The sequence below is a fragment of the Pseudophaeobacter sp. EL27 genome (assembly GCF_900313025.1).
Taxonomy (GTDB): Bacteria; Pseudomonadota; Alphaproteobacteria; order Rhodobacterales; family Rhodobacteraceae; genus Pseudophaeobacter.
In genome coordinates this window covers 1-57,671 of the sequence record NZ_OMPQ01000007.1, presented here as the reverse complement: position 1 = coordinate 57,671, position 57,671 = coordinate 1, and the positions used below count along the sequence as shown (strand labels likewise).

General features: G+C 56.5%; 51 protein-coding genes, 1 tRNA gene and 1 pseudogene (1 of these 53 running past the window's edge). 18 read left to right on the top strand and 35 right to left on the bottom strand.

The features are described 5' to 3' along the window. On the top strand, window positions 1-1,110 hold the end of the coding sequence (locus ED661_RS04560) for an FAD-dependent oxidoreductase (protein WP_122072771.1). It extends 1,296 nt beyond the left edge of the window; only the last 1,110 of its 2,406 coding nucleotides appear in the window; the start codon falls outside the window, past its left edge; its stop codon occupies window positions 1,108-1,110. After that, window positions 1,079-2,656: a trimethylamine methyltransferase family protein gene (locus ED661_RS04555; RefSeq protein WP_122072770.1), complete on the top strand. Its 1,578-nt coding sequence runs from the start codon at window positions 1,079-1,081 to the stop codon at window positions 2,654-2,656. The genes ED661_RS04560 and ED661_RS04555 overlap by 32 nt, the downstream gene beginning before the upstream one ends. 758 nt (window positions 2,657-3,414) lie before the next feature. Here ED661_RS04555 and ED661_RS04545 read toward each other — a convergent pair. From ED661_RS04545 to ED661_RS04525, 5 genes are all read right to left on the bottom strand, one after another. Then, window positions 3,415-4,233 (bottom strand): metallophosphoesterase, encoded by an 819-nt coding sequence (locus tag ED661_RS04545; protein ID WP_122072768.1) that lies wholly within the window; start codon window positions 4,231-4,233, stop codon window positions 3,415-3,417. Window positions 4,234-4,295: 62 nt separating this feature from the next. Then, the gene (locus tag ED661_RS04540; RefSeq protein WP_122072767.1) at window positions 4,296-5,543 is read right to left on the bottom strand and encodes an ABC transporter substrate-binding protein; all 1,248 of its coding nucleotides are present in this window, start codon (window positions 5,541-5,543) and stop codon (window positions 4,296-4,298) included. Between the two features lie 110 nt (window positions 5,544-5,653). Next, the gene (locus ED661_RS04535; protein WP_122072766.1) at window positions 5,654-6,616 is read right to left on the bottom strand and encodes a carbohydrate ABC transporter permease; all 963 of its coding nucleotides are present in this window, start codon (window positions 6,614-6,616) and stop codon (window positions 5,654-5,656) included. After that, window positions 6,616-7,596, bottom strand: coding sequence for a carbohydrate ABC transporter permease (locus ED661_RS04530; protein ID WP_122072765.1), 981 nt, complete (start codon window positions 7,594-7,596; stop codon window positions 6,616-6,618). The genes ED661_RS04535 and ED661_RS04530 overlap by 1 nt, the downstream gene beginning before the upstream one ends. A gap of 1 nt (window position 7,597) precedes the next feature. Further along, a complete protein-coding gene (locus ED661_RS04525; protein ID WP_122072764.1) occupies window positions 7,598-8,755 on the bottom strand; it encodes an ABC transporter ATP-binding protein in 1,158 nt (385 codons plus the stop codon). Between the two features lie 107 nt (window positions 8,756-8,862). Here ED661_RS04525 and ED661_RS04520 point away from each other — a divergent pair, with 107 nt between their 5' ends. Continuing rightward, entirely contained in the window at window positions 8,863-9,750 is an 888-nt protein-coding gene (locus ED661_RS04520; RefSeq protein WP_122072763.1) for a LysR family transcriptional regulator, read from the top strand. Window positions 9,751-9,980: 230 nt separating this feature from the next. Here the strand turns inward: ED661_RS04520 and ED661_RS04515 are convergent, their stop codons facing one another. From ED661_RS04515 to ED661_RS04475, 9 genes and pseudogenes are all read right to left on the bottom strand, one after another. Then, window positions 9,981-10,391, bottom strand: a complete 411-nt coding sequence (locus ED661_RS04515) for a thioredoxin family protein (protein ID WP_122072762.1) — start codon at window positions 10,389-10,391, stop codon at window positions 9,981-9,983. Window positions 10,392-10,413: 22 nt separating this feature from the next. Further along, a complete protein-coding gene (locus ED661_RS04510) occupies window positions 10,414-11,127 on the bottom strand; it encodes a cytochrome c biogenesis CcdA family protein (protein WP_122072761.1) in 714 nt (237 codons plus the stop codon). Between the two features lie 273 nt (window positions 11,128-11,400). Further along, window positions 11,401-11,838: a molybdopterin adenylyltransferase gene (gene mog, locus ED661_RS04505; RefSeq protein ID WP_254054766.1), complete on the bottom strand. Its 438-nt coding sequence runs from the start codon at window positions 11,836-11,838 to the stop codon at window positions 11,401-11,403. A gap of 7 nt (window positions 11,839-11,845) precedes the next feature. Then, window positions 11,846-11,974: pseudogene (locus ED661_RS22155) on the bottom strand (ThiF family adenylyltransferase); the annotation flags it as partial. Between the two features lies 1 nt (window position 11,975). Further along, window positions 11,976-12,230, bottom strand: coding sequence for a MoaD/ThiS family protein (locus ED661_RS04495; protein ID WP_122072758.1), 255 nt, complete (start codon window positions 12,228-12,230; stop codon window positions 11,976-11,978). 2 nt (window positions 12,231-12,232) lie between these two features. Next, the gene (gene moaA, locus ED661_RS04490; protein WP_122072757.1) at window positions 12,233-13,255 is read right to left on the bottom strand and encodes a GTP 3',8-cyclase MoaA; all 1,023 of its coding nucleotides are present in this window, start codon (window positions 13,253-13,255) and stop codon (window positions 12,233-12,235) included. Next, on the bottom strand, window positions 13,245-13,772 hold the full coding sequence (locus ED661_RS04485) for a DUF2478 domain-containing protein (RefSeq protein ID WP_122072756.1): 528 nt from the start codon (window positions 13,770-13,772) through the stop codon (window positions 13,245-13,247). Before ED661_RS04485 ends, moaA begins: the two co-directional genes overlap by 11 nt. Beyond that, the gene (glp, locus tag ED661_RS04480; RefSeq protein ID WP_122072755.1) at window positions 13,769-15,034 is read right to left on the bottom strand and encodes a gephyrin-like molybdotransferase Glp; all 1,266 of its coding nucleotides are present in this window, start codon (window positions 15,032-15,034) and stop codon (window positions 13,769-13,771) included. Before glp ends, ED661_RS04485 begins: the two co-directional genes overlap by 4 nt. Before the next feature lie 85 nt (window positions 15,035-15,119). After that, entirely contained in the window at window positions 15,120-17,789 is a 2,670-nt protein-coding gene (locus ED661_RS04475) for a molybdopterin-dependent oxidoreductase (RefSeq protein ID WP_122072754.1), read from the bottom strand. A 12-nt stretch (window positions 17,790-17,801) separates the two neighbouring features. Between ED661_RS04475 and ED661_RS04470 the strand changes: the two genes are divergently transcribed. Then, complete coding sequence (locus ED661_RS04470; RefSeq protein ID WP_371412396.1) at window positions 17,802-18,608, top strand: response regulator; 807 nt, start codon at window positions 17,802-17,804, stop codon at window positions 18,606-18,608. Here the strand turns inward: ED661_RS04470 and ED661_RS04465 are convergent. Beyond that, complete coding sequence (locus ED661_RS04465; RefSeq protein ID WP_162930037.1) at window positions 18,578-21,343, bottom strand: ATP-binding protein; 2,766 nt, start codon at window positions 21,341-21,343, stop codon at window positions 18,578-18,580. The genes ED661_RS04470 and ED661_RS04465 overlap by 31 nt on opposite strands. Here ED661_RS04465 and torT point away from each other — a divergent pair. Further along, complete coding sequence (gene torT / locus ED661_RS04460) at window positions 21,324-22,364, top strand: TMAO reductase system periplasmic protein TorT (RefSeq protein WP_162930036.1); 1,041 nt, start codon at window positions 21,324-21,326, stop codon at window positions 22,362-22,364. The two genes, ED661_RS04465 and torT, sit on opposite strands and share 20 nt — an antisense overlap. Before the next feature lie 567 nt (window positions 22,365-22,931). Here the strand turns inward: torT and ED661_RS04455 are convergent. After that, window positions 22,932-23,234: a DUF6476 family protein gene (locus ED661_RS04455; RefSeq protein WP_122072751.1), complete on the bottom strand. Its 303-nt coding sequence runs from the start codon at window positions 23,232-23,234 to the stop codon at window positions 22,932-22,934. Here ED661_RS04455 and ED661_RS04450 point away from each other — a divergent pair. Then, window positions 23,233-24,273, top strand: coding sequence for an RluA family pseudouridine synthase (locus ED661_RS04450; RefSeq protein ID WP_122072750.1), 1,041 nt, complete (start codon window positions 23,233-23,235; stop codon window positions 24,271-24,273). The two genes, ED661_RS04455 and ED661_RS04450, sit on opposite strands and share 2 nt — an antisense overlap. Before the next feature lie 150 nt (window positions 24,274-24,423). Next, window positions 24,424-25,320: an RNA polymerase sigma factor RpoH gene (gene rpoH / locus ED661_RS04445; protein ID WP_122072749.1), complete on the top strand. Its 897-nt coding sequence runs from the start codon at window positions 24,424-24,426 to the stop codon at window positions 25,318-25,320. 576 nt (window positions 25,321-25,896) lie between these two features. On the opposite strand, the gene ED661_RS04440 is transcribed toward rpoH, so the two are convergent. The 5 genes from ED661_RS04440 to ED661_RS04420 all read right to left on the bottom strand — a co-directional run bounded on the left by ED661_RS04440 (window position 25,897) and on the right by ED661_RS04420 (window position 30,504). Further along, on the bottom strand, window positions 25,897-26,748 hold the full coding sequence (locus ED661_RS04440) for an aminoglycoside phosphotransferase family protein (RefSeq protein WP_122072748.1): 852 nt from the start codon (window positions 26,746-26,748) through the stop codon (window positions 25,897-25,899). A 25-nt stretch (window positions 26,749-26,773) separates the two neighbouring features. Next, a complete protein-coding gene (locus ED661_RS04435; RefSeq protein WP_122072747.1) occupies window positions 26,774-27,244 on the bottom strand; it encodes a GNAT family N-acetyltransferase in 471 nt (156 codons plus the stop codon). Further along, window positions 27,244-29,064: a M3 family oligoendopeptidase gene (locus tag ED661_RS04430; protein ID WP_122072746.1), complete on the bottom strand. Its 1,821-nt coding sequence runs from the start codon at window positions 29,062-29,064 to the stop codon at window positions 27,244-27,246. Before ED661_RS04430 ends, ED661_RS04435 begins: the two co-directional genes overlap by 1 nt. Before the next feature lie 184 nt (window positions 29,065-29,248). Beyond that, entirely contained in the window at window positions 29,249-30,214 is a 966-nt protein-coding gene (locus tag ED661_RS04425; RefSeq protein WP_122072745.1) for an alpha/beta fold hydrolase, read from the bottom strand. Next, window positions 30,214-30,504 (bottom strand): SCP2 sterol-binding domain-containing protein, encoded by a 291-nt coding sequence (locus tag ED661_RS04420; RefSeq protein ID WP_122072744.1) that lies wholly within the window; start codon window positions 30,502-30,504, stop codon window positions 30,214-30,216. Before ED661_RS04420 ends, ED661_RS04425 begins: the two co-directional genes overlap by 1 nt. Before the next feature lie 141 nt (window positions 30,505-30,645). On the opposite strand from ED661_RS04420, the gene ED661_RS04415 reads away from it, so the two are divergent. From ED661_RS04415 to ED661_RS04395, 5 genes are all read left to right on the top strand, one after another. Next, on the top strand, window positions 30,646-31,215 hold the full coding sequence (locus ED661_RS04415; protein ID WP_122072743.1) for a tetratricopeptide repeat protein: 570 nt from the start codon (window positions 30,646-30,648) through the stop codon (window positions 31,213-31,215). Between the two features lie 64 nt (window positions 31,216-31,279). After that, window positions 31,280-34,237: a helicase-related protein gene (locus tag ED661_RS04410; RefSeq protein ID WP_122072742.1), complete on the top strand. Its 2,958-nt coding sequence runs from the start codon at window positions 31,280-31,282 to the stop codon at window positions 34,235-34,237. A gap of 6 nt (window positions 34,238-34,243) precedes the next feature. After that, entirely contained in the window at window positions 34,244-34,618 is a 375-nt protein-coding gene (locus ED661_RS04405) for an RNA-binding S4 domain-containing protein (RefSeq protein WP_122072741.1), read from the top strand. Between the two features lie 64 nt (window positions 34,619-34,682). Continuing rightward, the gene (gene fdxA, locus ED661_RS04400) at window positions 34,683-35,021 is read left to right on the top strand and encodes a ferredoxin FdxA (RefSeq protein ID WP_122072740.1); all 339 of its coding nucleotides are present in this window, start codon (window positions 34,683-34,685) and stop codon (window positions 35,019-35,021) included. A 334-nt stretch (window positions 35,022-35,355) separates the two neighbouring features. Then, window positions 35,356-35,868: a CarD family transcriptional regulator gene (locus ED661_RS04395; protein ID WP_009809189.1), complete on the top strand. Its 513-nt coding sequence runs from the start codon at window positions 35,356-35,358 to the stop codon at window positions 35,866-35,868. A 77-nt stretch (window positions 35,869-35,945) separates the two neighbouring features. Here ED661_RS04395 and cobS read toward each other — a convergent pair whose 3' ends face one another. Then, entirely contained in the window at window positions 35,946-36,704 is a 759-nt protein-coding gene (cobS, locus tag ED661_RS04390) for an adenosylcobinamide-GDP ribazoletransferase (protein ID WP_122072739.1), read from the bottom strand. Window positions 36,705-36,804: 100 nt separating this feature from the next. Here cobS and cobT point away from each other — a divergent pair, with 100 nt between their 5' ends. Next, window positions 36,805-37,821, top strand: a complete 1,017-nt coding sequence (cobT, locus tag ED661_RS04385; RefSeq protein WP_122072738.1) for a nicotinate-nucleotide--dimethylbenzimidazole phosphoribosyltransferase — start codon at window positions 36,805-36,807, stop codon at window positions 37,819-37,821. 68 nt (window positions 37,822-37,889) lie between these two features. Here cobT and ED661_RS04380 read toward each other — a convergent pair whose 3' ends face one another. From ED661_RS04380 to ED661_RS04370, 3 genes are all read right to left on the bottom strand, one after another. Next, on the bottom strand, window positions 37,890-39,767 hold the full coding sequence (locus ED661_RS04380) for a monovalent cation:proton antiporter-2 (CPA2) family protein (RefSeq protein WP_122072737.1): 1,878 nt from the start codon (window positions 39,765-39,767) through the stop codon (window positions 37,890-37,892). Between the two features lie 199 nt (window positions 39,768-39,966). Next, on the bottom strand, window positions 39,967-41,187 hold the full coding sequence (locus tag ED661_RS04375; protein WP_122072736.1) for a PAS domain-containing protein: 1,221 nt from the start codon (window positions 41,185-41,187) through the stop codon (window positions 39,967-39,969). Between the two features lie 62 nt (window positions 41,188-41,249). Beyond that, a complete protein-coding gene (locus ED661_RS04370) occupies window positions 41,250-41,705 on the bottom strand; it encodes an Lrp/AsnC family transcriptional regulator (RefSeq protein WP_122072735.1) in 456 nt (151 codons plus the stop codon). A gap of 158 nt (window positions 41,706-41,863) precedes the next feature. On the opposite strand from ED661_RS04370, the gene hppD reads away from it, so the two are divergent. Continuing rightward, window positions 41,864-42,964 (top strand): 4-hydroxyphenylpyruvate dioxygenase, encoded by a 1,101-nt coding sequence (hppD, locus tag ED661_RS04365; protein ID WP_122072734.1) that lies wholly within the window; start codon window positions 41,864-41,866, stop codon window positions 42,962-42,964. A gap of 236 nt (window positions 42,965-43,200) precedes the next feature. Here hppD and ED661_RS04360 read toward each other — a convergent pair whose 3' ends face one another. Beyond that, complete coding sequence (locus tag ED661_RS04360; protein WP_122072733.1) at window positions 43,201-45,828, bottom strand: hypothetical protein; 2,628 nt, start codon at window positions 45,826-45,828, stop codon at window positions 43,201-43,203. Between the two features lie 173 nt (window positions 45,829-46,001). On the opposite strand from ED661_RS04360, the gene ED661_RS04355 reads away from it, so the two are divergent. Further along, window positions 46,002-46,721, top strand: a complete 720-nt coding sequence (locus ED661_RS04355) for an SIMPL domain-containing protein (protein ID WP_122072732.1) — start codon at window positions 46,002-46,004, stop codon at window positions 46,719-46,721. Window positions 46,722-46,799: 78 nt separating this feature from the next. Here the strand turns inward: ED661_RS04355 and ED661_RS04350 are convergent, their stop codons facing one another. After that, complete coding sequence (locus tag ED661_RS04350) at window positions 46,800-48,092, bottom strand: O-acetylhomoserine aminocarboxypropyltransferase/cysteine synthase family protein (RefSeq protein WP_122072774.1); 1,293 nt, start codon at window positions 48,090-48,092, stop codon at window positions 46,800-46,802. 187 nt (window positions 48,093-48,279) lie between these two features. Continuing rightward, the gene (locus ED661_RS04345) at window positions 48,280-49,269 is read right to left on the bottom strand and encodes a hypothetical protein (RefSeq protein WP_122072731.1); all 990 of its coding nucleotides are present in this window, start codon (window positions 49,267-49,269) and stop codon (window positions 48,280-48,282) included. A 151-nt stretch (window positions 49,270-49,420) separates the two neighbouring features. Between ED661_RS04345 and ED661_RS04340 the strand changes: the two genes are divergently transcribed. Beyond that, entirely contained in the window at window positions 49,421-49,846 is a 426-nt protein-coding gene (locus tag ED661_RS04340; RefSeq protein WP_122072773.1) for a hypothetical protein, read from the top strand. A 37-nt stretch (window positions 49,847-49,883) separates the two neighbouring features. On the opposite strand, the gene ED661_RS04335 is transcribed toward ED661_RS04340, so the two are convergent. Beyond that, on the bottom strand, window positions 49,884-50,759 hold the full coding sequence (locus tag ED661_RS04335) for a hypothetical protein (RefSeq protein WP_122072730.1): 876 nt from the start codon (window positions 50,757-50,759) through the stop codon (window positions 49,884-49,886). 489 nt (window positions 50,760-51,248) lie between these two features. Here ED661_RS04335 and ED661_RS04325 point away from each other — a divergent pair. Together ED661_RS04325 and ED661_RS04320 are read left to right on the top strand one after the other, a co-directional pair. Continuing rightward, a tRNA-Thr gene (locus ED661_RS04325) sits at window positions 51,249-51,324 on the top strand. A 94-nt stretch (window positions 51,325-51,418) separates the two neighbouring features. Then, on the top strand, window positions 51,419-52,783 hold the full coding sequence (locus ED661_RS04320) for an integrase (RefSeq protein ID WP_122072728.1): 1,365 nt from the start codon (window positions 51,419-51,421) through the stop codon (window positions 52,781-52,783). Between the two features lie 185 nt (window positions 52,784-52,968). Here the strand turns inward: ED661_RS04320 and ED661_RS04315 are convergent, their stop codons facing one another. The 6 genes from ED661_RS04315 to ED661_RS04285 all read right to left on the bottom strand — a co-directional run. Further along, complete coding sequence (locus tag ED661_RS04315; protein ID WP_162930035.1) at window positions 52,969-53,526, bottom strand: hypothetical protein; 558 nt, start codon at window positions 53,524-53,526, stop codon at window positions 52,969-52,971. Between the two features lie 20 nt (window positions 53,527-53,546). Beyond that, the gene (locus tag ED661_RS04310) at window positions 53,547-53,918 is read right to left on the bottom strand and encodes a hypothetical protein (protein WP_122072726.1); all 372 of its coding nucleotides are present in this window, start codon (window positions 53,916-53,918) and stop codon (window positions 53,547-53,549) included. A 42-nt stretch (window positions 53,919-53,960) separates the two neighbouring features. Further along, a complete protein-coding gene (locus ED661_RS04305) occupies window positions 53,961-55,094 on the bottom strand; it encodes a hypothetical protein (protein WP_162930034.1) in 1,134 nt (377 codons plus the stop codon). After that, window positions 55,091-56,224, bottom strand: coding sequence for a hypothetical protein (locus ED661_RS04300; protein ID WP_162930033.1), 1,134 nt, complete (start codon window positions 56,222-56,224; stop codon window positions 55,091-55,093). The genes ED661_RS04305 and ED661_RS04300 overlap by 4 nt, the downstream gene beginning before the upstream one ends. Window positions 56,225-56,936: 712 nt before the next feature. Beyond that, entirely contained in the window at window positions 56,937-57,179 is a 243-nt protein-coding gene (locus ED661_RS04290; RefSeq protein WP_162930032.1) for a hypothetical protein, read from the bottom strand. Window positions 57,180-57,215: 36 nt separating this feature from the next. Then, window positions 57,216-57,671 (bottom strand): integrase core domain-containing protein (locus ED661_RS04285; protein WP_162930031.1); only part of this gene is annotated, 456 nt, incomplete at its 5' end.

The following is a 57,671-nucleotide window of genomic DNA, read 5'->3' as shown; positions in this document are numbered from 1 at the left end:
TGCCGATGGGGGGCAAGTGCAGGGCTTGAGGTGCCGTTGTATTTTGCGCCGTCTGCTGACTTTGAGGAAAAACCGACGCTTAAACGGTCAAATTCGTTTGAAATCGTGGCCGCCGAATGCCGTGCAGTGCGTGAAGGCGTCGGCTTGCTTGATATCTCGGGCTTTTCGCGCTTTGAGGTGACTGGCGATGGAGCCGAGGCATGGCTTGACCGGATTATGGCCTGCAAGCTGCCCAAAGCGGGCTATGCGAAACTTGCGCCGATGTTGTCGCCAGATGGCAAGCTCAAAGGCGACCTGACTGTTTTCAATTGGGGTGACGGGACCTGGTGGATCATGGGAAGCTACTATCTGCGTGATTGGCACATGCGGTGGTTCCACGACCACATGGGCGACAATGTAACCCTGCGCGATATCGCCGATCAGACGGTTGGCTTTTCATTATCGGGCCCGAACAGCCGCAAGGTTATAGAGACGCTAACGGATGCTCAAATCGCCGACCTACCGTTTATGGGCTGTGGCACGTTTGATATCGGCCTGATCCGCGCAAAAGTTGGCCGTTTGTCTGTGTCCGGAGAGTTGGGTTATGAAATCCATTGTTCTGCTGCCGAACATATTGGTTTGCGCAAATTATTGCTTGAGGCAGGTGCCGACCAAGGTATCCGCGAGGTTGGTTTCAATGCGCTGCTGAGCCTGCGACTTGAGAAAAGTTTTGGTATCTGGTCTGCTGAATTCACCCAAGGCTACACTGCAGCGCAAACAGGAATGGATCGCTGGATCGACTGGGATAAAGAATTCATAGGTAAAGCAAGTGCAGTTGCTGAACGTGATGGTCAAAGAGAAGCGCAAAAGATTGTCACTATCGAGATTGATGCAACAGATGCCGATGCGACGGGCTTTGAGCCCATATGGGTGACCGGCAAGGTTGTTGGCTTTGTCACCTCTGGCGGTTTTGGCCACACGGTGCAGAAATCGTTGGCAATGGCGATGGTCAATCACGAACATAGCGCTGTGGGCACCGAGCTGACAGTTCATGTTGTTGGCACAGAAAGACCCGCACGGGTGATTGCTGCCTCACCCTATGATCCGTCCGGCCAAGCGATGCGAGGGTGAGCCGTTGAGCAGACAAGAACCCAAAGCGCGAGCGCGGCGTGGGCGCAGCGCCTCCAATATTACAACATCCAAACGGTGCGTAAACTACCACGATTTGCGTAACCCATTCCCCGCAATGGAGGTGTTTTCAAACGATCAAGCGGCTGCAATGCATGAAACTGCGCTGCGAACGCTTGAAGACCTTGGTATGAAGGTTCTGCTTCCTGAGGCCATTGAAATATATAGAAAAGCAGGTGCACGCGTCATCGGCGACATGGTCTATATCGGCCGCGACATGGTCGGTGCCGCGCTAGCCTCAGCGCCCAAATCCATTCAGGGGCGCGCAGGTGTACGGGAAAAAGACCTGACGTTTGAACTTGGTCGTATGGTGTTCCAGCCAGGTGCAGGTGCCCCGCACGCAACTGATTTGGTGCGTGGACGACGCCCAGGTTCTGGGGCGGACTATAAGGAATACACCAAACTTAACCAGCATTTTGATGTGTTGCAGATGCTGTCGCCGTCCGTGGAGCCACAAGACGTCGCAACCAACCTTCGGCACTATTTCACCATGGAAACCCAGTTGACGTTATCAAACAAGTTTCCGTTCATCTTCTCGCGGGGGACACCTCAGGTGATGGACAGCTTTGAGATGCTGCGCAATTTTCGTGGGACCTCGGACGCGGAGTTTTCGGCAAACCCGCATTGCTACACGATCATTAACACCAACAGCCCCCGCACCTTGGATGTCCCGATGGCGCAGGGGTTGATCGACTTTGCCAAACATGGACAAATGTCGATTGTAACTCCTTTCACGTTGATGGGCGCTATGGCTCCGATCACGGTGGCAGGTGCCGTAACGCTTAGCCATGCCGAGGCCCTCTTTGCAATTGTGCTGACGCAGCTTGTGAACCCCGGAGCGCCCATTTGCTACGGCACTTTTACGTCGAATGTAGATATGAGGTCGGGCGCGCCGGCTTTTGGTACACCATCGCATTTTCAAGCCTCTCTTGCGGCGGGGCAAATGGCTCGTTTGACGGGGCTGCCGTGGCGCAGCGCGGCAGGGTCGGCTTCCAATATCAATGACGTACAAGCTGCCAATGAAAACCAAATGGGTCTTTGGGGCTGCTTGATGGCGGGCGCAACCGTGATGATTCATTCGGCGGGCTGGCTAGAAGGCGGCCTTTCTGTATCTTACGAAAAAATCATAACAGACGTTGAGGTCTTGAACATGATAGCCGAACTTTGCGCCGGTGCTCAGGCAGGACCGGACGAGATCGGCTTTGACAATGCATTGTCGCATGTCGATCCAAGCGGACACTTCTTTGCCTCGCCCCAAACCATGGAGCGGTACAATACCGAATTCTACGAACCAATAGTGCACAGCTATGCAAATTTCGGCACTTGGACGGAGCGCGGTGCGCATACTGCGTCAACTCGTGCAACCGCCACCTGGCAAGATATCGTGAACGCGGAAAACCCTGTATCTGTCGATCATACGAAGTTTGAGGAGCTGCAGGACTTTATAGGAAAACGAACTGCCGCTGGCGGCGCGCCGCCGGAAAGCTAAAGAATGCCAAATCAATCATCACAGGTATTGGACCGCGAGGATCCGGAGAAAGACCTGCCTATTGGTCACGTCAAAGTCACGAAGCAGGACTGGTTGAAGACGGCACGGGATGTGCTCGTGTATTTGGATCTAGGTCTGCTCATTCTTGAATGGCGTCGGTTGCCTGCCTGGCCCGAAACTCTCGCAGGCGCAGCTAACGGCAGCTCTCCGCCCGGTCTGTTCAAGCTCAGTGTCATGCTGCACCTAGAACGAATGTCTAGGAGGGCTGAAAGCAGAATTCTAGGTCACGACATTCACCTCCAGTGAAATATACCCCCCCCCCTTAAAATTTGCGCGCGAAAAAATCTGATTACTCACTCCGGTTTCAGCCCTGGAGGGTCCAGACTATCAAAGCCCCCCCCTCTCAGGTGCGCGCGCTTCTCAGGCCGATGTTTCTTGCTATCGTGACAGCTCTTGCAGGGCGACTGCAGCACGCCAAACCAGAACAACCAAATTCCCATCAACGGGTCGGCCAAATTAAGCGCGGCACATCGGTTCGTCAAATCGAAACCCGTTCAAGATGGATTTCGATTTGTTTTCAATGGTCGAACCAGGTGGATGTCCGCAAGGCACTTGTTTCAGAACAGGCCCAGGACACAACAGCTAAGAACTTAAGAACCTGCATTAGCTAGAAGGAGCAATCCTAGCGACGAAGGAAAAGGCGTCCCAATCGCCAGTGACGTAGATTGCGCAGATAGCGATCCTGACAATTGTGCTGCCTAGCCCGGCTTGGCCCAGTCCTCCCAACCGGTGCCAGTGGTCGCAATCGGGCCTTCCCAGGCAAACGGCATTTGATGGATCGATGTGTCCGCCCCGTCAATGAGCAACACAAAGTAAGACGGAGCCATGGGAGCGCCCTTTAGCAACTCCGCTTCGTTGAAATCCGGGATCGACTGGTTGCCGGTCGAAGGTACGCTGGCAAATTGAACCCCGGCAAAACTCCCGTGGATCGGGGCATGCACATGGCCGAAGTGGACATAGTCCAATTTGGCTGCGTGATCCTGGATCAGGTCACGGAATGGGCCGCGGTCTTCTTCAACCAGGGCAATTTTGTCTACTGCTGGGAGGTTCAACAGCATCGGATTGTGATGCAGAAAGATACGGGCACGGTCGCAGCGAACAAGTTCGTTTTGTAACCATGCGCGACGCGTTTCGCAGAAATGGCCCGCGTGCGTTTGCTCTCCAACACTATCGAGGTAGATGAAGCGCACGCCAGCAAGGGTTTCAGCGTGATTTACAAACCCAGCCGCATCAGTGGGATGATCTTTGAAAACTGAGAGGAATGTTCTGCGATTGTCGTGATTTCCGATCATCAGTCGCACTGGTATTTGCAGACCTGCGATTGCCTGTTGCAGCGCTTCATAGGCCGCCTGTTCGCCCCAATGTGCCAGATCGCCGGTTAAGATGACACGCGCTGCATCAGCATGATGGGTGGCGATATCCACCAGCGCCTGTTCAAAACGCGCATGGGGGTCCAATCCGCCCATCTCTTCGCCGGGAACTGTCAGGTGAATGTCGGAAATGTGGATGATTTTCATGTGTTTCTGTCCAAGGGGAAAGCGGCCGCGCGGGCAATTCCACGCGGCCGGAGTAGATGGGTTTAGCCGTTCGGCAGCAGGTCAGCGATTTCTTCAACCAGTTCCTGTTGAAGCTCTTTCATGTCGGTGGCGTCGCCGGTGACAATGCGCTCGACCCCGTCGTAGATCACCTGAGTGATCGCCAGACCGTTGTCGCCCGGATAGGCCAGCCAGTCGCGCAGCAGTGGCAGCTGATCAACGGCAGTCTGCTTGTTTGGGTTCTGGTCGTAGAAATCTGCCAGGATCACTTCGTTTGCGGCCTTATTAGGGGGCATGTAACCAGTGGTCTTTGCCACTTCCGCAGCGCCGTCCCCCGAGGTGATGAACTTGAGCCAGGCCCATGCGGCCTCTTGCACCTTGGGGTAATCCGAGGTCGAGGTCAGCAATGCGGCGTTGCCACCTGCGGGCAGGCCTTTGGGCGTTTCGCCCATGCCTGGGAAAGGCCCTGTGACCAGTTCAAAATCACCCTGCGAACGCTCAACCGCGCCCAGAGCAGAGGTTGACCAAAACATCATGCCGATGTCACCGGCAGAGAAAGAAGCCAGTGCCGCTTTCCACTCAAGGTTCTGCATTTCACATTTGGTGAAGATCTCTTGCATCTGCTCCATAGCAGCGAGGGCTTCGGGGCTGTCGACGGTCACATGGCCATTGTCGACAATGGCCTTGTCTTGGGACCACATCAGCGCCTGCATGAACCAGTTGCCAGTGATGTTCCAACCCCAGAAGATCGGATTCTCAACGCCATTGGCCTTCATGGTTTCGCAGGCAGAGATCACCTCGTCCCAAGTGGTTGGCAGGGCGTCGATGCCACCCGCTCTAAGCACATCCATGTTGTAGTAGCCAACCGGCAGGGAAACTGAGAATGGCAGCCCGTGCACGTTGCCGTCAAAGGTCGACAGGGATAACATGGCGTCGTGATAGCCTTCTTTGGCAAAATCCGCTTCCTTGGCGATGAAGGGCTCCAGCGATTTTGCAATGCCTTTGTCGACAAGGATCTGCTGACGGTTCAGGCCCTGCATGGTCACATCAGGCAGGTTGCCCGATACGGCTTCGCGCAGGATGGTATTGGTGCCATCTTCATAGGATTCATATGTGGCGCGGAATTTCACCTCGATGTTCGGATGCGCTTCTTTGAAGGCGGGCATCATCGCTTCGTAAGTCACATCAAACAGATGGCTATAGGGATAGGCAAATTCGATGGTTACGGTGTCTTCGGCGAAAACGGCGGTGGCGCTCAGGGCCAAGGCCATTGCGGTGGCAGTCAGTTTCATGGAATAGTCCTCTCTTGCCGGGTCTTGGAGCCGTTGTTTGCAGACGGAGGCTCCGGGTTTGTCCCTTGCGGGATTTCGGGTTGGGGTTACCTGTGAGGGTGCCCCCAAAATCATTTCATGCCGCTCAATGTGATGCCCTCGATGAAGCGCCGTTGCGCCAGCATAAAGGCCACAATCAGAGGGGTTACGATGACGGTGGCGGTCGCCATCATTGGGCCAAAAAACGAGCCATCGCCGCCGCCCTTGAATTCGCGCAGGCCTAGGGGGGGCGTGAACAAGTCGCGGTTGCCAGTGACGACAATACGCGGCCAGAAATAGTCGTTCCAATGGGCAACGATCGAGAAGATGGCAAAGGCCAGAAGTGCCGGGATCGCCGTGGGCAGCATCACCCGCCAGACAATGGCAAACTCGCTCATCCCATCCATACGTGCGGCATCAATCAGATCGTCAGGTACGGTCATAAAGAACTGGCGCATCAGGAAGATGCCAAAGACCGAGATCGTCCAGGGCACCACCAATGCGGCATAGGTATTGGTCAATCCCAGCTTGGCCAGCAGGATGTAGAGCGGCAGGGCTATCGCGTGAACCGGGATTAAAAGGCAAAACAGAACCAGCGCAAAGACCGCATCTCGCCCCCAGAACTTCAGCTTGGCCAAGGCATAGGCCGCTGGCAGGGCCACCACGACCTGGATCAGAAAAATAGATGCGGTGACAATGATGCCATTCATCAAATAGCGCAGCAGAGGCGCCTCGGTGAAAGCCATGGTGTAGTTGAACACCACCGGGCGCATGGAACAGTCGGTTTCTGCTTCAGCAACTAGGGCGTCACGAATGCCCCTGTCATTTTGCCCCGGAAACCTCGGGGCTGCGGCGGTGATATCGGCTCGGCTTGGATCTCTCCGAACAACGCATCGCTCATCAACCATCAGCTCCTGGCGGCCAAAGAAACCACCTTCGCCCCGATCGATTTCCCCTGGCGACTTAAAGGAGTAGCTGACCATCATGTAAAACGGGGCAATGACAACGATCACGCCAAGGATCAAAAGGAGGTGCTTCCACCAATCACGGGTCATCAGTAGTGAACCTTTCGTTCCACCAGCCAGCGCTGGATCAGGGTGAGGAACATGACAAATGCGAGAAACACCATGGTGATTGCCGAACCGATGCCGATCAGGTTCTGCTGCACGCCTTTTTCAAAAATGGCGAACATCATCACATAGGTGGATTTGTTGGGGCCGCCGCCCTGGGGCCAAAAGGCCTCGATTGTGTCAAAGACCTGAAAGGCTCGGATACAGGAGATGGTGACAACAAAAACCGTGGTTGGTCCCAAGGCTGGCCAGGTCACCAGCCGGAACCGCTCCCAGGCGGATCTTGCGCCATCCATGTCAGCGGCGTGATAGAGCTCCCGGTGAACGCTGGTCAGACCCGCAAGGTACAACACCATGTTGAAGCCAAAGCCCTGCCAGATGCCGATAAAGCTGATGACCCAGATCGCATAACGTTTGTCGCCCAACCAGACCGGGAACTGCCCGGAACAGCCGTTGGCCATGAAGGACCAGATCCGTTCCAGAAAAGTTCCGCAACCCATTTCAAGCGTGCGATTGATCATGCCAATGGAAGGGTGCAGCATGAATTCCCAAGCAATAGCCATCGCTAGCAGGGTCGCCATAACCGGTAGGAAGTATATTGTTTTGTAGACTTCGCGAAACCGGCCCAGGGAATTGATCAACAATGCAGCCCCCAGTCCCAGGCCAACTGAAATAGGCACGACAGTCACAACATAGGTCAGCGTGGCAACAAACATTTTTGCATAGGTCGAGCGGGTGAACAGCTTTTCGTAGTTTCGGGTGCCGATCCAGTCGAACCCGCTGTTTCCAAGGGAGTAATTGGTAAAGGATAGCAGGCTTGCGACAAGGATTGGAGCCAGCAGAATTACGACCATGAGGATCAGGGCCGGCGCTGTCAGGATCCAGGCGGCGCGACGTTCTTTGGCGTTGTGAGATACTGTTTTTGCAACCACGGCTTCGTGTGGCACTCCGTCTGCCAACGACATATCAGGCCACCTCGGTTTTTGATGTTGTGGTTGAGTGGATGTCTCGCACACGGGCTCCAATGGCATCAAAAACCAGAGATTTCTCGGTGTCGAAATCCAGGCCGACCGTTGCCCCTTGGACCAATGACGCGCGTTTGTCAGGTGTGGTCCGGAAGGTGATGTGAGACCCTAGGCCGTTCACTGCGACCTGAACAAACATCTCTGACCCCAGGTTCTCGATATGTACAATCTGACCGCGAAGCGGAGCGTTACTGTTGACCAGGAAGAGAGTCTCGGGGCGCAATCCAAGGGAGCCAACAGCTTTGGTTCGGCGGCCTGTCGTGAGGGAAAGAGGCTGACCCAACAAATGGACCTGTCCGGTCTCGCTGAGTTCGACCGGCAGAAGGTTGATTTTTGGTGACCCGATGAACTCGGCCACTTCGATCCGGTCTGGGTCATCATAGACCGTTTCTGGTGCAGCACATTGCAGGATGCGCCCCCCCATCATGACCGCAATACGATCCGACATTGTCATCGCCTCGACCTGATCATGGGTCACATAGACAAAGGTTGCCTTCAGTTGGCGGTGTAGTTGAGCAATCTCAGCGCGCGTCTGAACCCGCAGTTTTGCGTCCAGATTTGAGAGTGGCTCATCCAACAGGAAGGCAGCAGGGTCGCGGACCAAGGCCCGCCCGAGTGCCACGCGCTGTCGCTGCCCGCCAGACAACTGTCCAGGTTTGCGATCCAGCAGGTGGGCGATTTCAAGGATCTCTGCAGCATGGGTGACCTCCTTGGCGATTTCCGCTGCGCGTTGTGCTTTCCCGGGCATGACGCCGCCAAGCAAAGGCAAGCGTTGCAGAGTGTTCATACGCCGCATCTTGAGCGGTACCGCAATGTTTTCGCCAACACTCAGATGGGGATAGAGGGCGTAGGATTGAAACACCATCGACAGATTGCGATCGGCAGCCCGCTGTCCTGCTACGGAGGTCCCGCCAATCTGCACGTCGCCTGAGGTTTGCTCTTCCAGACCTGCGATGATCCGCAGCAATGTTGATTTGCCGCAGCCAGATGGGCCGACAAGTGAAACAAACTCACCATCCGCGATGTCGAGAGACACACCTTTCAACACTTCGGTCTCGCCAAAGCGCTTGTTGATGTTTTTGATGCTTAGCCCGGCCATCTGATTCCTCCATCTGACAGGGATGGTTTAGGAACCTGAGCCTTCACTTTTGTGACGTCATATTAGTGAAACTAATGGGGGTTAGGCCTAGACCAAAGAGAGGTCCCATGCGCGCCAACCATCATCAGTTTGTGGCCTTTGCCTATGTGGTTCGGGAAGGCAGCTTTTCAGCCGCCGCTGTGCGCCTTGGCGTCACCCAATCGGCCATCACCCAGCATGTGGCAAAGCTGGAAAAACAGGTTGGTTCGCAATTGTTGTTGCGCAGTCGTGAAGGCATTGCACTGACCCGAACAGGTCAGGACCTGTATGATCTGGCAGATCGCCTTGTCACTTTGGATTCTTCGATCCGCGAGCGTCTGGAGGGCTATGAGGCCATGGCGCGTGGACATCTCAAGATAATTGCAAATGCGCCACTTCCGGCCTTGCGGGCAATCAGCCAATTTCGCATGGCCTATCCAGATGTAGAAATCGACTTCGCGCTTTATGGTTGGACCACCGCAACCCGGCTTTTGCGCGAGCGGCGCGCGGATGTCGGTTTGATCACTGATGCGCCTAAAATTGATGATTGGGAACGGATACCCGTTCAAAAGACCCGCTACGTTGCATACCTTCTGCCATCCTCGCCGCTGGCACATCGGGAGATTTTGAGCTTTGCGGACTTGCGACAGGAAACAGTGATTTTACCAGAAAGTGGATCATTGACTGAGCGTGTGGTGCGGGAGGCCGAGGCCAAACAGGGCATCCAGCTACAACGCACAATAAAAATGACCACTTTTCCCCTTATGTGCGAAGCCGTATTTCAAGGGGCAGGCATTGCCATCTTTCTCGGGAACAGCGGGTTAATATCGCGCGGCCTCAGGGAAGTGCCTGTTGTGGAGCTCTCGGAAACCCATGAAACCGCTGTTGTGGCGCCAAAGGACCGGGCAGGTCTACGGTTGGTGAAGGCCTTTATCGATACGGCGTCGTCTTCGGCCTTTTCTGACCCTGAGCTGTAGAAGTGAATCTGAGCCCCATTTGTCTCGCCCGGTAGGGACTGTGCCTAGCCACAGTAAAGGTCTGGTTTGTTGACGCTGCATTGCGGCGCGTTACTGCTCAGTCAATGACTGCTGTGGGCCGTTCGTGACGGCGGCGATAAGGGCCGGTAACACCAGTTTAGTCCACTGAAGAATGAGTAACTTATCCCGTTCGATATTGGGTGCCACCGGTTCTTCCCGGTGGGTCAGAGTTACGCCGTTGCGGCTCTTAACGCGGTATCCATCAGCGCCTTGATTTGTGATGTACTGGTCTGGGCGACGATGCGACCCAGTTCCTGATCCCCTTTCAGCACCACAAGTGTCGACCGGCGCGGGATGTTCATGCGTTTGACCAATTCCGATTTGCCGTAGGCGTCCCAATCAACGTCGACAAACGTAATCTTGGCTTCGTAGTCGGAGTTTTCTGATTTCAGCCTATTGATGACCCTCTCTTGAGCGGCGCAAGTGCTGCACCAGCTGGCCTTGAAGTCCAGAAACACGGTGTTTCCGGTCTTAAGATGTTTTTCGACCAGGCCGGGTTCATATTCCAGCGGGGCGGCGTTGGCGACAAACGGCAGGGCGGTTGCTGCTGCGGTCAGGAAAAGAAAGTGACGGCGATCCATGAGTGGGCTCCTGTGAGCATTGTTACAAAGAGACGGAGAGATCGATCAACCAGGGAGGCAGGACGCCGATCAACCAGGCCTCGATCACGTGGTGAAGGTTGAGCAGTAACGCCAGCCCTACGGCGACAAAGGCCGCCCCGAGAATAGGCCTGCTGCGGTGCGCCAGCGTGCGAAGCTGTGTATTGTAGCGCCCGACGGCGCCGCGGGTGCCATAGGCAAGACCAAGGATCAGCGCCGAGACGCCTAATGCAAAGAACACCATGATAGTGGTGGCGCGCAAAAGTCCCTCGCCCTGTGAGGCAAGTGAGATTGCCCCGCCCAGTGTCGGACCAATACAAGGGCTCCAGACAGCACCCAGCAGCAGCCCACCAAGGAACTGCCCACGCAGCCCGCCGCGGTCCAGCGTGTCGATTTGCGCATCAGCTTGCGAGGACAGGCCAGCCGTTGCTCCGGCTAGAACCGCCCCGGCCTGTGGCACCAAAAGCGCCAGCCCGAACAGCACCATCAGCCCGGCTCCGACCTTAGAAACCGTGTCAATGTCGACCCCAAGCACCTGACCAAAAGCGGTGATACCCACGCCCAAACTTACAAATGACAGGCTCAACCCCGCGCACAGGGCTACCGGCCCAAAGCGACTGGATTGAAACGCGGTGGCGATCACAATAGGCAACACCGGCACGACGCAGGGGTTGATCAAGGTCAGCAGCCCCGCACCAAATGCAAAAATTAGTTCCATGAAGGTCACTTAACGCGTACCTTGATGCGCTGTCATCAAACGATCCAGTGACTTGGTTTCACATGGTCGTGGGGTTTGTGACAACTGCGTCCCATTTTAGGGTCGCTGCGCATTGCATGGTCGGCATCACTGAGAAAGCTGCGCCGCAGCGCCAAGCCAAGCCAAGCAGCCAGCGACAGGACTAGGCGTTTGTGCTGACCGACACGAAGGGCGGACTTTCTCTGCAATTGTGAAGCAGACCGGTTCGAAGGTCTGAACGCATGGGTTTCTGTCTCAATCAAGTGTGTTTCTTTTTGGCCTGAACGCATCGCATAAAGCGGGATTGGTTTCGATGCGTGCAGCCCCAACAAGGTCAAGGCAGTAGGGAACGGCAGCGAAGACGGCTTCTAGGCACGTTGCAATTGCGGCAGGCTTGCCCGGCAATGTGACGATTAGTGTCTGACCGCGGACACCTGCATCCTGTCGTGATAGGATCGCGGTGGGGACTTCTTTGAGGCTGGGCAGCCGCATTGACTCTCCAAAGCCAGGCAAGCGCTTTCCGATGACATCGTCCAGGGCTTCGGGTGTTTCATCGCGCGGCGCCGGCCCGGTGCCTCCTGTCACAAGGATCAGGTCAGCCTTGTCCACATCAGAAAGCTGACGCAGGGCCGCGGCAACGGTGTCTCGTCCATCAGCAACGATTTGACGTTTGTAGGTGAGCTTGGTGGTCACGACCCTGCGCACCAAGCCCTCCTGCGCCGACGACGAGCACTCGGGCATTGCCAAGGCGTTTCTGACCTTCGTATCCGATTTCTGGCAGAATATGGTGGCGCGTATACCGTCCTTCCGAGAGAGAAACGTCCAGCATCTCAGCCCCCTGTCATCGGAGGGAAAAGGGCCACTTCACGCACCCCTTCAAGCGACGCTTCGAAATGCGAAAGATCCTGGACAAGCGCGACGCGCAAAGCCGAGCGATCTGCAAAGGCCGCAGCATAGCGTGGCTCCCGCCCGGAAAGCTCCGTGATCAGGTCTGAGACCTTCGAGGCGCAGCTTTCGACCTTCTCGCTCGGCAGACCGATCCGTTCACGAACCCAAGCAAAATATATAACATCATAAACGGCCATGATCATCCTCCGGTGTGGTTCATTCCGCGTGAGACGGCTCCCGAAATCTCATTCGCTGCATAGGCAAAATCATGCCCCTTTGGTTTGCGCGACAGGGCGCTTCGGATCGCCCTGTGGACCTCTGAAATATCCGTGGAATCGCGCAAGGCAGGCCGCAGGTCGCATGAACCTTCGCGGCCGAGGCAGGTGAACAATTCCCCACGACAGTTCACCCGAACCCGATTGCAACTTGCACAGAAGTTATGGCTCATGGGTGTGATAAAGCCGATGCGTTGCTGGGTGCCAAGCACGTCGCAATATCGTGACGGTCCACCAGTGCAGAAGCTCGTATCACGCAGAGTGAAGCGCTCTTCAAGCATGGAGCGCAGCTCGCCAAGGGGCCAATACTGTCCGAGCCGATCCTCGACCTCGACTTCCCCCATTGGCATCACTTCGATGAAGGCCAGATCGCAGCCTCTTTCCAGAGCCCAATCCACAAGGTCCGGGATCTCGGCATCATTGAACCCACGCAGCCCCATCGTGTTGATCTTGACCTGCAACCCGGCCGCACGGGCGGCCTCGATCCCTTGCAAAACCTGATCAAGGCGGCCACGACGTGTGACCTTTGCAAACTTTTCGGGATTGAGCGTATCAAGGGAGACGTTGATCCGCCGCACGCCATTGCTGGCCAGTGCGGGTGCAAAGCGGGTTAGTTGTGTCCCGTTTGTTGTCAGTGTTAGCTCCGCCAAGCGACCAGTCGCCACCTCGTGACCAAGTTTTTCGATCAGCGACATTATCCCGTGGCGGACAAGAGGTTCACCTCCGGTCAGTCGCAGCTTGCGCACGCCAAGGTCGATGAAGGCTCCTACCAGTTTTTCTAGCTCTTCGATTGAAAGCAGCTCACGCTTGGGTAGGAAGGTCATCCGTTCGGCCATGCAATAGGTGCAGCGCAGATCACAGCGATCTGTCACCGACAAACGCAGGTAGTTCACCTCGCGACCGAAGCTGTCAGACAGTGTTTTGCGGGTGCAGGCATCAAGCGGCATGGCGTGCTCCGGTCATGTGGTTGAACCAGTTCAGAATCGCGCTCTGATCCATCGGTAGGTCGCAGGACAACGCCTCACCAAACGCACGCCATTCCTCCGCATATGTCGGTCGAACTGCTGTCAGCACTGGGATACCCTTTACCATGGCCTGTCCGATGAGATCACGAAAACCACGGCCTTCGCTTTCACCGCGCCCAAACCTGTTGAGGACCAAAAGCTCCGATCCGCGATCCAGCTCCGTCTCCAGATAAGCGGCGCATTCTGCCAATGCTCCTGGATGCAGGCGGCACCCATGCGAGCCATTTCCGAGAGGTTGCGAAATCCGAAACGTCCTGGCGGCTCCGATAGCGTGCAAATCCATGTCGGCACAGTGGCATTCGCCACCTGTCTTGCCGCGGGATTGCAGGACGCCGCGCACCCGATGTCCATTGTTCAACAGGGTACCTGCAATGTCAGTGAATAGGCCATCAACATCCCCTGTTTCAAAGCGGATCGCGGCAAGCTTTGGATAAGTCATAGCAGGTCCTCCAAAGAGAGAAATGGTTGCCAATAAAGGCGATCCCCTGGCGCTAGCCTGTCAGTTTCAGCTGAGACGATGGCCAAACCATCAGCCTCGGCCAGGGGAAAGAGCGTGGCCGATACGCTGGCGCCAAGGCGCTTCAGGATCGGCAGTCCTTCGGGACTGTGTTCCGTGAGTGTCACAGGAAAGACTTCGGCACGCCCTGCCTTACGTGCCCACTCAAAACCAGAGTTGGCGTGATGTGTTGCAAATGTTCTGGGTGTTGCCCCCAGAAGCCGAGCGATTTGTGGCGCTACGAACAGGTGAAAGTCGACAAAGCTGGCAAATGGATTCCCTGGCAAACCGGTGAAAGTAGTGTGCCCCAATCGCCCAAAGGCAATCGGTTTGCCCGGCTTTAGTGCCACCCGCCAACCATCCAGTGTTCCACCAGCTGCGATGAGCGCTTCGCGAATGTGGTCACGTCCGCCTATAGAGACGGCGCCGGAGGTCAGCACCAGATCGAACCTGTCACGGATTCTTTCAAAGGCTTTGGTTGTTTTGCTCAGATCGTCGGGAAGAACACCAAGGTCTGTCACTTTGGCCCCCATCTGTACGCATAGCGACATCAACATTGGACGGTTGGCATCATGGATCTGACCCGGACGGCGTGGTTGCGTAGCCAGTTCGTCCCCCGTCGAAAAAACGCCAACCCGAATGTGTCTGCGCACCAGGCATGTCTCGACGCCATTGGCGGCAAGAAGCCCGACATGATGCGCAGCAATATGTTGCCCAGGATGGAGCAGAATTGTGCCCTTGGCCTGGTCACTACCGGCGCGGCGAATGTTGTCGCCTTCTCTTGGAGGGATGGAAAATACGACGGTGTCACCTTCCTGCTCAGAGTGTTCGGACATGACAACTGCATTTGCCCCCGACGGGATTGGCGCGCCGGTGTAGATGTGAACAGCGGTTCCCGGTTTCAACACCGAGGGAGCGTCGCCTGCGGCAATCTCTGCTGAGATCGGCAAACGGTTGCTGCTTTGGCTATCGGCAGTGTTGACGGCAAAGCCATCCATGGCGGAGTTGTCGAAAAAGGGCATAGCCTCTGCTGAAATCACCGCTTCGGCGGCAACACGACCGGCACATTTGTAAACGGAGACAGCTTCCGTTTCGGTAACAGGAGTAACTCTGTCCAAAGCCAGCGAAAGCGCGGTCTTGAGCGGCATCAGGGGTTGTTTGATACTGTCGCAGCCACATCCCGTATCCTGCATCTTGTCCAGCATTGTGACCTCCGGCTCTTACTAATCTCAGCCTGCTTTGAGCAGGTGTTGAAGAGAGGGGGCGGTTGGGCCGCCCCCTCCGGGTTCGCTACTTGGCGTCTGCCGCGTTTTTCATCAGGTAATCCATGACAAGTTCGCGTTCGCTGTCTTCCAGCCCAGCGCGTTCAAACATGGAGGGCACGATGCCTTTCCATTGTTGCTGCGTGTAATGGGTCACTTCACGCGGGGCATGGCAGACGGTGCAGCGTTCAAAGAACATCTTTTCGCCTGCTGTCATGTCGGCATAAAGCGCTGATGTCAGAGCTTCGAGACGCTCCAGGCCAAGCTGCTCGTCATCAATAGAGGCGATTTCCATGTCCTCGATGATGGCAGGCGGGTCATAGGCCATGTTCGGACCTTCCGGGTCCTCACATTTGCGCATCTCGATCAACACGGTATTGGCCGTGGTGGCTTCTGACAGGCCCGAGGCACGCTGGGTCGAGGTCAGGAAGTTCGCCAATCCCGAATTGTCACGACCCTTGCTGTCCAGCTGTGGCCAGCCTCCTTCATAGATCGAAACAACGCCTGGCATGATGTCATCCGAGACAACGGCGCCTGCAATGACGGTGCCGCGCTTGTTGTAAAGCTCGACCAGATCGCCATCTTCGATACCGCGGTCCGCGGCATCCTGAGCATTGATCCGAACCGGTTCACGCCCCTGGACCATGTAGAGATCACGCAGGCGCTGCGAATTGGCCATCTGGCTGTGCAGACGGAACCAGGGGTGTGGCGAGACAACGTGCAGCTGGCCTTCCTTGGCGTTGCCGAGGTATTCGTGTTTCTCCATCCACATCGGCATGCCGGGGCAGTCTTCAAGCGCGAAGTCAGCGATGGTTTCGCAGAACATCTCGACCTTACCCGATGAGGTATGCAGCGGGTTCGCTTCGGGATCTTCAAAGAAGGCCCCATGACGGGTCCATTTGCGGGCCTCAGCAGGCACCGGCATACGGGCATAGCCCTTTTCCCAGAATTCCTCGAAGGGGATCTCTTTTGCGGCACCGGATGCTTCATAGGCGATTTTGATGTGGTACATCTTGTCTTCACCATCGGTGAACTGCGCCCACAGACCCAGCTTATCGGCAAGCCCTTCGAAGATTTCATAATCGGGCAGGCTGTCGGCAACAGGTTCGATCACTTTCTTCATCGCATAGACACGGTCGTTCGAATAGGTCCCACCCGAGGTGATATCGTCCTGTTCCAGTGTCGACGCAGCAGGCATGACGATGTCAGCCCAACGGGTTGCTGCTGTCCACCAGACATCCACGCAGACAATGGTTTCAACCTTCTGCAGGGCACGAATAAGTCTGTTCGTATCCTGCTGGTGCGACATGAAGTTGTTGCCGGAGTTGAAGATCACCTTGATGTCCGGATAGGTATTGTTCTGCCCGTTGTAAAAGAAGTCCACGCCAGGGTTTTCCAAGGCTTCGGTGATGCGTGACGCTGGCACGATCTTTTTCACAAAGTTCCGGCCCTGACTCAGGCCGACGGGAGTCGCGTTGCCGCCCTGTGGCATGCCACCATTACCATAGTGCCAGCTAAAGCCGACGCCCTGGCCTGGTTTGCCGATTTTACCGAGCAAAGCCTGGAAGTTGACGATAGACCAATAGGCCATTTCACCATGCTGTGCACGTTGGATCGCCCAGGACCCCGCAATGCAGGTCTTGCTGGTGGCAATCAGTTCACAGAGCTCCTTGATCTGCTGTTCCGCGATGCCGGTGATTTTCGACGCCCATGCTGGTGTTTTTGGCGTGCCGTCTGTTTCGCCTTTTACATAAGCGATCCATTTGTCGGCACCGACGGTGTACCTCGCCATGTAGTCCTTGTCGTCCCAGCCATTTTCCAAGGCGTGGTAGGCCATCGACAGGAACAATGCGGTATCGGTGTTCGGAATGATCGCAGTGGATTCAGCGCCTAGGTATTCATCCGAGGCCGTGCGTTGTGGGTTGATAGAGATGAACTTGACGCCATTGTCGCGGATCTCTTCCCAATGGGCATACATGCCGTGGTCGGCCACACGGTATTCAATGCGGTTATTCTTGATTGGGTCACAGCCAACCATCACGAATACTTCGGTGTTGTCGCGGATGGTTTCCCATGCGGATTGAGCCGAGTAGACCTCCATGTCGCCAATGATATGCGGCATGACAACCTGCCCGGCGCCAGCTGACCAGTCACCCGCGGTATTGGTGCAACCGCCCATCTGGTTCAGCAGGCGACCCTGCAGAACGTTGGGGCGGAACACACCCGCGTTCGACCAGCCGCCATAGGACGAGCTGAAGATCGCTTCATTGCCGTGGTTCGTGGCTGTGTCCAAAAGTGCCTTGGCGGTCAGAGACCACGCGGTATCCCAATCAACACGGACCCATTCTTCCTTGCCGCGAAGCTCAGGTTTGGTATCGCCGCTTTCCCAGCCTTCCAGGTAAGATTTACGCACCATCGGGTAATTGACGCGGGTCTTGTCGTAGGTCCGGTCCATGACGCCATAGGTCAGCATCTCAGTCGGGCGGGCATCCAGTTCCATCATGGTGTTGATGCCAACAAGTTTCCCGTCACGCACGACGGCCTCAAAGGGGCCATAGTGGCTGGCGTGGAATGTGCGCCCCGAAAACGAGTTCGGGTCGATAGAGGCAAGTGCGGTGGTCCCCAATAGGGAGGTTGCGCCAAATGCAGCAGCGCCCCCTTGCAGGAATGCACGGCGGGTTGGATTGATGAATGTCATGGGTATTCCTCCTTGGACAATCTTGATGCGATTGTGTGGCGAAGGAGGCCTCGTCTCGTTGACGCCGCGCAATTTGCTTTGTGCGAAATTGTAAATGAATGTAACCATGACGTCATGGCACAGCATATCATCATTGTCGAAGACGACCGGGTATCGCGAATGCGGCTGGCTGGGTATCTGCGGCAGCTGGGCTATCGTGTGACGGAAGCAGAAGATGCAGAGCAGATGGAACATCTGCTGGAGCACGACCCTGCCGAATTGCTGCTGGTGGACATCAATCTTGACGGCAAAGATGGCCTGACGATCACTCGCGAACAACGTGCTCTGTCCAAGGTTGGCATTATCCTTCTGACCGCTCGCGATGATCAGGTCGACAAAATTGTTGGCTTGGAAATGGGGGCGGACGACTATGTCACCAAACCCTTTGACAAACGTGAACTTGCGGCCCGCATCAAAAACCTGCTGGTTCGGATCAGTGACATCGGACAGGCTCCCGAAGGTCCCGCACCAATCGACACCTTCGGCCCCTGGTGCTTTGACCGCATCCGCCGCCGTCTGGTCAGCCAGTCCAGAACAGAGACACTGACCGAAATAGAATTTGGCGTGTTGAAAGCTTTGACCGACAATCCCGGCATCACACTAAGCCGTGTGCGCATTGATGAGCTGCTTGGTCGTCAGCATACGCGTACCAGCGACAGGACGATTGATGTCGTTGTTGGCCGATTGCGCAAGAAGATCGAAGAAGACCCAGGCAATCCAGCTTGGGTCTTGACCGTTCATGGGCAAGGTTATCGCTTCATTGATCCCGCCGCGGGTTGAAGGCCCGCCCTGATCATCGCGGATTTTAACATGTCTTCCGCTTCTTTTGCAGCTCGACGCAGATCTGTGCGCTGCTCGGACGACAAACTGCCATCTGTTCCTTCACATTGGGCTAAAACACCGCGGAGCCTCTCCAACCTGTAGTTGGACACTGCGCCCTTTAGCCTGTGCGCCAGACGTTTCCTCTCATCTGCCTGCGCTGTTTCAATCTTCTCGATTGCACCCGGTACATCTGCACAGAGCTCCAAAAGCACATGCGTCGTCGTCTCAATCCCCAGATCAACAACATCGTCTTGAATGCTGTGCAACACCGCGTCGAACTGGCTATCTCCTGCGGTTTCAGTTTCTGGTCGTTGTGGCAGCTCGTCAATCAACTCCACCAACCTGCGCGGAGAAATCGGCTTTGCCAGAATACGTTTAACGCCCAGACGTTCGCGCTCAGGTGCCGTGTCCTCAATGACATGTGCCGTCAGGGCGGCCACCACTGTTGTTGCGGGAAGTGGAGCAAGGCGCCTAATGACCTCCTCACCGCTGATGTCGGGCAAGCCCAGATCGACGAGGATCAGATCAAACTGGTCTGATTTTACTGCTGCAAGAGCAGCCCGCCCGGTCTCAGCTTCAGTGACATGACATCCCAGACGCTCGAGATAGCCGCGCGCAACGATGCGGTTTACCGGATGATCCTCGACCACCAGAACCGCTTTCTCAATATTGCCCACGGGCAAATGCGCATGTTGTTCAATCTTGTCGGGGTCCCCCAACGCGACCGGCAGACTGAGGGTAAAGCGGCTGCCAACGCCGGGTTCGCTTTCCACTTTGAGAGCCCCCGCCATCGCTTCCGTCAGGTTGCGCGAAATTGGCAGCCCAAGTCCGGTGCCTTCCGTCCAACTGCTTTTAGCACCATCGGTACGTGTGTAGGGATCAAACGCCCGAACCAAAAACTCCTGGGACATGCCGATACCTGTATCCTGCAGCACAAAGGTCAAGAGCATTTGGCCACCGACATCTGTTAGTACGCAGTCAACCAAAAGCGATATTGCGCCTTCGTTTGTGTACTTGACCGCATTTGAGATCAGGTTGGTGAGAACCTGTCTGATCTTGACAACGTCACCAAATAGAACCGGTGGTCCTTCTGCCGACAGATCAACAGAGGCGGTCAGTCCCTTCGCTTTTGCATCCCCCGTCAAATGATGGCCCAGCTGTCCTGCAAAGTCCCGAAGGTTGAAATGGACCGGGCTGGTGCGCGCAGCCATTGGTTCACTGCCGGAATAGACCAATATGTCATTGCTCAATTCCAAAAGCTCACGCGCTGACACAAGAGCCGTGCTGATCCGCGCCTTCTGTGCCTCGACCTTCACCTCTCCCAAAAGCAAGTCGAGCATTCCGATCACGCCATTTAGGGGGGTGCGAATTTCATGGCTCATCCGCGCCAGGAACTCTGACTTGCTGAGGTTGGCAGCTTCAGCATCCGTGCGGGCGGCGTCAGAAGCCTTCATCTCCTGAACCACTTCCCCTGTGCGAGCCAGAACAGCTTCTTCCAACGAGAGGCGCAATTCAGCCGCTTGCATCGTGCGGCGGCGCAATACGTTGATGGCTTTTTCCATGCGCCCGATCTCGTCGTGGCGGGTGATTTCGATCGGAGTGTCAAAGCGCTCCCGCGCCAGGTCGATCACACGGTCCGCGACCAAGCGTAGCCGCGTGACCAGCTCGCGCCGGGCATAGCTCCAGCTGAAGGCGGCCACCAAACCGGACATCAATACCAGAACCAAAAGCCCATTGGCCAATCGCCCGGTAAGGAGGTTGCTGCGTTGGATTCGCAGAAGGCTTGCGGACTGAACATCGTGCCGGAGCGCCTGGGCGCGCAACGAAAGTTCGTCCACGGCATCAAGCAATCGTCTACTTTCAACCTCAACCTTTGTGCGCAGCTCTAATCTGCGTTTTGACAATTCAAGTAAACCATTCACCTCAAGTGTTTCGCTTTGTTTTCGCAGAAGTTTGCGTGCTTCTTCGCGCCCCCCTTTCGTTGGAAGAAAGGGAATGCGTCGCACAAACAGCGCTTGGTTTCTCCGGATTTTTTCTCCAGCCAGAGCCACATTACCGGGCGTTTTCAGAAGGGGGACTTCATGCAAGGTCAGGCGAGTGGCTTCGGAGGTGCGAAGGAGCTCAGTCAACCTGTCGAACGCAAAGAAATCCCGGTCGGCCAGCCGGTCAAGCTCAGCGCGCCGATCTGTTCCATCATTGGAATACAAATCTGCGATCGTAGCGGTGATTTTCAATCTGGCGAGATCAAGCTCAGTTTCCAGCAATGCTGCAAGATCCTGCCCTGTCTGCCCGACCTCAACAGTAGCCTCTTGAGCTAATGTTTTCAAATCAAGCGCGTAGCGTGCATTGCGGGCCATGCTGTTCAGGATTGCATCGATGTCGGGCTGTTCACGAGACGGCGATGGTTTCGCGACCATCGCTTCCAAGGACTGCATCCCTTTTTGGATACGCCCGACAGTCTGGCTCAGTGCGGTAGTCAGCTCTTCTTGTGCCGACTGCGTGTCGGCCTGCACAAACGAGGAGGCAAGCGAGCGCACAAGACCGGCCTCAGCCGCAACACGACCAGAAAGCTCCATTGCCGGGCCATTCTCTTCAATGAGCCGGGTATTGGATTGTACTAGATAACGGTTGACGCCTACAGCCGCGATGCCCACCATGATGGCCAGAAAACCCATGAGCGAGAAAACGAGCATTAGTTTCTTATCGAAAGATTGGCGTCGCATGGCGAGAGCCTACGCGCGGCGATTTGCAACTGCAATCGTCAGTCTCGTTCTTGCGGTAGGTCTTTTTCCCGAAAATTTCGTAGTTCGGGCTGAAGACCAACAACTTTCGGTCTGTGTTCTGGTCCCACACTTCAAGGACGAATACTGGCTCAGTGTGGGCTATGGGCTCGAGCACGAGGCGCGCATTCATGCCGTTGATCTTTTGTTCTATGAGGCGGGCGGTTATCAATCTCTAGACAATCAGGTCGCCCAGCTTAAGAAATGCTCCACCCAGGGTGTAGATGCTATTCTTGTCGGCGCTGTATCATCTGACCATCCCGATTTGCTGACGGCAATTCATGAAGTCGCTGAGGTCGTTCCCGTTTTTGGATTAGTGAACGAGTTGCACAGTGAGGATCTTTCGGGGCGGATCGGAGTGGATTGGCAGAAAATGGGACAGGTTCTTGGCGATTTCCTGGCAATGATGCATCCCTTTGGTACGGCACAAAAACGTGCCGTTTTGATTTCCGGCCCAGCTGAATCCGGTTGGGTCGCGCCGCTTGAACTGGGGCTGCGCGAAGGGTTGAAGGGCGGCAGTGTCGAAATTGTTGCTGTGTTCAGCGCAGACACAGGGCTACGCCAACAGCTCAATGCAGTGGAAGAGGCATTCGCAAGCGTTCCTGACATTGACCTTTTGATTGGCAGCGCGCCAGCGGTGGAAGCAATAATCGGATTGAGAGAGGTCACGGGCCTGTACACGGATGTGGAATTGGTCTCGACCTATATCAGCCATACGATCAAGCGCAGCATCCTGAACGAAAGAGTATTAGCGGTTCCATTTGACGACCCGGTGCAACAAGGAGAGCTTGCGCTCAAACAGGCTCTTAGGGTCCTGCAAACGGGTCGCAAAGAAGGCCTTGCCGGGCCGGAAATCAGGCTCTTTAACCACAAGGAAAGCAGCAAGATGACAGCACCTCTCTCGCCTTCTGTTTTTTTTCCGGAAATTCAGTAGCCTTCATTACCGGTTTGCTACTGCTCTGGGATGACGTGAGGCCATCCATTTGCACAGCCATGAACTCGAAAGCCGCACGGAGTTGGAAACTCAGCTAGACGGGCTGCAACCGCAGCATCAACGAGGGAGACGAATGGCAGGTTTGGACCGATACCAGCGCGTCATGCCACGGGAGTCACAACTTTACAAAGGTCACTTCCTGCGCCCCGCTGATGTTGGTGCGCAGTGCAGTATGTGGGCTTCAGTCTCCGGAGGCTTGAATGGCTGCGTTCACCTGTCTGACGCGCAACCTTGGGGCAGCCGAGCAAGGCGGCCCATTTCCTTTGATTTTGTTCCGACTAAGGTGTTCTATTTTCTGAACTGGCTTTGAAAACTCCTAAAAATTATTTGATTGTGGATCGGGAGGTCTCCGTCCGAGCCGCGGAGGTGGGACCATTTCACCCTAATATTTATTTGGTTTTGTGCCTTGTTCGTGACGGCGATCGTTATACGCTATCTGGTCTGTGTCAGGTCTGACCCGAGTTGGGAATTGTCCTGTCGGGTATTAGATCCTGGCCGGACTTAGTGTTACTTGATATCGATGGTTCGCCGTACCGTGTGAGAGGCTGGGTCCAGAATCAGGATCTGGTTTTCTGTGGTCACTACTGCAATCCAACCCGACCCAAAGGTCACGGCCTGGGCAGTGGTGCCTGCAGGCAGGGTGATTTCTGCGGGCAGGCTGGGGCCATCCGCGGACAAGCGGATGACAAGCAGGGAAATTACCACTACAAGCCCGCCAATCATCACCACGGTCAATGTGGTCACCAGCCGACGCAGGAACTTGAGCTGCGGCGGCTCGTCTTGAATTTCAGGCTCGGAAGGATCAGTCATGGGCAGCCGCCAGATTGAGTTTATCATCGCGGAAGACCCGCCTAAGAGGCTTGATAAAGCGGTTTCGCGGGATGTTCCAGCGGAAGCGACATTGTCGCGCACAAGGCTGGCGCGGCTGATCGAGGCTGGCAGCCTGTCGGTGGATGGCGCGGTGGTACAGGATGCCAAGGCGCGCGTTGCTGAGGGCGCTGTGATCTCCATCACTGTAGAGGAGGCCGAGGACAGCCACATTGGCCCCGAAGATATCGCCCTGGATGTGATCTTTGAGGACGATGATCTGATCGTCATCAACAAGCCTTCGGGCATGGTGGTGCATCCGGCGCCGGGAACGCCATCGGGGACTTTGGTCAATGCTCTGTTGCATCACTGTGGCGATAACCTGTCCGGGGTAGGCGGGGTCAAGCGCCCCGGTATCGTGCACCGCATCGACAAGGAGACCTCCGGGCTCTTGGTGGTGGCCAAATCGGATGCGGCGCATCAGGGATTGGCGCAGCAGTTTGAGAAACACACGGTTGAGCGCTATTACCGCGCCATTTGCTACGGGGTGCCGGATGCCAATGACCCGCGCCTACGTGGCGTGAAGGGCACCAGTTTTGAACCGGGCAATATCCTGAAGCTGACCACCCAATTGGCACGACACAAACATGATCGTCAGCGCCAGGCGGTTTTGTTTCAGGGCGGCCGTCATGCGGTGACACGCGCCCGCATTGTCGAGCCCTTTGGCAATCCACCCGTGGCGGCCCTGATTGAATGCTGGCTCGAAACCGGACGCACTCACCAGATCCGGGTTCATATGACCCATGCGGGACATGGGCTGGTTGGTGATCCGACCTATGGTGGCAAACGCAAGCTGGCAGCCAAGTCTCTGACCCCGGCGGCTATTGCCGCAGTGCAGAACTTTCCCCGGCAAGCCCTGCATGCGGCGGTTCTCGGGTTTGTGCACCCTGTGACCGGCGAGGATCTGCGATTTGAAGCGCCGCTGCCTGAAGATATGGCCTCTCTGATTTTGACTCTTTCTCAACCCGTTGTAAAAGCTTGATTGTTTTTGCAACTATCTGTGACGCATGTCACAGATAGTTCTGGGAGTGAAATATATAGTGTTTCTTGTAGGCACCCCTTGAAAGGTGTTTAGCGCTAACCCATATGACTTAATGTTAAGCCCGTAAACATCTTGGGAGGGACCGTTTGAATGGCTAATTACGCAAATCTGCCCGCACCGACCCCCGAAGGCGGTTTGAACCGCTATATGCAAGAAATCCGCAAATTCCCGCTCCTGGAGCCGGAAGAAGAATACATGCTGGCCAAGGCCTGGGTGGAAAAAGAGGACTCTGGTGCCGCGCATCGGATGGTGACCTCGCACCTGCGTCTCGCCGCAAAAATTGCCATGGGCTACCGTGGTTACGGTTTGCCGCAGGCCGAAGTGATCTCTGAGGCCAATGTTGGCCTGATGCAGGCGGTCAAACGCTTTGACCCTGAAAAGGGCTTCCGCCTGGCCACCTATGCCATGTGGTGGATCCGCGCCTCGATCCAGGAATATGTCCTGCGGTCCTGGTCGATGGTCAAGCTGGGCACCACCTCGGCGCAGAAAAAGCTGTTCTTCAACCTGCGCAAGGCCAAGGCTCGGATTGGCGCTTTGGAAGAGGGCGACCTGCGTCCTGAAAACGTTGCCAGGATCGCCCATGATCTGGGCGTGACCGAAGACGAAGTCATCTCGATGAACCGCCGCATGTCTGGTGGCGATGCCTCGCTCAATGCCACTGTTGGCAGCGAGGGCGAAGGTACCATGCAGTGGCAGGATTGGCTTGAGGATGAAGACGCTGATCAGGCTGGCGATTATGAAGCCCGTGATGAGCTGGAAGCCCGTCGCGAGCTGTTGGGCCAGGCGCTGGAGGTGTTGAACGACCGCGAGAAGGACATTCTGACCCAGCGCCGTTTGGCGGAGAAGGTTCAGACGCTGGAAGAGCTGAGCGCGCAGTATAATGTCAGCCGCGAGCGGATCCGTCAGATCGAAGTGCGCGCCTTTGAGAAACTGCAAAAGAAAATGCGCGAACTGGCCTCTGCCAAGGGCATGCTGGCGGCGCATTAACGGCCACCAGGTTTTGCCTGGGTGCAGTCAGGAATGAACAAACGGGCGGAGCCATCTGGTTCCGCCCGTTTTCTATGGCAGGTCGGAGGTTCAGAGGAGACCTGACCCGGGCTGGGAGGGCTGGCACATTAACAGCTGGCAGGGGTCCAGAAGGGCTGGGTCGGATACCTTGCGGGCTGGCCTAGGGCTGGCGAGCGAGGGGCCTGGCGTGTCGGACGGTCCGAGGATAAGGCCTGACAGGCGGTGGCTGAAGTCACAGGTGGCTGGCTTCAAATCCCACAGGGTCCAAAATCTGAACACAGCGGAACGGCTGGCTTAGAGCGTTTAAGTTGCTGGCTTAGCTGGCTGTCTGGCGTGTCCCGGCTAGGCCCGGACTGGCTGGAGTAGCTTGCTGCTTGCTGCCTGACGATCCGGCTAGCTGCAGTTCCTGTGTTCTGGATAACGGTGTGAGAGTGAGTCGTCAATTGGGTTTTGGGAAAAATCGTGCAAATTCAAATACTTGATAGTAATACTCAGGTACTTGATCGGAACTCTCATAATTGGGCATGCAAAGAGCGGTGCATTGAGAGATAACGTTTAGAGTCTGGACTGAACCGTGAGCAGTTGGTCCAGCAAATCCAGATCAGGGTCGCCTTGTAGATCTGTTCCTTTGCGCCAAGCGAGGGACAGAGCACATTTTGCGCTGGCCCATTGTAACAAACGCTTTGGTGAGACGTCGAAGGCCTGTCCCCAATGATGGGCGCGCTGCCCTATAAGATCTGCGGCAGACAGGGGGCACTTGAGCCCCGTTGGGTGGCGAAAGGCATTGGCGAGTTCATAGCAGCGCTCACCGAGGATGCCTTTTGCATCGAAGGCGCAAAAACCACGCGGACCTAGGCGGATGTTCTCATGGTGCAAATCCCCGTGCAGCGGACGGATGTTCACCTGGCTGGCCAGCAGCCCCTCTGCAAGGTTTTGCGCCCTGCGCATGGCGCCTTTGTGCTGTGATGATAGGGCCAGGTCTGAAAGCGGTGACTGCAATGCCTGGAACCAATGTGCGAGTGGCAGCAGCCCAGGAATGTCCAGTTCCTTGGTTTGGCGGTGTATTTCTACGGCGACCTCTACCAGCGTCCTGTCGGCCACGTCCCCTTCGCCCCTTCGGGCAATATCCCCCAAGGACGGTCCATCCAGCCATTCCATCAATACTGCATTCGGGGTGATCTGGTAGATTGTTGCAGTTGGCCCCTGCACCTGGGCCAGGAAGGGAAACCCAGAGGCTTCATTACCCATATGCCCCGAGGTGTAGCATTTTAGCGCGGCTCTTCCATGGTGGCGTGTTTCGACCTGCCAGATTTGCGCCCGTGGCACGGTCTGCACCAAAATGGCCTGGGTGATTTGGAAGGATGAAATCAGCTCTGCCGGAAGGGCAGGTTTTGCGTTGTGATCCATACTGCTTCCTCGTCCCTTCTTTGGGCTACTCGGTGATCTGGAATGGCATCCGCATAACCCTTTGTAGGCCAAACAATCCGCCAAAGTGCATTTCGCCAGAGTCTAAAAAGCCGTTCTTGCGGTAGAGGTTGAGCGCATTGAGGTTTTGCAGATCCACAGTCAGGACCAGGCCGGTTTGATAGGGATAATGCTGGTGTAGGTAGTCAGGCAAGACCTGTAGCGCTCGCGTCGCATAGCGCTTTTTCTGGTGCTGGCGGTCGATCATGAAGCCCCGCAACCCCAACTCATCCGCCTGAGCGAGCCCATAGGCCCGGTCAATCTTGAAAAAGCCGATGGCCTTAGACTGTAAAAAAATGGCGTGGAAATCCACGCCATCTTCTGCGGTTTCAAAAGCCTGCCTCACGGTGCCGGAATACAGGGTCTGATCGGGTTCCACCTGAATATGGTGGACCAGATCAAGCTCCTGGAGACCAACGGGCCTGAGGCGGAGAGGCATCAGTCTTCCATGGCTTCCAGCTCGTCGATCATGCCAGAGATCATCGACAGGCCCTTGTCCCAGAACTTGGGGTCCGAGGCATCGAGACCAAAGGGCGCCAGCAGCTCTTTGTGGTGCTTTGAGCCGCCGGCCTTGAGCATGTCAAAATACTTGTCCTCAAAGCCCTCACCGCCCTCGGCATAGACTGAGTAAAGCGCGTTCACCAGGCCATCACCAAAGGCATAGGCATAGACATAGAAGGGCGAATGAACAAAATGCGGCACATAGCACCAGAAGGTCTCATAGCCCTCCATGAAGTCAAAGGCCTCGCCCAGGCTCTCGGCCTGCACTGACATCCACAGCGCGTTGATGTCATCCGGTGTCAGCTCGCCCTCAGCGCGGGCGGCATGGAGTTTGCACTCAAAATCATAAAAGGCGATCTGGCGCACCACGGTGTTGATCATGTCTTCGACCTTGCCCGCCAGCAGGATCTTGCGCTCCTCCTTGGTTTCAGCCTTGTCCAGCATCTTGCGGAAGGTGAGCATCTCGCCAAAGACAGAGGCGGTTTCCGCCAGGGTCAGCGGGGTAGAGGAGAGCATCTCGCCCTGTTCGGCAGCCAGCACCTGATGCACGCCATGGCCCAGCTCATGCGCCAGGGTCATCACGTCCCGCGGCTTGCCCAGGTAGTTCAGCATCACATAGGGGTGCACGTCCGTGACAGTGGGATGAGCAAAGGCACCGGGGGCCTTGCCGGGCTTCACGCCCGCATCGATCCAGCCCTTGCTAAAGAAGGGTGCGGCGATCTCGCCCATGCGGGGATCAAAGGTCTCATAAGCCTCCATCACGGTCTTTTCGGCCTGTTCCCAGTCCACCACACGGGTGTCTTCCATGGGCAGCGGTGCGTTGCGGTCCCAGACCTGCATGCGGTCCAGCCCTAGCCATTTGCGTTTCAGCTCATAATAGCGGTGGCTCAGCTTGGGGTAGGCGGCGACCACGGCTTCGCGCAGGGCCTCGACCACCTCGGGCTCGACATCGTTGGACAGATGGCGGCCGGTCTGCGGCGTGGGCATGCCGCGCCAGCGGTCCATGATCTCTTTTTCTTTGGCCTGGGTGTTGTGCACGCGGGCAAATGTTTTGAGGTTTTCCTGAAACACCCGCGCCAATTCGCGCGAAGCGGCTTCGCGTTTGCTGCGGTCCTGTTCGGTCAGCAGGTTCAGGGTGCCTTCGATGTTCAGCTCTTGGCCATCAACGGTAAAGGTAAGGCCTGCAATGGTCTCGTCGAACAGTCGCTCCCAGGCGTCACCAACAACACCCAGATCGTGCAGGAAGCGTTCCAATTCATCCGAGAGCTGGTAGGGTTTCATGGCGCGGATACGATCAAACACCGGCTTGTAGCGGGCGAGATCGGCATTGGCGGCAAAATGGGCTGCCAGTGTCTCGTCTTCGATGCGATTGATTTCCAGGGTGAAAAACACCAGCGGCGTGGTGAAGATGGTGATCTTCTCCTGGCAGTCGGACATGAATTTTGTCCGCTCGGCATCCGTGGTCAGCTGGTAGTAGCGCAGACCCGCATAGGACATGATGCGCCCGGCAATAGAATTGATCTTTTCATTGCGCAGCACGCAATCCAGCAGGCCTGCGGCATCCAGAGCGGCCAGATTGCCCTCATAGTCGGCGGCAAAGGCGCTGCATTCCTGCTCCAGCCAATCCAGATCACGGGCGAGCTCTGGCGCATCATCGGCGGCGTAGAGATCAGTAAGGTCCCATACCGGCAGATTGCCCAGCTCATCTGAACCAGAGCTGGCATTGGCATCGCGGACGGGAAAGGGGAGTTGCTGCATGGGGGCTCCTTGGCGGGCATCTCTGTTTTTACGTTGCACAACATCTAAGGGCCGTAGGGCGAGATCACAAGCAAAGCCCCGCGCCGAAGACCGGGGCGGGGCTGGATTTATTGTGCGAATTTGTGGTAAGCACACCTCGGGAAATTCTGCCGAAGGCGGGCGAGATCAGAGCGTCGCTATCTGACTAGCGGTACTGGCCAAACAGCAGGGTCATCTTGTCAAAGGCCCTGCGGCGGATCTCGCTGTCTTCCATGACAATTTCATGCTGGGCCGGATCAATTAGGTCGAGCTCGCCACCAGGCCAACGGGACATGCGTTCTTTCACCGCCTCGCTGTTGACGATCTGCTCTTGCGAGCCAAGAAAGGTAAGGCAGGGCAGGACGGGAGAGGGATGCTCGGCCAGGGCTTCGCATTCTTTCAGACCTTCGCTCAACCAGTTGATGGTGGGGCCGCCCAATACCAGATCGGGCTCGGCCCTGAGCTGGTCAATCATCAACTGATACATCGCCGGGTCATTGGTCAGGGTATTGCCTTTGAAGGGCGCGGTTTCCACGTAGTGGCCTTCGGTTGTTGTGGGAACACGTTTGTTGCTCAGCCCCAGCGAGGGCGCCAACCCGCCAAGAATACGGGCGATGGGCTTCATCGCTTTGGGAATGAGGATCCCCCACATAGGCGCGGAAAAGGCACAGGCTTTGACCGGTAGCCCCTCCATCAAGGCGCGCAGACCGATGGCACCGCCCATGGAATGACCCAGCAGATACCAGGGCTCAGGGAGCTTCAGCTGTTTGGCCAGTTTGACCACTGCAGCTACGTCCTTTTGAAAATCGCCAAATTCTTCGACATGGCCAAGGCGGCGGTCGCTTAACATGCGATCCCCCAGCCCCTGTCCGCGCCAGTCCACCGCCAGAGCGGCATAGCCACGGGCATTCAGGTCAATCGCTGCGGGGCCATATTTCTCGACATATTCGGTGCGACCAGGGAAAATCAGCACGGTGCCTTTTACCGGTTCTTCACCTGTTGGCAGCCAGTGACCGACGCGAATGCGGAGGCCATCTTTGGTGGTTGCCCAATGGGCCTGTCCTGTTTCGGGTCCTTCTGCGATTTCAGCAAAATAGGGCGCTGGGGTCAGGTCCATCAGGCTTTTGTCCATTAGGCCAGAGCCGATGCCAGCTGCATAGCTGTGCCCATGTCGCCATCGATCGTCAGCTTGCCGGACATAAAGGCGCTGGTTGGGTTCACCTCACCGGTCAGGATACCCTGGAAGGTTTCTGCATCGGCGGACATGGTGACATCGGCTTCTTCGTCGCTGACGCGTGCGCCGTTGCCGTCCAGAATGATGGAGCCCAGGCCTTCGATTGCAAATTTGGCGGAGGCGGAGAAATCGCTGCCGGCCATTTTTTCGTTCATGGCTGCGGCGGCCTGTTCAAGTGTCTGGCTCATTTGTGTCGTCCTTTGATCATGGTGCAGGATGTGCACATAATTGACATTGTGCGCCGGGGCGCACGGGGAAACTGCAATTTTGCGTGAGGCGTCTGCTTCCAGCACTGGAAAAAACGCTACGCAGGGTTACACTGGGGTATCATGATCGCAAATCAATCGAACCTCAAAGCTATCGTGGCGGCAACGCTGCTTACAGTCACGATTTCCATGCCTTTGGCAATCTCTGCGGGTGAAAATTCGCAAGAATCTGACCTGCTGGCTCAGCTGATATCCGCTGATGCCGATGCAGCGCGGAGTTTGGATCGGGAATTGCAGGCGCTTTGGCGCAAAAGCGGCTCTGCGGCGATGGACCTGTTGTTGTCTCGGGCCACAAAGGCGATGGCTGCGGGGGATTTGCCCGCGGCTCTTGAACATCTGACGGCGCTGACCGATCACGCGCCGGATTTTGCCCGCGGCTGGTATGAGCGCGCCCGCGCCTATCATGCAATAGGGGCCTATGGGCCTTCGGTTGCGGATCTGGAACGCGCTTTGGCGCTGAACCCCAATGATTACAATGCGATCTACGCTTTGGGGACGGTGTTTGAACAATTCCGTGATCCCAAACGCGCCTATGAAGCCTATTTGCGTGCCAAGGCTATACATCCCCATCACGAGGAAGTACTCAGCGCGCTGGAACGTCTGCGGCCCGAGGTGGCAGGCAAGGATCTTTGAGCCGACTTGATTTCTAAGTGTCACAAACGACCTATAGGAAGAGAGCAGAACAAGGGCTGATCAGATGACAGGCGCATCGCGGATCTTGGCGGTTTTGGGGCCGACAAACACCGGTAAAACACACTACGCGATTGAGCGGATGCTGGGCTATCGCACCGGCATCATGGGATTCCCGCTGCGGTTGTTGGCGCGCGAGGTCTATGACAAGATCGTTGCCATTCGCGGTCCCTCAGTAGTGGCGCTGGTCACCGGCGAGGAACGCATCGTGCCGCCTCGCGCCAAATACTGGATCTGCACAGTTGAGGCGATGCCACCGGGCATGGGCTGTGATTTTCTCGCCATCGACGAGATCCAGCTCTGCGCCGATCCTGAACGCGGCCATGTCTTTACTGAACGGTTGCTGAACGCCCGCGGCACCAATGAGACGCTGTTTCTGGGGGCCGATACCATGCGTGGCCCCATCAAGGCGCTGGTGCCAGAGGTGGAGTTTTTACGCCGCGAGCGGATGTCAGAGCTGGTTTATGGCGGTTCCAAAAAGATCAGCCGGATGCCGCCGCGCACGGCAATTGTCGGCTTTTCGGTCGACAATGTCTACGCCATTGCCGAGTTGCTGAAACGGCAAAAGGGCGGGGCGGCCGTGGTCATGGGGGCGCTGAGCCCACGCACCCGCAATGCCCAGGTGGCGCTCTATCAGAATGGCGAGGTCGACTATCTGGTGGCCACAGATGCCATTGGCATGGGGCTGAACCTTGATATCGACCATGTGGCCTTTTCTGCCACCTCCAAGTTTGATGGGCGGCGGATGCGTCCGCTGGCGCCAAATGAGCTGGCGCAGATCGCTGGGCGCGCGGGACGCGGCATGAGCCATGGCAGTTTTGGCGTTACCGGAGATGCCCGCCCGCTGGAGCCCGAGGTGGCCGAGGCCATCATGGAGCACCGCTTTACACCGCTGAAAAAGCTCAACTGGCGCTCAAGTGATTTGCAGTTTGGCACGGTCGAGGCCTTGATCCGTTCGCTCGAATCATTGCCGCAGGATGAGGTGCTGGTGCGCGCCCGCGAGGCGGATGATCTGGGAGCGTTGAAGTTCCTGTCGCGCGACGGCGGCATAATATCGCGCACAACCAATGCCCAATCGGTGCGCCTGTTATGGGATGTCTGCCGTATTCCGGATTTTCGCGGCATCTCGCACGGGGAACATGCCTCCCTGATAGGCGGGATATTCGAGTATTTGCACGGTGGTGGCGTGATTCCGGACGATTGGTTGGCGCGTCAGATCAAACGGATCGACCGGGTGGATGGCGATATTGACACACTTTCCAAGCGACTGGCCTTTATTCGCACCTGGACCTATGTCTCACAGCGTAAAAACTGGCTGCGTGACGAAAGCCATTGGCGTGGGGTGACTCGCGCTGTAGAAGACAGGTTGTCAGACGCGCTGCACGAGCGCTTGACTCAAAGATTTGTGGACCGGCGCACATCCGTGCTCTTGCGCCGGCTCAAACAGAAGGAGGCCCTTTTGGCCGAAGTGAATGACAAGGGTGAAGTGACCGTCGAAGGCGAATTTGTCGGACGGTTGGACGGGTTCCGGTTTACCCCGGACAAAAGCGCGCAGGGCGCCGAGGCAAAGACATTGAAGTCTGCCTCGCTGCAGGCGCTGGCGCCGCAATTCCATCTGCGCGCAGACCGTTTCTACAATGCACCCGATACCGAGATCGACTTCACCGAACAGGGTGGCCTGATGTGGGGCGACGCTGCCGTTGGTAAACTGGTAGCAGGTGCTGACCCGCTCAGCCCGCAGGTCGAGGTCTTTGTTGACGATGCCGCTGGTGCAGATGTTGCTCAAAAGGTGGAACGCCGCCTGCAGCATTTCATCTCACGCAAGGTTCAGGCCCTTTTTGAACCGCTGATCAACCTGCAAAAGGACGAAGAGCTGACGGGTCTGGCCCGTGGGTTTGCCTTCCGTCTGGTCGAAGGCTTTGGCCTGCTGCCGCGTCACGCGGTGATGCAGGAAGTCAAAGATCTGGATCAGGAGGCGCGCGGCACGCTGCGCAAGCACGGTATCCGTTTTGGCCAGTTCACCATCTTCATGCCACTGCTTTTGAAACCTGCTCCGACGCGTCTGCGTCTGGTGCTTTGGTCGCTGGCCAATGGTGTGCAGGAGTTCCCCGAGGCACCGCCTCCCGGTCTGGTCACTGTACCTGCCGCCAAAGATGCGCCGCAGGGCTATGACACCATGTCCGGCTACCGCGAAGCAGGCGAGCGGATGATCCGCATCGACATGCTGGAGCGTCTGGCCGACATGCTGCGCTCTGAGGACAGCCGTGGTGGTTTTGAAGCCAAGGCAGATATGTTGTCGATCACCGGCATGACGCTGGAACAATTTGCCGATCTGATGCAGGGTCTGGGCTATCGCGCCGAAAAAGGCGAACGCGCCAAGGTCAAAGCGGCCCCTGAGGCCCCTAAAGACGCCACCAATGCAGAGGCAGCAGTCGCCGAAACCGCAGAAGAAACTGCCGCAGAAGCCAAGCCTGATGAGGTTCCAGCAGCTGAGGCGGCCTCTGATGAGGCGCCCGCACCAGAGGTCGCCACTGAACAGGCCGCAGCCGCAGTTGAGGAGGCGACCGCCGAGACTTCAGCTGAAGCCACGGCATCTGCTGAAACTCCGGCCGAGATGGAGGTTTTCTTTACCTTCGCTTGGGGTGGTCGTGCCCGTCAGGGCGGCGGCAACCGAGGCCAACGCCGTGGTCAGGGTGGCAACCAATCCCAAAGCGCCGAAGGTGCCGGTGGCCAGGATGGTCAGGACCGTCGTGGCGGCAAGCCCCGTGGTCAGGGACGCTCCGGGGACCGCGCTGGCGGCAAACCCGGTGGCCGCCCTGCTGGCAAGCCAGGTGGCAAAAAGGGAGGCCGTCCGCAGCAACAGGGCGGCAAAACCTACTCTGCCCGTCCTCCTAAGAAGGAAAAGCAGATCGATCCGGACAACCCCTTTGCCGCAGCTCTGATGGGGCTGAAGCAGGGCAACTGATCCCGGATGGAGCCTCAGGCGGCAAAAATCCGGGTCGACAAATGGCTCTGGCATGCGCGGTTTTACAAAACCCGCAGCCTGGCAGCCAAACAGGTCGGCGCCGGGCATATTCGCCTAAACGGCTCCAAGATTACAAAAACGGCTCAGAACGTCACTGCGGGTGACGTTCTGACCTTTCCTCAGGGGCGACAGATTCGTGTGGTCGAGGTCGTGGCCATCGGTGAACGCCGTGGTCCAGCCCCCGAGGCACAGGCGCTTTATCTTGATAAGACGCCAAAACAGGACATTCTGCCTGCAAATCCGCGATTTGAAGGAAAAGGGCGCCCTGACAAGAAAACTCGCAGGGCACTCGATCTTTCTCGGCAGCAGGACTTCACGTGACATCTTGAAGATGGCGCGAGTCTGAACTAGCTAGTGGCCAAACAGCAAATGGGACGAAGCCCGCATGACCTACGTCGTTACGGATAACTGCATTGCCTGCAAATACACCGATTGTGTCGAAGTGTGCCCGGTGGATTGTTTCTACGAGGGTGAAAACACCCTGGTGATCCACCCGGATGAATGCATCGACTGCGGCGTTTGTGAACCGGAATGCCCCGCGGATGCCATTCGCCCAGATACCGAGCCAGACATGGATAAATGGGTCGAGTTCAACCGTAAATACTCGGAAATGTGGCCAGTGATCGTCTCCAAAAAGGACCCGATGCCAGGCGCCGAAGAGCGCGATGGCGAAGAAGGAAAGCTGGAGAAGTACTTCTCCGAAGCTCCCGGCGAGGGCGGTTGAGCCGCTTATCAACGCCGGGGGGTGCAGAAAAGTAATGTGCTTTCTGTTCAATAATCATCAGTTTTTGGTTGATTTTGGGGCTGAAGGGCCTGAACAGGACGACCCCCGCCTTTCGGAGGGGGTCTTTTTGTGATATGATCTCCGTCAGATGTATATGAAAATGGAACCCATACTGCGCGCCATGACTGATCTAGGGCGCGGATTGGGGAAATAGACCACGGTGACGATTGACCACCTGACCTGCTATGCGGATCGGGGGCGATAGCGTTGCCGTTGTTGTGTCGGGACTGTTGCATTTGGTGCGGCCCGGCTTCTAGAGCAAGGAAAGACCTGTATGACAAAATCGAAGAAGCTTGCATTCCGCCCTGACGAATATGTGGTTTATCCCGCGCACGGTGTTGGACAGATCATCTCGGTTGAGGAGCAGGAAGTGGCCGGCTTTGCGCTGGAGCTTTTCGTGATCACCTTTGAAAAAGACAAGATGACGCTACGGGTGCCGACCAATAAAGCAATTGAGGTGGGCATGCGCTCGCTCAGCTCGCCTGATGTGATTGCGCAGGCGATGAAAACCCTGAAGGGCAAAGCCAAGGTCAAGCGCGCGATGTGGTCCCGCCGGGCGCAGGAATATGAGCAGAAGATCAACTCAGGTGATCTGATTGCCATCGCAGAAGTGGTCCGCGACCTGCACCGCACCGATGATCAGCGCGAGCAGAGCTACTCGGAGCGCCAGCTTTATGAAGCGGCTCTTGAGCGTCTGACCCGCGAAGTGGCCGCCGTTGCCGGTGGTGATGAAATCCTCGCGGCCAAGCAGGTCGGCGATGTTTTGACCTCTCGCGTCGCGGCCTGATCGCCTTCCCAAACTGTGGGGATGATCGCATGAATTCAAATAGCCCGCTGCCTTAGGTCGCGGGCTTTTTGCTGCGTTCAGCTGAAGGTGGCGACGAGCAGCAACAATCCGGAGATCTCGCAGATCTGCTGGCATGCACCCAGAACATCACCCGTCTGGCCACCGATCTTGGCACGGGCCAATAGACCCAGCCCAAAGGTCATTAGGGTAAGAATCGCAAAAAGGGCAAGAGTGGCAAACCCTAGCAGGGGGAGCGAAAGTGCAACAGCGAGGCCAAGGCCAAGGCTGACGGCCCGCCGGGACGGGCGGCCGACGCTTTGCGATAGGCCGGACTGGCGGGCATTGGGCAGCGCATACATCAGCACAGGCATCATCGCTCGGCTCTGCAGGGCCAGGGCCAATAGGCTCCAGACCTGGCCATGGTCCAGGACTAGTGCCAGCACCTGCCAGCGCAGCCCAATGGCAAAGACCAGCGCCAAAACCCCATAGCTGCCGATCTGGCTGTCCTTCATGATCTCCAACCGACGGCTCGGGTCAAATCCCCCCCAAAACCCATCGGCACAATCGGCCAGCCCATCTTCGTGCATGGCCCCGGTCAGCAGCACCTGCACCACCAGAAACAGCCCGGCTGCCAACCCCGGTGGCAGGCCCAGTGCCAAGGCCGCAACCGCCAGCAAACAGGCTGGCAGGGTCACTGCAAGCCCCGCCAAAGGGAAAGCCCAGATCGCCTTGGACTGGCGCTGAAAGCTGCCACTGGACAGCCTGGGCAAGGGCAGGCGGGTCAGCAGGACCAGGGACAGGGCAATATCTACCGCAGATATGTCGTTTTTTCGCATGTGTGAGCCTCTTGAGGGACTTGCGAAGCAGCCATGAGTCGCTAAACAGTTTGCACCCTGATTTACGCGCGTCCACCACTCAGATGCAACGAGGCTTTACATGCTGCCAACTCCTATGTCTCTTGAAGATTTCCGCTCCCAGCTGGCGCAGGCCTCCGCTGCGGACCAAGCCTCGGTCGATGCGGCTGCTGCGCGCAATGGCCAGCTGACCAAGCCCCCGGGTGCCCTGGGGCGGTTGGAGGATCTGGCCATCTGGTACGGCGGCTGGCGTGGCACCGACCGTCCCGCAATCAATTCTCCGCAGGTGATTGTCTTTGCGGGCAACCACGGTGTCACCGCGCAGGGGGTTTCGGCCTTCCCGCCCGAAGTCACTGCGCAGATGGTGGTCAATTTTGAACATGGCGGTGCGGCGATCAACCAACTTGCCAAACTGGCAGGCGCGCGCATGGATGTGCATGCCCTGGATCTCGACAAGCCGGTGCAGGACTTTACCCAGGGCCCGGCGATGAGCGAAGCAGAACTTCTGGCTGCACTGCAGGCAGGCTGGCAGGCGGTAGACCCTGCGGCGGATCTCCTGGTGGTTGGCGAGATGGGGATTGGCAATACCACTCCTGCGGCGGCTTTGAGTTTTGCACTGTGTGGCGGCGACCCTGCAGACTGGACCGGGCGCGGCACCGGGGTTGATGATGCGGGCCTGGCCAACAAAACCCGTGTGGTGCGCGAAGGTGCGACACTGCATGGTGGCGCGATCAAGGATGGTCTTGATGCGCTGGCCTGCCTTGGGGGGCGCGAGATCGCAGCCATGGCCGGTGCCATTGCCGCCGCGCGTCTGTTGCATATTCCGGTTATCCTGGATGGGTTCATCTGCTGCGCCGCTGCCGCCTGCTTGCAGCGCACCAGCGAAGGTGCCTTGGATCATGCCATTGCAGGCCATCAAAGCGCCGAGAACGCTCATCCGGCCTTGCTGAAAGAGCTTGGCAAGGAGCCGCTCTTGTCGCTGGGGCTGCGTCTTGGCGAGGGCTCTGGTGCGGCCTTGGCTATTCAAGTGCTGAAGGGGGCGATTGCCTGCCACAGCGGCATGGCAACCTTTGCCGAAGCAGGCGTCACGGACGCTTGATCCGCAACTAGGAACACAGGTAACACAAAGCCCCGCAGCTCAGCTCGGGGCTTTTTGCGTGTAAAACCTCAGTCCTGATCCTTTTTCTCTGCCAGCTCCAGCAGGGCGGTTTCCAGGTCCTTTTCCAACTCGCGGGAGCGGGCGATATAGGCCGGGTTTTCGCTGGCTGGCGTTCCCGGTATCCAGAGTGAGGCCAATTCGCGGACCGTGAGGCGGTCATGCGCATAGAAGGTCTGTTCGGCCTGGGCCGCCTCATATTCGCTGAGGCCAATTTTTTCCAGCACATAGCGTCCGGCGCGCAGCGAGCTGTCGAACATTTCCCGCACGATGTCATCGGCCCCAGCTTTGTAGAGTTCAAAGACATGATTGCGGTCATGGGCCCGCGCAATGATATGCAGATCGGGATAGGTGCGGCGTACATAGGCAACCATGGTGACGGTTTTTTCAGGATCATCCAGAGCCACCACCAGGACGTGGGCCTTGGCAATTCCGGCCGCTTTGAGCAGTTCTGGCCGTGTCGGATCCCCGAGAAAGCTCTTGACGCCAAAGCGGCGCATCAACTGAACGGCGCGGATGTCGTTATCCAATAGGACCGTCTTGAAGCCGCTGGCCCGGACCAAACGGTTCACAATCTGACCAAAGCGGCCAATCCCGGCAATAATTACCGGCCCCTGTTCGTCGATCTCATCGGGTTCGTGTTCGACCCCCGGCTCTCTCATGAAATGCGAGAGCAGATCGTAGACAATGAACAAAAGCGGCGTGATCAACATCGACAGGGCGATGACCAGCAGCAGTTTTTCGGCCAGAGGTGCCGGGATCACACCCTGTTGGCGGGAAAAGGCCAGCAGCACAAAGCCAAATTCCCCGGCCTGGGCCAGACTGAGGGTGAAAAGCCAATGGTTGCGCCGCCTCAGGCCAAAGGCGCGGCCAACAAAGAACAAGATTACGCCCTTGGCGAGGATTACCAGCAGGGCCAGCCCCAATAGATCCCCGGGCTCGGCCAGCAGCAGCCGGTAGTTGATACCGGCGCCAACGGTAATAAAAAACAATCCCAGCAAGAGCCCCTTAAAAGGGGTGAGATCGCTTTCCAATTCATGGCGGAACTCAGAATTGGCCAGGACCACGCCGGCCAAAAATGCCCCAAGAGCCGGGGAGAGCCCGACAAGGGTCATCAGAAACGAAATTCCAACCACAATCAGTAGCGCCAGCGCCGTATACATCTCCCGCAGGTTGGTCGCATGAATAAAGCGGAACAGCGGCTGTGTAAGGTAGATGCCAGCCAGGACGATGAAGCCAATCATACCAAGCGTGGTGAGGGTCACGGCCCAACCGGGCATGCCGGCAACCAGGGAAAGCCCTTCATGCGCGGCTGCCGCATGGCTGCCGATTTCAGCAGGGTCAAGAACGGCAGCGCCACCGGAATAGGGCGCGTCGCTCATCGCCAGCAGGGGCAGCAGAGCCAGAATGGGAATAACAGCAATATCCTGGGTCAACAGCACTGAGAAGGAAGCCCGCCCGCCACCGGTCTGCATCAGACCCTTTTCTGAAAGGGTCTGCAGCACGATCGCAGTTGAGGACAGTGATAACGCCAAGCCAATCGCCAGGCTGACCTGCCAGGTCTCTCCTGCAACCAGGCCGGCAACCATCAGCGCCAGGGTGCTTAAGGCGACTTGCAGCCCCCCGAGCCCGATCAGCTTGTGCCGCATTGCCCAAAGCGCGCGTGGATCAAGCTCCAGGCCGATCAGGAACAGCATCATGACGACGCCAAATTCCGCAACGTGTTGAAGATCTTCGGTTTCAGCCCCGACCAACCCGAGCACCGGACCAATGATGATCCCCGCAGCCAGATAGCCCAGAACGGAACCCAGCCCGAGGCGTGATGCCAGGGGAACGGCGATAACAGCGGCAGCGAGATAAATTGTTGCCTGATACAGAAATGCGTCCATGTAATGGGTATCGCAAGGGATCCGCGCCTTGGCAACGGTTTTAGCAGCATTGTGAGCGGGCCCAATTTGCCTCCGCTCCTGACCGGGCCTACCGGGGCAGGCCGATCAGATGCTCAATGGGAAACGGCGGCCGGGTTTCCCCATGCCGCCGTGCCTCTGTTTCGTCAATCAGCCTAAAGGATGGGCAGTCTGACAATCCCTATTGATCCATCATCCGAATCTCATTGCTGAGTTTGGTGATATCGTCCAGGCGGCGCGAGATGCGTTCCTGGAAGACCCCGAGCTGGTCGATGATATCCGAGAGGGTTTCGCCAGATTCCGGCAGTCGTGCACTTTCGATCTTACACAGAACCCGGGTGGAACTGAGGCCCAGGAACTGGCGATGCATGACCTGGCAGGCCCGCATAATGCGTTCGGCTTCGTGATCTACTTCCTCGACACCTTTGCGGGCGCGTTCCATTTCGCTTGTGACCAGGTCGTTTAGGACCTCGCGCTCAGCATCCATATTCAATTTTTCGTAGCTGCGCTTTTCTGCATTAAGCTGTTCATGACATTCATTCAGAATGCGCGTCATGCCCTCGACAAACAGGCTGTTGGTGACGGCCAGCTTGATCGTGTTGAAATTGCTGTTTTCCCCCATCACATGCGCGGCAAACCAATCTGACATCTCACGCGACATGGCACCGTAATTCTGCGACAGAACCGTAACCGGCCCACCCGAGGGTTCAATCCGTGAGGCAATGACGCGTAGATTATGCGGGATGGTGTGCATCGCATCAAAGTCTTTCACCAGCCCCTGCGTTTCCTCCACCAAAACTTCGGCATTGGACATCATTTTGCGCAGATCGGTGATCTTTTGATCCTTGGGGCGATCCAGACCGGCATCACGCGCCAGCAATTCTTCGCTCAAGGCATGCGTGGCGAATTGGTGATAGTTCTCAAAACCTTTGCTGCGAATCCACTCGAGAAGCTTTTCAGCACTCTCTTCCGGGGAAAGGTCCTCATTGGTCTCGGCTTGCTGCAATTCCGAGTAGATTGCTTTGATCTCTTCAAATTGCGGGCTGCTGGGAGAGAGGCGCGCAGATAGGAAGCCGCCGTCACAGGGAACAACAACGGCAAAAACCCAATAATAGAGCCCGTCTTTTGCCTTGTTTTTTACATAGGCACCAATGCTGTCGCCTGCATTAAGCGTGTCCCAGAACAGTTGGAAGACACCCTTTGGCATATCCGGGTGACGGATGATTTTGTGGGGCGCACCAATCAGCTCTTCCCACTCGTAGTTGGCGACGCGTTTGAACACATAGTTCCCCGCCTGGATGACGCCCCGGCTATCGGTACGTGAAAAGAAAACCTCATTCAGGGCGAAGGGGGCTTCACCAGTCGAGGGTCGGGCTTCGATGCGACGGTCTTGAAAAGACAATGGAGCGCTCCACTACAAAAAGATTCAACCAAAACCTCTAGAGTGAAAACCTTCCTTTATTGTTAAGTTGGCAATGGGGCGTCACGTTTTAGCTGCGCCATTACGATTTGGCTTTGTACGCGGGCAACCGCTGGATGTGGCAGCAAAATTTCATGGATGAGTTGGTTGAGCGCCTGTAGATCGCTGCAATAAACGCGCAATAAATAGTCTGCCTCTCCTGTCATGGTCCAGGCTGAGGTGATCTCAGGGCGGGTGCTGACCAGGGTGCTGAAGCTCTGAGACTGTTCCGGACCGTGGCTGCCAAGGTTCACATGTACAAACCCCTGCACGGTCAATCCCAGCTTTGCCGGGTCTAGCCTGGCACAATAAGCCTGAATATAGCCCTCTGCCTCAAGCCGCTGCCGCCGCCGCCCGGCCTGGCTGGGCGACAGGTTGAGCAGATCGCCCAACTCCTGTGCGGTAAGATGCGCATTCTTTTGCAAGGCGGCCAGAAGTTTGGTGTCAGTTGAGTCGAGCATGTGCGGCATTTTCCCTCTTTCATAGCAATATGCGCGTAAATCACGCATATGAAAACCGGGAGACCCAGGAGAACGCGCAAAATATGCATTTGATCTGCGTTATTCTTATTTGGAACAGAGATTTAGCCCGCATCACGCGACTATTGGAGGAAACCACCATGGGACCATTCCCGCATAACGCCCCAAAAACCGTCATCAGCGAAGAAAACCCCGCTGGCACCGATGGCTTTGAATTTGTCGAATTCGCCAGCCCTGAACCACAGGAGCTACGCGACCTTTTCACCAAGATGGGCTACGAGCAAGTAGGCCATCATAAGACCAAGCCCGGTGTCGAGCTGTGGCAGCAGGGGGATGTCACCTATATCCTGAATGCCGAGAAAGGCAGCTATGCGGATAAGTTTGTCGCCGAACATGGCCCCTGTGCCCCCTCAATGGGCTGGCGCGTAGTCGACGCACAAAAGGCCTTTGACCATGCGGTCTCCAAAGGTGCCGAAGCCTATGAGGGCGACGATAAAACCATGGATGTGCCCGCGATCAAGGGCATTGGTGGCTCACTGATCTACTTTATCGATCAGTATTATGAGACCTCGCCCTACAACGAAGAATTTGAGTGGACCAAACAGTCAAAGCCGCGTGGCGTAGGTTTCTACTACCTCGATCACCTCACCCATAACGTCTACAAGGGCAATATGGACAAGTGGTTCAAGTTCTATGGCGAACTGTTCAACTTCAAGGAAATCCGCTTCTTTGACATCGAAGGCAAGTTCACTGGCCTGCTGAGCCGGGCGCTGACCTCGCCCTGTGGCCGTATCCGTATCCCAATCAACGAAGACCGTGGCGAGACTGGCCAGATCGTGGCCTATCTCAAGAAATACAAGGGCGAAGGCATCCAGCACATCGCGGTTGGCACCGAGGATATCTATAGCGCCACGGATGAGATTTCTGATCGTGGCATCACCTATATGCCTGCGCCTCCCGCCGCCTATTATGAGCTGAGTCACGACCGTGTGCAGGGCCATGATGAGCCGCTGGACCGGATGCAGAAACATGGCATCTTGATTGATGGCGAAGGCGTCGTTGATGGCGGTGAGACCAAAATCCTGTTGCAGATTTTCTCTAAGACAGTGATCGGCCCGATCTTCTTTGAGTTCATCCAGCGCAAAGGCGATGATGGCTTTGGCGAAGGCAACTTTAAAGCACTGTTTGAATCGATTGAGCGCGAACAGATCGCCAATGGAGAGCTGGACGCAGCTGAGTAAGCTGCTGCGCAAGCCGCTATCTTGCAAATGAAAAACAAGAAACCGGACCTCCTTGGGGTCCGGTTTTTCTGTTCATGGACCTGCCATCGGGGCTGTACGGAATTGCCGATGCGCGCAGAGCTCTAACCTAGGCACGCCGATTTGGCGAAGAAATCACCCAATATCAGACGGGGCTGTCAGAGTATTGGCTTCGGACACAGGTCAAAGCCGGAGCTTCACCGCAGGTCCGATGCCCATCAATTGCCGGGCAGCTTCAAGGTCGTATTGGTGCCGCGTTTTTGATACTGCAATTGGGTATCGCTGATCGCCACCACGGTTCCGCCATCCAGTCGATCGCCAATCCTGACCTGACGGGTGCGGCCACTGGGCATCAGAACCAGGGCCTGCCGGTTTGAGGGCTTGCCGGACACGCCGATGAGGTTGATGCGGCGTAGGTTGATGGCATTTTTGACGGTGGCCTGACGCGCCACCGAGGCAGAGCTGGGGATACTGGGGGTGACAGAGGGCGTTGGGACACTGGCAACCGCAGCAGCACTTGCTGGGGCTGTGGCGCGTTGGCGAGTGGCGCGATCCACCAGATTGGCAAAATTGGCAGGCCGCGCCCGTGGCGTGGTCGAGGTGGCAATTGCCAGGTTGCTGACGGGTTGGCTTTCCTGTTCTTCGGTCTTCAGGCTGGCGGGGCGGGCACGGGGGCGGACGCGGGCGAGTTCAGCGCGGCTCAGCCCGCCCAGTAGCGCGCGTTCGGCCTGTTCCAGCAGATCGGAGGGGCGTGGGCGTGGGCGTTTGCGCGACAGGCTGGCCAGGCGGGCGTTTTCGGCTTCGTCAGCAGCATCTTCAGGCGTCGCACGTGCCGGGGTTGGCGGCGGGGTAATGCTGGGCCGTCCGAGGTAGACCATAACCCCATCAGGGTTCAATGTGCCCTCTGGGGTGGCGGTTACCAGGCCACGATGGTCAAGCTCAAAATCGCTGCCCGCGGCGGCCGGCGAGCTGAGCGCATCTGGTGCGGGGTCGCTGTTCAGCTGGGGGGAGCCTGGCAAAGCGACGGCATCCTGGGACAGATCGCTGTTGTCGATTGAAGCGATGTAAATGTCGTCCAGTGAGACCAGGGCAGGGGCCTCGGCAATTTGAGGAACCTGTTGCCAGATGCCTGTTGCGGCATAAAGCGCCGCCTCGCTCAGAGCCTCAGCCGGGTCCTGCTCTGGAGCGCTGCCTTCTAACGCATCAAGCACGGGCTGGCCCGTGCTTGCATCCAATTGACTGTCTGTATCAGGCTGGTCTGTTTCGCTGGGCTGGGCGAGATTGCTCAGCTCAACAACGCCGGGGTCAGGCTGCCCGGGCAAGGCACTTACCTGTGGTGCGATACTGTCAGGCTCGGTTTCCACTTCCGCAAGCGGGACTTCCACCACGGTGGTTGGATCCGACGGGGTCGCTGATGGTTGATCCAAATTGACAGGCGTATCTTCGGTGCCTTCAGTTGTTTGTTCAGTGGGCTCCACCAGCGGGTCGTCTAGGGTTTCCTGCAGCGGTGGGCGTTCGGAGGAGAAAAAGACCCCGCCTTCAGTAAACAGGGCAAAAGCCGCGATTGCGGCCATGACCAGCAACAGGACGGCCGTCAGGATCAACCCCAGAAAACGAGGCTTGCCTTTGGCGCTGGCTAATCTGTCCTCAAGTCCTGCGTTGAGACTATCTGCAGCCTGCACCGCCGCACCGCTGGGGGCCGGACCTTTGGGGCGGGCTGAGGCAGGTGAGGAAGCTGGCGCTGAGACCGGGGGGGAGACTGGGGCAGGAGGCACGTTTGCAGTGCTCCCGGAACTTGGCCCAGCTGATTTCGGACTGGCGGGGGATTTGGTGCCAGAGGCCCCGAGCGCGCCAGCGCTCGTGGGTTTTGCTGCGCCGATCTCAGCAGGTGTTGCACTCCCAACCGGTTTTGCCACAGGTGCTGCAGCTTTTGTCTTTGCAGCAGGCGACGGCACCGGCTTGGCGGCGCCTGGGGCTGGATCGCTTGAAACAGCAAAAGGCGCTGCGCTGACTTGTGGCGGGCTGGCCTTTGCGGATCCTGCGGTTGCAGGGCCGGGCGCAGATGCCTTTTGTGAGGTCGGTGCCGCAGTTGGTGCCTTGCGGCGACGGCTGCTAAACCCGGCGATCGGCCCGTTGTCCTCGGCAGTGCTATCATCCTGAGCAGGCTGGTCGCTGCCTGGCTCCAAATCGGCAGGTGCCTTGGGCAGGGACTGGGCAGGCTGGGCCGTGTCGCTCTGGGCGCTCGGCGTTTTGGTCGGGGCAATGGGCGTGGCGTCTGCCGCCGCTGGGGGGGTGGGTTCAGCCACGGGCACTGGGGCGGGACCGATGTCCACCACGGCGATTCCATCTGGCGTAATCTCTGCGTCACCAAGCGAGGAGGTCGGCCCAAAAAAGGGCTCTCCCAGAAAGCCGGTCTCGCCTGGGGTCGCTACAAAGGAGGCCGGGGTGAAGCCGTTTTCAAGTGCAAAGCTTTCGGCCTCGGCCAGGGTTTCATGGGCGACGGCGGCGATATGGGTTTGGCTGCCGTCTTCGGAGAGATCAAAGGCCAGATCGGAAACCGCGTAGGGGGTAGCCCCCTCAAGTGCGGCTCGGGCCAGGCGATGGCGGCTTTCCAGATCGGAAATGCCGGTTTCTATGGTCAGGTAGCGGATCTGATCATTGGGGATGATCAGCTTGCACAGGCCACTGGGTTCCAGGGCGTCCCCCTTGGCCTTTAGGGCCGCCAGATCGCCAGCCAGATCAGCGCTGTCCAGCGCCACAGTACCGACATTGCGCCAGCCTCCGGCGGCGCGATGCAGCAGAACAATACCCTCTGCGGAAAGAGAAAGAGCAAACCCCGGTTTCATAATGCGGTCAAACCATCCAAATCTGTAGTGCCCGGACCGCGAGGAGTCCTATCAGGCCGTCAGAGCAGACCATAAAGCAGGACTTCGCCGAGTGAAAGGAAAAGAGCGCGCTTTCCCCTTGTCAGCGGCGATCTGCCATCCCCATCTATGCACAGAGCAAAGGAGCCTTAGCAATGAAAACAAAGACAGTTTTGGTAACCGCCCTGGCAATGGCCCTGACATTCGGCGCACCCCTCAGGGCAGAGCCAATGATAGATCGCCAGATCCAGGTCAGCGGAGAAGGCCGTGTAGAGGTCGCCCCGGATCTGGCAGTGATCACGCTGGGGGTCAGCAAAGAGGCCAAAGAGGCCGGCGAAGCCATGGCGCTGGTCTCTGAGGATATGTCTGCTGTGGTGCAGGAGCTGCGTGCCGTGGGGATCGCGGCAAAGGATCTGCAGACCCAGCAGATCTCGCTCCATCCGGTCTGGTCCAATGGCGGGTCTTACAGTGGCTCAGGGCAGCGCCGGATCACCGGGTTTTCGGCCTCCAATACCCTAAACCTGCGGGTGCGGGACCTTGATCAGCTGGGCGAGGTGCTCGACCGGGTGCTGCGCGCCGGGGCCAACCAGTTCCAGGGGCTGCGTTTCGATGTGGCGGATCACGCGGCCCTGCAGGACCAGATGCGGACCAGCGCTATTGCCGATGCGCGCCATAAGGCGGAAATTCTTGCACAGGCTGCAGGCGTCACCCTGGGGCCGGTACGCAGCATTACCGATCAGCATCAGGGCGGTGGGCATCCGATGATGGCGATGGAAATGTCGCGCAGCTCCCCCATGCCGGTTGAGGCGGGTGAGCTGAGCTTTTCTCATAATGTGCAGGTGATGTTCGATCTGGTGGTGCCTGACGGGGAATAGGTCTTTTGCCTGAATTTGATATGCAAAGGCCGGGCAATTGCCCGGCCTTTTTGTTGGTTTAGGAATGTGCTGTCAGGTTCAGCTGCAGGCCTTGGTCAGGGCCTGATCCATGTCGCGGATCAGATCGGCTGCGTCTTCGAGACCGATGGAGATGCGCACCACATTGGCGCCCGCACCTGCGGCTTCCTGCTGCTCTGGGGACAGTTGGCGGTGGGTGGTGGAGGCCGAGTGGATGATCAGCGAGCGGGTGTCGCCGAGGTTGGCCACATGGCTAAAGATCTCCAGGGAATCCACCAGTTTGATGCAGGCGTCATAGCCGCCTTTCACTGCAAATGTGAACAAGCCACCAGCGCCCTTGGGGTAGTTCGCCTGCGCGCGGTCATAATAGGGAGAGCTCTCCAAACCGGCGTAGGTCACGTAATCGACGCGGTCGTCCTGTTCCAGCCAGCTGGCGACAGTCATTGCGTTTTCACAGTGGCGCTGCATCCGCAAGCTGAGGGTCTCAACCCCCATCAGGGTGTAATGCGCTGCCTGCGGGTTCATCGTCATGCCGAGGTCGCGCAGCCCGATGGCGATGCCGTGGAAAGTAAAGGCGAGGCCGCCAAAGGTCTCGTGGAATTTGAGGCCGTGATAGGCGGGCTCGGGCGCTGACAGCGAGGGGAATTTGTCGCTGGCGGACCAGTCAAATTTGCCGCTGTCGATCACCGCGCCGCCCGTGACGGTACCATTGCCGGTGAGGTATTTGGTGGTGGAGTGCACAACCAGAGTGGCGCCCTGGGCAATCGGGTTGCACAGATAGGGCGTGGCGGTGGTGTTGTCGACGATCAGCGGCACACCTGCCGCATCGGCCACATCGGCCAGGGCGCGGATATCGGTGACATAGCCGCCGGGGTTGGCGATGGATTCGCAGAATACTGCGCGGGTGTTTTCATCGATGGCCGCGGCCACCGCTTCTAGGTCATCGGTATCGACAAATGTGGCCGACCAGCCAAAGCGTTTGATGGTCTGGCTGAACTGGGTGACGGTGCCGCCATAAAGCCGGGTCGAGGCAACCACATTGCAGCCGGGCTGCATCAGCGGGAACAGCGCCATGATCTGGGCCGCGTGACCAGAGGAGCAGCAAACCGCGCCAACGCCGCCTTCCAGCGTTGCCAGGCGTTCTTGCAGCACGGCAACGGTGGGGTTGGTCAGGCGGGAGTAGATAAAGCCAACTTCCTGCAGGTTGAACAGGGCAGCGGCATGGTCTGCATCGCGGAACACATAGCCGGTTGTCTGATAGATCGGCGTCTGGCGCGCGCCAGTTGCCGGATCAGGCTTGGCGCCGGCGTGGATCTGCAATGTGTCAAAGCCGTAGGCAGGTGCGTCACTCATTTGGTTTTCTCCCTCATCAGTTTTGTTGGCAAATGTGTAGGACAGCTTGCCCGTGGGTACAACGCAGGCGTGGTAAATCGGAACAATTGAGCCAGTAATGGGAGCAGCGCGGGAAAACATTCCCGATATCAGGCCGCTCAGGCCTGCTCAGGTCAAAACCAAGCCTGAATGAGGAGCGGGAAGATCTCTAGCGGATCCACAGACCTTCGGATTTGATCTTGTTGCGAATGGCCTGCTCGCGCCGGGGCAGGTGGTTCTGATCAAACAACGCCCGCACCCGCGCGCCGCGGTTCTGATAGACAAGACGCTTGATTGGCTCATAGGTCTTCAGCACTTTTTTGAGCCAGTTTGGCGCGGCAACCTCTTCCAACAGCGCAATCACCGCATCGCTCTCGCGGGCATAAAGCAATGGGAACAGCCGATAGTGACAGCTGACCTCGCCATCCAGATAGCCCTGGGGCATGGTATCACGCCCGCCGCCAAAGGAGTGGATGACCAGGGGCAGGGCAACCTGATCGAGCCAGGGATCCAGAGATTGCCCGACCAGTTCGATGGGAGGGTCTTTTTGAATGGACTGGGCATAGACCGCAAAGCGTTTGCCAAAGGCGCGCGGGCAGGCGCCGTAGAAAAAACCGGCATTAAAATAGAGGTAGCGTTTCCAGAACTCATCCGGCTGCTCCAGGTCCAGGGTGGAGTCCATATCGAGCCCAAAGCGCTCGTAAAGGGAGCGCCAGATTTCGGTATAGCCGGGTCCATAAAGTGTTGGTTTGGGCCAGGTGCCTTCGCGCCGCAACGAGGCAGAGGGGCGGTTGAAATCAAAGGGCACCGATGCCAGTTCGCCGGTGATCAGCGTGTCGCTGTCAAAAAACACAAAGGGCTCGCCTTCGGGCAGGGCCTGTAGCGCCTCGATTTTATTGCCATAGGGGTATTTTTCGCCAAAGATCTTGCTTTCAAAGGGCAGGATTTCGACGCCCAGGCGGGCAAAGGCCTCCAAGACGCCTGCATTGTGAATGCTTGGGTCTTTTTGCCAGAGCGGCCCTGGCTGCGGCACCGCGACAAACAACCGTCCGGAAAACCCAGGTGAGCTGTGGCGCAGAGAGGCGGCAAACAGCAGGGATTCATATTGCAGGCGGCCTGCCTGGCCGATGATCACGACGTTGAAAGACTGCTGCGCCATTGCTTTTCCTGTCTTCCGCCTCTTGCGAGCGGTTGGGGCTTGGGTATCTTAGGATCTATATTCGAAACCACCCCGAGGCAAAAGACAATCCGCGCAGATTGCGGTGCTGGTCCATGGGGCGCGACTTGTTTGTATCAGTTTTAGCGAGGTAATGATCATGTTGAGAACACTATCCGTCCTGGGGTTGGCACTGGGTCTGTTGCCGAGCGGGGCGCAGGCCGCGCCCTTTACCACGGCCGCAGAGGTCAAACCCATTTTGGCCGCCACACGGGCGAATTGGGTTTCGGTGCGCGAATATGAGGGGCAGGACCTGCTTTATGTGACCCATCTGTGGTCCTGGCGTTGTGGGCTGGACGGCATGCGCATTGGTGTCAATGGGGCGGAACCGGTGATCTGGCCCATGCCCCCCTGCCACGAGGATCAGGCGGCCCCCAATGCCATCCTGTCAGAGGATGGTTTGCCCTATGGCGTCTTTCCGCTGGGCTCTATCCAGCAGATTACCATCGATGTTTTTTATGACGATCGCACGATGGAAACGCTCAAGGTCAACCGGTTAGGCCAGCCAATTTCGCCCTAGACCGGGCAGGCGGCCCCTTTGAGGCAGAAAGGCTGGGCTAAGGCGCGATCATCGTTACGCCGGGAATACGCTGCACTGTCTCCATATCTTCTTCGTAGAAAGATGTGACAGTCTCGACGATGGCGTCGTTCCAGCCTGGCAGGTCGACCTCTTCTTCCAACTCGTCTTCGCGGACATATTTGTCCAGAAAGGCGGCAAAGACACGCCGCCGATGCATTTCTGACATCTCCGGGTGTTGCGCCAGATATTGGCGCAGCCGCCGCATGCCTTCGCGGCTCATGATAGCCGAGAGCAAATCCATGCCGCCATCCAGGCGCTGGTTCATCTCCAGTCCGGACATGTCACGGATAATCTGTGCCCAGATGAGAGGCATATCTTCAAAGCACCAGACGTTGATTGGCACTTCAGGAGCCGCCTGCCGTAGCCGGTTCAATAGGTCTGACCAGCGTAGGTTATAGGGATCAAGCTCGCTCAGCACCTGGGCCTTTCGATCCGGATGCGCGTTTTCGAGCAGGCCGGGCAGCATGGTTGCCGGATTTCGCACTCCTATAAACAGCTCCAACTGATCCTGGGCGAACAACTGCTGCAAGGACAGCAGCCGGGCCTCTGCTTCTGGGTAGAACTGGCTGCCTTCGATGGATTGGCGTGGCGAGCCAAAGAAATTGGCATTGGATAGAATGACCCTGTCGGCCTGTTCTTCTTCCAGGATCGCATCCCAAAGAACATCGCGGGCTTCAGCGGTGACTTGCCCCTCCTGGAGGGCTGCAATGCAATCTTTGAGCAGATAGCGATACTTGCCTGGGCCCGGCACAACGGTTCCGTGCTGGTGGAAGCGGTCCTTGTTGCGCAGCAAAGTCTTCAGCAGACGGTCCTCTTCGGTTCCATGTGCGCCGCAATGAAAAATGACCTGCATCGGGTCGCATATCTCCTGTCACCTGCGTTACCTCAGGCTTACTCCGCCGGGCTAGGCAGGTCAAACGGTCAGCGATCAGCGCGGATCTAGGGGGGGGCTCCCAGTGACGCAGCTTTTAAGAAGAGAGGTGATACCACAGCATTTACCATCCTTAACGCCCCGCCCCAATACTGGCTCATTCATGAGGCGATACCAAGGGCGGTTGCGATTGCAGAAGATAGGCAAAATACCTCTGATTACCGAAAATGCCTCAACCGCACAGCTCTTTTTCCCGCTCTGCAGGCTGGGTGATCTTGGCGCTCAAGCCACTGATGTTGTTTGGCTTTGCTGGGCAGGGGAAGGGTAACGGCCAAATGGGCAGGGGGGAAGAAAGCAGTGGAATGAAATTTCTTCCAATGGGGTCTTGCAAACAGAATAGTTTGGTGTAGAAGGACGCAGCAACTGCGAGGCACCATAAAGACGGCGCACCTAGGTCGCAGTAGTAAAAGTGCCCCTATAGCTCAGCTGGTAGAGCAACTGATTTGTAATCAGTAGGTCCGCGGTTCGAGTCCGTGTGGGGGCACCATTTTTCTCACAGTAAGTTGTTGATGTATAAGGGTAAGTACCCCTATTGCATCCGTTCCAACTACACGCTTAGCTACACAATGTGGGTTTAGGCTATGCGGAATGTGACTGTGAAATACCTCAGGAAGAATGACAGAACAGGTAGTTTCGAGTATCGGCGCAGAGTCCCCAAGTCTCTCGAGAAGCTGGTCAAGAAGCGCGAGTTCCTAAAGGTGCTGGGCAAGACCCAAAGCGAAGCAGTCATGCGCTACGGCGCTGAACATGAGAGAATTGAACATCTCGTGAGCTTGGCCAAGTTTGGCGTCACAGGCCTCTCCCCTATGGAGCAGTCAAAGAAGCTGGCAGTATTGCTGGAAAGCTGGGATGCTGATCCGCACAGCGCTGGGCGAGATGACAATGAGCGTACATGGCGCGGTGAGGCTGCTGCTCAATTGGTGGACAAATACCAAGACCCGGCATCAGGCGAATATGTAGGAGTGCCAGAGGAAGACGGTCTGCTGGCTAGTGCTCTCCTTGGAGGTGTCTCGAAAGAAACCCCTCAGGTGACCGTGACGGATGCCTTTGCGGCCTATCTGGTTGAAAATGCCCTCAAGATACCTGAGCAACACAAGAAGCAACGGCAGCGGTTTGCCCGGTCTGAGAAGAACCTGATCTTTATCCTTGGAGGAGATATGCTTCTACAGGAGGTCAAAAGATCAGATGCACGCAGATGGCGTGACATGCGCCTCAAGCAAGTAGCTCCCGCCACAGTCAGGCGAGAGCGCAATGACATCGGAGCGGTGTTTAGCTGGGCAGTCAGTGAGATGGAGGGCGCTGGAGAGGTCAACCCTTTCAAGGGGATGAAGCTTGAAACGCCTAAGGAGGGTAGACGAGATCAGCGTCTTCCACTGGATCAGCTGGTTATTGATAGGGTTTACGAGGACCTACAACCCCACAAAGATCTGCTGCATATATGGACTCTCTTGGATTACACTGGAGCGCGACCTAGCGAAGTCAGGATGCTGCGGGTCTCTGAGATAGTGCTTTCTGCCCCTGTGCCTCATATCGTTATTCAGCCAAGGGCCGATAACACCCTCAAAAGCACATGGTCAGAGAGAAAGATCCCCTTATTGGGCCCAGCGCTAGAGGTTGCCGGAGAGCTGGTGAAAGGCAAGGAGGGAGCTGAGTGTGCCTTCCCGCGCTATGCAGTGACAGGTGGTCAAGATCGCCTCTCACAGGCTCTCAATCGCCGGATTAGAGGGTATACAGACAACCCAAAGCACGTTGCCTACTCCTTGCGTCACAATATGAAAGACCGGATGAGGTCGGCAGAAGTGTTTCCTGAGAAAGCCAAAGCTCTCGAGGGTCATGCCTTCAGCGCTGGGCAGGATGGGTCATATGGCGGCGGATACCCCTTAGAGCAACTTCAAGAGGCGCTTGAGAAGGCCTTTAAGAATTACCGACGAAGAAGTTGCGTTTAATATGCATGCGCATATTGGGAGGCCGTGGGTCGCGCTAGCTCCCCTTTGGGTGGGCAAGTTAATAATGTCCCACTTTGAACCCAGATTGACCTAAGTTGCACGGCGCAAGGTTATCAGCACTATTTGTCGCTCGTATCCATCTCAATTTGGCTGACAGCAGAAAGAGCTGTGAGGCAGACAAACACTCAGCATCGTTCTTCGTACTCCGCGAGGACTGCATGGCCGTCCCCGAGCCCATCAATCAGGAAATCGGAGCGTAGCCTCCTTACATAGGGCATTAGGATGCATGCATGACGCCGGGCTGTTTCACCGAGATGCGCCCTTATGACGCCCTCGTCGCAAGCACCGATTTGGATGCAGACCTGAACTTGGTCATAAAACCCCGTGAGTAAGATGGCATCCTGATTAAAGTCTTCTTTTTGAGATTCTTGGCTAACAAGCTGTGTCAGCATCGTTTCCATAGTCTTTCGCGGAATCACAACACCTCTAAGTTGACTCAAAGGCAGTCGATTTATCGTGCGGCGAATATTTGACTGAGCCGAAAGCAGTTCACCTGAATTGAAACGGGCAAGCATGTCATAGGAAGCGACTTGACGATTTTGCAGCTGGTCAGATTGATAGGTCCAGACAGCAAGGGCCAAGGCACCAATGATCGTGAGATTGGCCAATATTTCAACAAGTGCATCCCATCGCTCGAGGGAAGTGAGCCGGTTCCCTTCAGAGTGCGTTGATTTGATGATCACTTTCGCCCGACGGCTTCGATTTAACCTTCGCATTCGACGAACTTTGGAAAACGCGTGAATTCTCCGCCAAACACGATCATTTCGGAAGCTAGACATTTAAGCTGATCGGGCGTGTAGCTGATCATCTTGTCAAAAGAGACGGTATTTGTGCCCGTTTTAATGTCACCTATCCCACCAAAACTCTCCTGACCGTCCAGTGCTCCCGCGAACATGTCAACGTTTGGGCACTGTTCAACTAGGATCAAAATCAGGTCTCCAGGTTGGGCTAGGTACTGATCACGGTTTTCGAGGATGCACTGTGCTTGCGCTTCAGGGATGACCCAAAATGTATCGTCTGCGCAAACGGCCGTCGCGAGTAGTCCGAAACCTATGCTTGTAACAAAACTGTTCATGTCAACTCCATTTTCAGCTTTTAAACGCTACCTCGACAGATGCTAAATGCAAAGCTGGAAGGTGTTGAGTGGGAACGAGGGCTCACCGAGTATTTGCGACAAGAACACAGGTGGATAGTAAGATGTGAGACGCACTTCAGGTATCCGTAGTCTATCATTCGAAAATACAACCCTTGAAGCCCTTGCAACAGCTTCTGCCTGACTTCGATTGAGTTTAAGTGCGATAAGCGTTTCACCAGTCGATTGGATACCGGCGACTACGGCCACCCTAGTTTGTACAAGGAGGCTATCGACCATCACATCAAACCTAAACCCAGAGAACTCAGAATAATCGCTTTTATACGATTCAGCGTCCCCATAGCTAAACACAGGAGAAACAGAACTACCTCTGGGGGGCAAAATGTAAGTTAGGTAAAAATTTCCGTCATTGCTGCAGTACAGGCGAACCCGACGTTCTGAAATAGAAGTTTCAGCTTCTGCCAGCACGCCGTCCCCAAAAGCTAAGATTGACCATTCGCCTAAACTATCGGAACCACCTGCGATCCCAAATTCAACTTGTTCATCTTGTCCAATGAATCGAATCGGGTCAGCTGGACCAACTTTCGATGCGAGTTGATATAGTCTCGGGTCAATCCCCATCTCAACTAAATACTCGACGATCACCCCTGATGTATATTGATCCATTGCGTTCATAAAATAACTTTGATTGCCTGCCACCAGAGCCGCACTCTGAAGAAAGTCCGGATCGTGAAACTGGTGAAAACCTATAGAATTCCCCTCTTGGATCGACCGGTTAATACCACCAAGGAAGGCATACGCGCAGGCAGACACGCACCCTCCATCGTTGAAGACCTCATCCCAATGAGAGGATCCATGCACGACACGACCAATCGACGTACCGAGACCATATTCGCGAAACAACCTCCCCAATTCCAGCCCTCCCGCGAGAGATCCGCCTTCTGAGTTCAATACAACCCCAAAGCCATCACTGTTGGTTTTCATAAATGTTCGAAATTTGTCCGGTGTATCATCGGTAATGCGCCCTTGGGCTGAGATGAACTGACAGCCGAGACAGTTTCCACCGTAGCTTCCATGCTCAAACTGCATGGTTTCTTCTGCCAAACAATGTGAACTTAGCCAAGAAAGGCAAATAGCCAGATACGCAACTTTAATCATTCGAAACATAACTCCAGAAGACGTGAGGGAAGGTGGTTTTCCTGCTGTAGGCCTTGAATGGCAAAACTGATAGCGAGGGCATCGAACTCTGTTCGCATTACCCCTCCATCAACCCCAGAGAAGAAAAAAGCTTCAGCCGCGATTATTGACTGCGCCGCTCGCGCTCCAATCGAAAACTCGACTCTAGCTAGCTCACCATTAGAAAAGTCAAACCCAATAGTTTGGGCCTTAAACTGAGAACCATCGGCAGAAAATTCGATAATTCCAGATTTACCCTGAATAGCGCCTTGGATGTTCAGAATGGTCTGTTGGCCCGCCTCAAAACCAAGGATATGGCCATAACGCCGAGAGCAATTAAGGGTGATGGCCCGACCACTTACTGCAGTTTCTGTTCTTGCACGGAACCAGTTACCTAAAGGCTCAGCGAACCAATCACTTGGCTGGTCCGATGCATTGTCAATACTATACTCCAAGAGTAAATCTCGGGGTAGTGATCGACCTGAAGATTCTGTTATCGGATTCACTGATGCTGCTACGGTGTATGCTCGAAGATCGATCCCCATTTTGACAAGGTAGTTGACCACTTCACCTGTTCGAATCTGGTTTTCGATCCGAGACTTAATAGCTTCGTCACCTGAAAGGGTCTGACCCGCAGTACCTGCCGAGGCCAGATCTGCTTGAAACTGGGTTAACTTGAGCTCAGTACCAACGGGAACAAGTCGTTGATTGCCGCCGAAGAAGGCAATAGCGCACCCGGCAGTGCACTCCCCCTCATCAAGCTCTTCATACCAAGGGCCGGAATAGTTGACGGATGATCCAACAATCGTTGAAAAATTCCCGTTCCGGATAAGCGTCCCGAGTTCCATCGCTGCGGGAATATCACTACCAGACCCCACGATTCTAACCGGGCCACCTTTGGGACCTTCCTCTCGTACAAAGGCCGCGAAATCTGCAGGTGTATTCGCCGTGATCTCGCCGCTGGCTACAACCCAGCAGCAGTCGTAGCGATTTCCGCCATCGCTCACAATTTTGAAGGTCATTTCTTCAGCTGTTGCGATGGCAGAAATGAACGAAAATAAGAAAATAAGAGCGAAACAAAATTTCATTTGACCAACCACGGAAAACATCAAGTTAATATATGCCCGGCCAGAAGACCTTACTCTTCCAAGTGTTGCAACCTCTTACCGTGTGGTTCAATGGAAGTTCTGCTGTTGATCGCTGTTCTTGCTACTAGTGAAAAGCCAAGGCAGTCATTGGCGCAAGAACAGCGAGCGGCAGTTCCCTCCACATTCCCCCCTCCAGCCCCCAAGTTTTGCTGCATGCCTTATCAATGACAGGCTTCGCGCCTCATGTCAGTATTCAGCCAAGGGCCGATAACACCCTCAAAAGCACATGGTCAGAGAGAAAGATCCCCTTGGTCGGCCCTGCGCTTGAGGCTGCAAGAGAGCTTGTGGAGAGCAAGGGGGGGCTTGGCCTGCCTTCCCTCGTTATGCAGTGGCAGGCGGCCAGGATCGCCTCTCACAGGTTCTCAATCGCCGGATTAGAGAGCATACAGGCAACCCAAAGCACGTTGCCTACTCCCCGCGTCACAACATGAAAGAGCAAATGAGGCAGGTAGAGGTGTTTCCCGAGAAGGTCAAAGCAATCGAAGGTCATGCGTTCAGCTCTGGGCGGGATGAGTCATATGGTGACTGGTATCCGCTAGAGCAACTTTTAGAAGCACTAATTGGGGCTCTCAGGGGGTGCCGACAAGTCATTTTTGAAGGTGACTGAGGGGCAGTATCTCGTACAAGAATGCGGTTGATGCCCACCTCTCTATTTCTGAGGGGTGGGCCGCTTCGATTAATTGGAGGGTAGTGAAGGTGTTTTGTAGGCGTCAACAATCGCAGTGGCCTTTGTTGCTGCGATACTTCCAGATTTCACTTTACCTGTGAGGTATGTTGAGAGCTTGTCTTTGCGATATACATCACGCATCCATTTGCGAAAATCCCCCAAAGCTTCTTCGGGATAGCAGTAAGCCTCCTGCGGACCTGCGGCAGATTGAGGATAGTAGCTTGGATACTGGTGCATGAATTTGTCACGCATTCTGAGCAGCCCCACTTGAGTGGTCCAAATTGAAAGTTAGTGCATGGTTGGCCTTTGGTCCATCGGGACGATGGTCTCTGGCGCAGGTGGGCGGTAGCCCAGAGCACTGTGGGGTCGTTTGGTGTTGTAGTGTTTTCTCCAGCTTTCGATAATGATCTGGGCCTCTCGTAACGAATAGAAGATTTCACCGTTCAGCAATTCATCCCTCATTCGCCCATTGAAGCTTTCGCAGTATCCGTTCTCCCATGGCGATCCAGGCTCGATGTATGCGGCCTTGGCCCCGACAGCCTTGATCCAGCCTCTGACGGCCTCAGCAATGAACTCAGGGCCATTATCTGATCGGATGTAAGAGGGCACGCCTCGCAGAATGAACAGATCCGTCAGAGCATCAATGACTTCGTTCGCGTTCAGCTTCCGCTTCACCCGGATCGCAAGACATTCCCGGCTGTGTTCGTCCAGAATGTTCAATGTCCTGAAAGCCCTGCCATCATC

Coding starts and splice junctions, on each gene's coding strand:
- ED661_RS04540 (WP_122072767.1), bottom strand. CDS start 5,543: ATGAAACTGACTGCCACCGCAATGGCCTTGGCCCTGAGCGCCACCGCC.
- ED661_RS04395 (WP_009809189.1), top strand. CDS start 35,356: ATGACAAAATCGAAGAAGCTTGCATTCCGCCCTGACGAATATGTGGTT.
- ED661_RS04520 (WP_122072763.1), top strand. CDS start 8,863: ATGCGCGCCAACCATCATCAGTTTGTGGCCTTTGCCTATGTGGTTCGG.
- ED661_RS04360 (WP_122072733.1), bottom strand. CDS start 45,828: ATGAAACCGGGGTTTGCTCTTTCTCTTTCCGCAGAGGGTATTGTTCTG.
- ED661_RS04530 (WP_122072765.1), bottom strand. CDS start 7,596: ATGTCGTTGGCAGACGGAGTGCCACACGAAGCCGTGGTTGCAAAAACA.
- torT (WP_162930036.1), top strand. CDS start 21,324: ATGAGCGAGAAAACGAGCATTAGTTTCTTATCGAAAGATTGGCGTCGC.
- ED661_RS04410 (WP_122072742.1), top strand. CDS start 31,280: ATGACAGGCGCATCGCGGATCTTGGCGGTTTTGGGGCCGACAAACACC.
- ED661_RS04455 (WP_122072751.1), bottom strand. CDS start 23,234: ATGACTGATCCTTCCGAGCCTGAAATTCAAGACGAGCCGCCGCAGCTC.
- ED661_RS04320 (WP_122072728.1), top strand. CDS start 51,419: ATGCGGAATGTGACTGTGAAATACCTCAGGAAGAATGACAGAACAGGT.
- fdxA (WP_122072740.1), top strand. CDS start 34,683: ATGACCTACGTCGTTACGGATAACTGCATTGCCTGCAAATACACCGAT.
- ED661_RS04525 (WP_122072764.1), bottom strand. CDS start 8,755: ATGGCCGGGCTAAGCATCAAAAACATCAACAAGCGCTTTGGCGAGACC.
- ED661_RS04305 (WP_162930034.1), bottom strand. CDS start 55,094: ATGATTAAAGTTGCGTATCTGGCTATTTGCCTTTCTTGGCTAAGTTCA.
- glp (WP_122072755.1), bottom strand. CDS start 15,034: ATGCTGGACAAGATGCAGGATACGGGATGTGGCTGCGACAGTATCAAA.
- ED661_RS04485 (WP_122072756.1), bottom strand. CDS start 13,772: ATGACTTATCCAAAGCTTGCCGCGATCCGCTTTGAAACAGGGGATGTT.
- hppD (WP_122072734.1), top strand. CDS start 41,864: ATGGGACCATTCCCGCATAACGCCCCAAAAACCGTCATCAGCGAAGAA.
- ED661_RS04350 (WP_122072774.1), bottom strand. CDS start 48,092: ATGAGTGACGCACCTGCCTACGGCTTTGACACATTGCAGATCCACGCC.
- cobS (WP_122072739.1), bottom strand. CDS start 36,704: ATGCGAAAAAACGACATATCTGCGGTAGATATTGCCCTGTCCCTGGTC.
- ED661_RS04380 (WP_122072737.1), bottom strand. CDS start 39,767: ATGGACGCATTTCTGTATCAGGCAACAATTTATCTCGCTGCCGCTGTT.
- ED661_RS04545 (WP_122072768.1), bottom strand. CDS start 4,233: ATGAAAATCATCCACATTTCCGACATTCACCTGACAGTTCCCGGCGAA.
- moaA (WP_122072757.1), bottom strand. CDS start 13,255: ATGCCGCTTGATGCCTGCACCCGCAAAACACTGTCTGACAGCTTCGGT.
- ED661_RS04450 (WP_122072750.1), top strand. CDS start 23,233: ATGGGCAGCCGCCAGATTGAGTTTATCATCGCGGAAGACCCGCCTAAG.
- ED661_RS04310 (WP_122072726.1), bottom strand. CDS start 53,918: ATGAACAGTTTTGTTACAAGCATAGGTTTCGGACTACTCGCGACGGCC.
- ED661_RS04425 (WP_122072745.1), bottom strand. CDS start 30,214: ATGGACAAAAGCCTGATGGACCTGACCCCAGCGCCCTATTTTGCTGAA.
- ED661_RS04340 (WP_122072773.1), top strand. CDS start 49,421: ATGATCATGTTGAGAACACTATCCGTCCTGGGGTTGGCACTGGGTCTG.
- ED661_RS04345 (WP_122072731.1), bottom strand. CDS start 49,269: ATGGCGCAGCAGTCTTTCAACGTCGTGATCATCGGCCAGGCAGGCCGC.
- ED661_RS04440 (WP_122072748.1), bottom strand. CDS start 26,748: ATGGATCACAACGCAAAACCTGCCCTTCCGGCAGAGCTGATTTCATCC.
- ED661_RS04290 (WP_162930032.1), bottom strand. CDS start 57,179: ATGCGTGACAAATTCATGCACCAGTATCCAAGCTACTATCCTCAATCT.
- rpoH (WP_122072749.1), top strand. CDS start 24,424: ATGGCTAATTACGCAAATCTGCCCGCACCGACCCCCGAAGGCGGTTTG.
- cobT (WP_122072738.1), top strand. CDS start 36,805: ATGCTGCCAACTCCTATGTCTCTTGAAGATTTCCGCTCCCAGCTGGCG.
- ED661_RS04355 (WP_122072732.1), top strand. CDS start 46,002: ATGAAAACAAAGACAGTTTTGGTAACCGCCCTGGCAATGGCCCTGACA.
- ED661_RS04555 (WP_122072770.1), top strand. CDS start 1,079: ATGATCCGTCCGGCCAAGCGATGCGAGGGTGAGCCGTTGAGCAGACAA.
- ED661_RS04405 (WP_122072741.1), top strand. CDS start 34,244: ATGGAGCCTCAGGCGGCAAAAATCCGGGTCGACAAATGGCTCTGGCAT.
- ED661_RS04495 (WP_122072758.1), bottom strand. CDS start 12,230: ATGGCCGTTTATGATGTTATATATTTTGCTTGGGTTCGTGAACGGATC.
- ED661_RS04535 (WP_122072766.1), bottom strand. CDS start 6,616: ATGACCCGTGATTGGTGGAAGCACCTCCTTTTGATCCTTGGCGTGATC.
- ED661_RS04370 (WP_122072735.1), bottom strand. CDS start 41,705: ATGCTCGACTCAACTGACACCAAACTTCTGGCCGCCTTGCAAAAGAAT.
- ED661_RS04415 (WP_122072743.1), top strand. CDS start 30,646: ATGATCGCAAATCAATCGAACCTCAAAGCTATCGTGGCGGCAACGCTG.
- ED661_RS04435 (WP_122072747.1), bottom strand. CDS start 27,244: ATGCCTCTCCGCCTCAGGCCCGTTGGTCTCCAGGAGCTTGATCTGGTC.
- ED661_RS04515 (WP_122072762.1), bottom strand. CDS start 10,391: ATGGATCGCCGTCACTTTCTTTTCCTGACCGCAGCAGCAACCGCCCTG.
- ED661_RS04430 (WP_122072746.1), bottom strand. CDS start 29,064: ATGCAGCAACTCCCCTTTCCCGTCCGCGATGCCAATGCCAGCTCTGGT.
- ED661_RS04475 (WP_122072754.1), bottom strand. CDS start 17,789: ATGACATTCATCAATCCAACCCGCCGTGCATTCCTGCAAGGGGGCGCT.
- ED661_RS04510 (WP_122072761.1), bottom strand. CDS start 11,127: ATGGAACTAATTTTTGCATTTGGTGCGGGGCTGCTGACCTTGATCAAC.
- ED661_RS04420 (WP_122072744.1), bottom strand. CDS start 30,504: ATGAGCCAGACACTTGAACAGGCCGCCGCAGCCATGAACGAAAAAATG.
- ED661_RS04335 (WP_122072730.1), bottom strand. CDS start 50,759: ATGCAGGTCATTTTTCATTGCGGCGCACATGGAACCGAAGAGGACCGT.
- ED661_RS04465 (WP_162930037.1), bottom strand. CDS start 21,343: ATGCTCGTTTTCTCGCTCATGGGTTTTCTGGCCATCATGGTGGGCATC.